Below are 57,671 nucleotides of genomic sequence, written 5' to 3' on the forward strand. Positions count from 1 at the left end.
CTGTACTTACCTATCGATGTGCCACCGCATGTTTTGAACTCTCGCTTAACAAGTAGTGAGCGTCTTCGCGTTGTTGAGCGTGTTATTAAGCGTATCAATGATCGCACTCCAACAGCTTACTTGACTAACAAAGCGTGGTTCTGTGGTTTAGAGTTCTTCGTTGATGAGCGCGTATTAGTGCCGCGTTCTCCAATTGGCGAATTAATTGAGGCGCAGTTCCAGCCATGGTTAAGTGAAGAGCCAGTACGCATCATGGACCTTTGCACTGGCAGTGGCTGTATTGCGATTGCATGTGCACATGCTTTCCCTGATGCCGAAGTAGACGCGATTGATATCTCCACCGATGCATTGGAAGTTGCAGAACAAAACGTTCAAGACCACGGCCTCGAGCAGCAAGTGTTCCCAATTCGCTCTGATTTGTTCCGCGATCTGCCAAAAGAGAAATACAACCTGATTGTCTCAAATCCACCATATGTGGATGAAGAAGATATGAATTCTTTACCAGAAGAGTTTACTCATGAGCCGGAGCTTGGTCTTGCGGCAGGGACCGATGGATTGAAATTGGTGCGTCGTATTCTTTCTAATGCACCAGACTACTTAACTGATAACGGCATTCTTATTTGTGAAGTGGGTAACTCTATGGTTCACATGATGGAACAGTACCCTCATATTCCATTTACTTGGATTGAGTTCGAGAACGGCGGTCACGGCGTATTTATGCTGACGCGAGAGCAGCTTGTTGCCCACGCTGAGGAATTTGCAATCTATAAAGATTGATCGTTAACGAGATGACTGAAGACGCCGTAATGAGAATTGCGGCGTTTTTTTGTTTGGGGGTTTACAACGTCTGCCTTTGTCGTCACTATGAAATCACGAAGAACAGACAGGCATTGAACAAGCTCGGATATAGCTTGTTCTGACAGACAGAGGAAGTAATGGCAGGAAATAGCATCGGACAACATTTTCGTGTAACAACATTTGGAGAAAGTCACGGTATTGCATTGGGTTGTATCGTTGATGGTTGTCCTCCAGGGTTAGAAATTACCGAAGCCGATCTGCAAGTAGACTTAGATCGTCGCCGCCCAGGTACCTCAAAGTACACCACTCAGAGACGTGAACCTGATGAAGTAAAAATCCTCTCTGGGGTATTTGAAGGTCAAACAACGGGTACATCAATTGGTCTGCTGATTGAAAATACCGATCAGCGTTCTAAAGATTATTCAGAAATTAAAGATAAATTCCGTCCCGGTCATGCCGACTATACCTATCACCAAAAATACGGGGTACGTGATTACCGAGGTGGTGGTCGTTCATCAGCTCGTGAAACCGCAATGCGTGTTGCGGCTGGTGCAATTGCAAAGAAATATCTTAAACAAGAATTCGGTGTAGAAATTCGTGCTTACTTATCACAAATGGGCGATGTGTCTATCGATAAGGTCGATTGGAATGAAATCGAAAACAACGCGTTCTTCTGCCCTGACGTGGACAAAGTCGAAGCATTTGATCAGCTGATTCGTGACCTAAAAAAACAGGGTGATTCCATTGGCGCTAAGCTGCAAGTAGTAGCAACCAATGTACCAGTTGGCCTTGGGGAGCCTATCTTTGATCGTCTTGATGCCGATATTGCTCATGCATTGATGAGCATTAATGCCGTTAAAGGTGTCGAGATTGGCGATGGCTTTGATGTGGTAAACCAAAAAGGCAGCGAACATCGTGATCCTTTAACGCCTGAAGGCTTTTCAAGCAACCACGCTGGGGGCATTTTAGGTGGTATTTCTACCGGGCAAGATATCGTTGCGAATATTGCTCTAAAACCAACATCAAGTATTACCGTTCCGGGAGACACAATTACTCGAACTGGTGAGCCAACTCAGCTAATTACCAAAGGTCGCCACGATCCTTGCGTAGGCATTCGTGCTGTGCCAATCGCGGAAGCGATGCTAGCGATTGTTCTCCTTGATCACTTACTGCGTCATCGTGGTCAAAACCACGGTGTAACGACAGAAACACCGGTTATTTAGCTCGAATAAGCAACAGACTTGAAGCCTCGCAGTAACGCTGCGAGGCTTTTTTTGTACCTCATCACGTCTTGGACAATAAATGCTCAAAATTAGTAATGATATGAAATTAGTCACAATAATTTTAGGGGTATAGGGTCACACTAGAACTTCATCGAGAAAAGGAGTGCATTTATTGGACAGAAGGATCCGAAAAATGACTTGGAAGACGAGCTGGCGGGAAACCGCCGACTCGATGCAACTGTGCTTGTTTCCAATCATTTTAGGAGTCCATTATGTCTCAACATGAAATCAGAAATATTGCCTTTGTCGGTCAAACAGGAACCGGTAAAACCAGCCTAATTGAACGCCTGCTTTTTGAGTCCCATTCCAGCCAACATCTTGGTCATGTGGAAGATGGTGACACCATCACTGATTTTGATGACCAATCCATACACTACCAGCATAGTGTTGAAGCAACTCCCGTTACGCTCTCTTGGCAAAAACACCAAATGAATATTATCGATACTCCAGGACAAGCTGAGCTGCTTGGCCGCACTTTGAGTATCTTTCCTGCTGTTGAAACGACGGCATTGATTCTTGATGCCAGTTTACCAATTAACCAAGTGTCAGAACGCCTTTTCAAATTTGCTCAAGAGCAGAAAAAATGCCAAATGATCGTGGTGAACAAGATTGACCAACATACCGATAAATTGGTGGCACTCTTAGAAGACATTGAGCAACGTTTTGGCGCTCAATGTTTGCCAATAAACTTACCTTCCGATAAGCCCGCAGAGGTCATAGACTGTTACTTCGAACCTAATCCAGAGCAAGCGACCTTGTTTAGCGGAGTTGAAGATGCCCATGAACTGCTCATCGATCAAGTAGTGGAGGTTGATGAAGCCTTGATGGAGCTATACCTAGAACAAGGCTCAGAATTAACACCAGAACAGCTTCATGATCCATTTGAGGAAGCCTTGCGCACTGGGCATGTAATACCAGTATGTTTCGTATCGTCCGATACGGGGGCAGGTTGTGATCTTCTGCTTCGTACATTGGCAGAAATCATGCCAATGCCTGATGAAGGTAACCCGCCTTTATTAGAGAAAAATGGCAAACGAGTATCAATTGACTGCGATAAACGTGACCACACGGTCGCACATGTCTATAAAATAAATGTAGACCCATACATGGGCAAACTTGCTTATGTCCGAGTTTTCCAAGGGGAGCTCACAACAGGTAGCCAGTTATTTGTTGGAGATAGCAGCAAGGCATTCAAAGTGGGCCATTTGTATAATCTGCAAGGTAAAAAACGACAAGAAATTAGCAGTGCTAATGCCGGCGATTTATGTGTACTTGTTAAGGTGGATGATCTGGAGTTTGATTCGGTCATTCATGACTCCCATGATGAAGATGGAGTGGCGTTCAAAACACTAAACTTCCCTGAATCCATGTATAGCTTAGCCCTGCGCCCCAAAAAACGTGGTGATGAGCAGAAGCTTTCTGATGTTTTGGCTAAGATTGCCGCAGAAGATCCGACACTGAAAATTGAGCATCGCACTCGTACCAATGAAACAGTCTTGAGTGGACAGGGTGAATTCCACCTCAAAATTGCGCTCGAAAAAATGCTTAAAGTGTTTAAGTTGGACGTTGAAACCAGTCAGCCAAGCGTTGAATATTTCGAGACCATAACTAAGCCAGCAGAAGCGCAATATCGTCACAAGAAACAAAGTGGCGGAGCTGGGCAGTTTGGAGAGGTTCAGCTAAAAGTAAAACCGCTAGCAAGAGGCGCAGGATTTAAGTTTGTCAATAAAGTGGTAGGTGGTGCCATTCCAACGGCATTAATCCCTGCTGTGGAGAAAGGCATTCAACAGGCCCTTGAAGAAGGGGCGATTTCCGGTAACCCAATTCGTGATATTGAAGTGACGGTTTTTGATGGCAAATACCATTCAGTAGATTCAAAAGAAATTGCCTTTGTTATCGCAGGTAAGAAAGCCTTTTTGCAAGCGGTTGAAGAGGCAGGTCCAATAGTACTGGAGCCGATTGTGGATTTAACACTTGAGATACCGACTGCGTCAGTAGGTGATGTATCTGGCGACTTGTCCGGTAATCGTGGGTTGATTGTTGGCAGCGAACAGGGGGCGTTTGGTAGTACGTTACTGGAAGCCAAGTCGCCAATTAACGAACTGCAAGATTACTCAAGACGCCTCAAAGCACTGACGGGTGGCGAAGGACGATTTAGTATGACGCTTAGCCACTATGAACCGGCACCGCCAACGATACAAAAGAAAGTATGTGAAGGCGCTGATTGATTCTGATATTTCCTAAACGATGAAAAAAAGCCCCGCACCTCGAATGAGGTTGCAGGGGCTTCCAACCGACGTTGTTGTTATTCTTCAAACGCTATAAGTTAGGATCTGTCACTCTCTTGTTGTGATTCTAGTTTAGTTGTAGTTTGGTCATTTTCCGAATCCGTGGCTTGTTCTTGCTGCTCCATCTCTGCGATTTGCTGCTCAAGTTCTTTAATTCGAATTTCTGCTTCAAGCTCGGCAACACGTTTTTCTGATTCGCTGCGCGTATCTTTGTCCAAGCTTTCGGCAAGGATCTCAGTACGCTCGGTTTCTCTCGCTTCTGCGGTATCTTTCATAGAGCCCGATACGCCACCGGCAACCGCACCCATAGTGCCTGCTTTTACTGCGACTTCAGGGCTACCAGTTAAAGCACCTGCTGTGACGCCAATAAGCGCACCACCAATAGCACCACGATTACGCGCTGCATTTCGATTCTCTTCCTCGCCATCCGTAGCCTTATTAGACGCGCATCCCGTTGCGAATATAGCCATAACGATCGCGAGTGCTTTTAAAGAATTAGACTTAAACATAGTTGAGTACCTATTGTGCGGCCACGAGCAAACGTTGCTGCGCAGCTAACATTTAATGTTGGTTGCTTTGGATGAGTCTTACTATAAAAGCAGAAGAGAGTAGGAGCGATAGAGCGGAGAAGATAGCTGATATTTACTTTGTAAATATCAGCTAAGAGAAAAAATGGTGTTGAATTGGGCTTAGTGGACGGCTTCTTCACTATCAAGGTGGAAAGAAGGCAAACGCCATTTAAACCGAACCGCTGCCATGCGCAGGGTATAACCGATCACTAAGGTAACTATCGTTGTGGTCAAAGTGCTCACACCGTATTCCAGAAGAACAAGGTACAAACAAGCAGCGATGACGGAGATCGACGCGTAAAGCTCTTGGTGTAGTACCAGAGGTGTCTGACGGCAAATCAAGTCACGCAACAAGCCACCAAAAACGCCGGTTACTAATCCGGAAACGATACAGATAAACGGGTGTAATCCCATGCCAAGCCCGACGTTAGTGCCAATGATGGTGAAGACAACAAGACCGAGTGCATCTAAACGAATGAACACCCCTTTGAACTTGATGATCCATTTGGCAAGCCCAGTAGTGAGAACACCTGCCACACAAGTGATGGCGAGAAATTCAGGATGTTTTACCCAACCAAGAGGGTAATGGCCAAGCAGAATATCGCGAACGGTACCACCGCCAATAGCGGTAGCACTCGCTACTAACATAACTCCAAACCAGTCCATATTGCGACGGCCAGCGCTCAGTGCGCCAGTCATTGCTTCGGCGGTAATCCCAATAATATATAAGACACTTAGCAACATGACACGATACTCGAAAACAAAAGATGCGCTAGTGTAGTGGCATAAAGGCGTTGTGACGAATGAAATATTATATAAAGGAAACGTTTTTCTGATTAATAAAACTAATGATACGACTTGTTCCCTCACCTCAAGACTTTACCTCTAGCAAAATTCCATAGACAATACGCCACAATTGTTTTCGCTTAACTGTCACTATGCAGCATCAGTACCAAGATTTAATTACTATTTTTAACCAAACTTTCTATCAGGAATACAACACTAAGCTAGAGCTTGGTGGAGATGAGCCTATCTATTTACCTGCCGACGAAACAACGGAATATCATCGTATTGTCTTTGCGCGGGGCTTTTACGCTTCAGGCTTACATGAGATTGCACACTGGTGTGTGGCGGGACCTGAAAGAAGATTATTGGAAGATTTTGGCTATTGGTATCATCCTGATGGGCGTACTCAGGAAGTGCAGAGTGAATTTGAGAAAGTAGAAATTCGCCCTCAAGCTTATGAATGGATTTTATCCGTCAGTGCAGGGTTCCCGTTTACCGTAAGTTGTGACAATCTAAGCGGCGACTTTGAGCCAGATAGAGTGGCGTTTATGAGTAAAGTACATGACGAAGTAATGGCAATACTTTCCGAAGGTATTCCTAAGCGGGTATTGGCACTTTCTCAAGCACTAAGACAGTTTTATCAAACCCCTGAACTTAGCCGTGACCAATTTGCGGTTCGTTAGAGTAAACTAGGAAAAACCTAAACTATGATCATCGAATATGAAGAAAAACTTCTAGAGACCATTGATTCTCGCATCCAAGACGCATCCGAAGATGAGTTGTTTGCTGGTGGGTATCTTCGCGGCCACATTTCGTTGTCAGCGGCTTCTTGTGAGGAAGAAGGGGTAGTGGATTTGGCTGAGTTCAAAACTCGTATTCAGGCTAGTATTGATGAAGCGAAATCTGAATTGTCTCCAGCCGATAGAATCATAGTGAACGATCTTTGGACCGAACTACAAGCCGCGATCTAATCTTGTTCGAAAAAATCGATTGATTTGATTGGTTTTACTCGCTTGTTGAAAACGATGGATAGGTTAACCTTTAAACAACTTCTTAAAACGTTGTCACTAATAAGGAACTTGTCATGAAAGTAATCGCATTCGGAGCCAGCACGAGCAGCACTTCTATCAACAAAGCATTAGCTACTTATGCTGCAAATCTGATCGAAGGCGCGGACGTTGAAGTACTCGATCTTACCCAGTTTGATGTGCCAATGTTTAGCGAAGATAAAGAGAAAGAAATTGGCCAAGCAGAAGGGGCAAAGGCATTCTTAGCGGCTATTCATCAAGCCGATGCTTTGGTGGTGTCTTTTGCTGAACATAACGGCCATCATCCAGCGGCTTATAAAAACCTGTTTGACTGGGCAACGCGCATTGAACGCGAAGTGTTTAAAGGCATTCCGGCGGTTTATTTAGCTACCTCACCGGGCCCAGGCGGAGCAAGTAACGTTCTTGCGGCTGCGGTTAACTCTGCACCTTATTTTGGCGGCAATGTTAAAGCCACAGTCTCAGTGCCAAGTTTCTACGACAACTTTGACTTGGAAGCGGGAAGTCTGCGCAATGTAGAACTGGTTGAGCAAATTCAAACTGCTGTTAAACAGTTATAAGTAAAGGCGCCAAATGGCGCCTTTTCTCTATCAGATCGTCTTATATTGATTTAAAACTCGTATGCTGCTGAGATTTTAATGTTGCGTCCAGGCTCATAGTCGTCCAACGTAAACCCTCTTGCAGTTCCAGATCGTGAAGCATGAGAGACGTACTGCTCATTAAAGATGTTATCAATACCAAAGGTTACCGAAAGCTCAGGCGTTTGGTTAGGAACCCATTGTGCGTAGAAATTGTGAACATTGTAACCTTGCTTAATAGGCGCTCCATCCTGAACGTTCGTTTCATCAAGTACCACTATGGATGTCCATCCAATTAGCGTATCAACGGCAAAAATATCATATTCCAAGGTTACGGCAATACTATCCCCAATGTCCGCACTGCGTCCTGCAGCGTTGACTACGGGCCCACCGTTGGTCAAATCTTTGTTGTCCGACTTGGAGTATGATGCTTTCGAGCGGAATGCTTGATAGCTGTATGTACCGCTTAGCTCAAAGCCGCGGTATTGGGCGTCGCCTTTGTTGTAAATGTTGTAAACATATGGGCGACCACTACCTTCTGCGACGATATAGTCATCTATACGAGTATTAAATAGAGTTAAGTTACCGCCAATAAAGTGTTCCGAGATATGTCGATTGAACTTGAGTCCACCTTGAGCGTTGTAACCTGTTTCTGGTTTGATATCGTCGGACAAATAAGCCACATCCTGATATCGAATAAAGGTCTCTAACAGTTCTGGTCCTTTAAAGAGTGTTCGCCCACTGGCAAATAATGTCCATCCATCCACAAATTCCCAATCTGCTGCCAAAGCCCATGTGAAGTCAGAAAATGTCTTGTCGCTGGTTGTGGCTTCACGTTTATAGTTGTCGTAACGACCTCCAAGCGTTACTGCAAACCTATCTGTAGCATAAAACTTGTCTTCGATGAATGCAGCGCTGGAAATAGCGCTTTCATCCATAAATTCGACCCCACCGTAGGCACTTTTTGACTGTTTGTCGACATAATCGACACCGTAAGTGAGTGAGTTGTCGAAGCCAAAGACCGGTAGTTGAGATTGCACTTTAGCGTTGAAGCCCTGATTACGGTTTTCAGCGCTATTGTTGGAATGTCGGTTGCCCGGCCAGCGCCCACTGATGGCGCTCTCATCGCGCTCTATCTTGGTTTTACTGTAAAACGCATTTACCCGACCTATATGTTTCTCTTTGTTGAGTTCGTAATTAAGCGTAATGGTATTGCGGTCATAAGTTGTCGGAATGAGATCGTCCTGAGTGAGCCCTATATTGGCGTTTCCACCCATATCAGGGCGAGGGTTGTAATCACCTTTGTCACGATAGTAGTCATAAGCCAGTTCAAAGCGGTGTTCGTGAGTGGGTTCAAATCCTAGTTTACCCAGAATGTTATAAACATCACCTTCGGAGCCATAAGTTTGATTACCATCACCATCTTTAAAATTACCACGGCTTACACCGTGACCGTATACCATATAATCAACTTTCTCTGACATCAGTCCATAAAGAGTTAGCGAGCCTTGCTTACTGTTGTTGTCAGCATAGCCACCAAACACACGGGCGCCAAACTGATCAGAACCTCGAAGCAAATCCCGTGCATCTTTCGTTTCAAAATAAACCGCGCCACCAATGCCACTTTGAGTAACAGAGTTATTGCCAACTTGAATGTCTACTTGTTTGATGATGTCAGGGTTGAGTGTCAAGTTACCGATGTGATGGAACATATTCGCGTGCTGCGAAGCGCCATCTAAACGAATATCTAAATCAGTTTCACCAAATCCGCGAATATTAATCCGCTGGTTTACCGAGTGCGTACCGCCAACATCGACACCGGGTATATCTCGTAATAAGTCGGACATATGATCGGCTTGGCGTAGTGACATATCTTCAGCAAAAACTGACTCCGAGCTACTGGAGACTTTTGCTCCCCAGACCACAACGGTTTCTTCAAGTGGAGTATTTTCGTTATTGATAGCGGTATCCGCTAAAGATTGGGCACTCACTAAAGCAAGAGCCACCGCTAAGCTGGTTTTAGATAAGTCGTGATAGGGCTTTGAGGGTAGACAAACATTCATAAAATTAACCAATGATGTAAATGATAATAGTTTGCATTTATGATAAGTTTGTAATTTGGTCGTGAATAGCAAAAACAATTATGAGAAATCGTCCAACAGTTATGAGTTTTATAAAGAGGAATGGCAGTGGAATTGGCCAATAGTGTTTTTAAGAAAGTGGTAATGACAAAAAGAGTCGCTGACAACGACCTTGAGGCGATTGTTAGTGAGATACCTTCCCGACGTTCGCAGTTGGCTAGAGGGGTGTTTATCTCACACCCTTCTACTATTGAGGAAGGGTATGTTCTTCACGGAGGCATCAGTGAAGAATTAATGAATACCAAAGTAGTTTCTGTCGCCACGCCAGCTCTCATCGTAACTGTGCTACTCGAGGGGAGGCTCAGCTTTGGGTACGATGACCTCTGTTTTGATTTATCGGTAACGAATCAATCGCAAGCGATAGCGGTTAATCTGACGAAGCCAGCAAGTTTTCGAAGAGATATCATCAAGCAATCGACATTAAAGAAAATCAACATCTTGTTTTCTCACCAGTGGTTGCAATCTAGGCTGGGGAGCGGGTCTTGTACACTGAATCAATTTCTCAATACTCATAAGGCACATATCGACGTTCATTATTCTGAAGAATTGGATCGGATAGTTCGTAGTCTTATTGAACCAAGACAAAACAGCAACTTTAATGACACGATCTCAAGAGATATTGCGACATTGCAGTTGGTTAAAATCGTCACGGATGAAATTGAGCAGCGTTTACCAATCTCCAACTTGTCACAACAGAAACGGCCAGATAGTGTGGCGCAGTTGATTAAACACATTGAGTACAATTTAGATCAGGATCTAGGTTTGGAAGAACTCGCTCGATGGCAATGAGTGTTTCTAAGTTACAAAGAAAATTCAAGAATCAGATTGGCATGACGGTCATAAGTTATGTGAGAGCGCGCAAACTGGAGCGCGCTAAGCAGTCTATTGAACAGGGTGGGCTATCCATATCCGAAGCTGCATACGAAGCGGGCTATCATCACCCTTCTAATTTTACCTTAGCGTTTCGCAAGCACTTTGGGCAGTGCCCGTCCAAACTGATAGTGGAAGAGATCGAATAAGGTGAAGCGACGAATCGTGATGGTCTATCAATATTGACGATTTCATTTGATGTTTATCAAGCTGAAGGAGTACCCTAGCAGCAAACTAAAATCATAAGGATGTATCATGATTAAGCTTGCGATAGTAGGAACCAATTGGATTAGTGAGAAGTTTGCTCAGGCGGCACTAGAAAGTGAAAAATTCATCGTGCGTGGCGTTTATTCTAGAGCGTTAGAAACAGCAAAGCGTTTTGGTGAGCCTCTTGGAGCGACGTTGTTTTTTGATAGTTTAGATGAGCTTGGAATATCGACAGACATTGATGCAGTATATATTGCTTCTCCTAACAGTCTGCACTGCCAACAAGCGATTCAACTTATGCGCGCGGGCAAACACGTGATTTGTGAAAAGCCGTTAGCTTCGAATATTAAAGAAGTTGAGCAGATGTTTGAGGTTGCCAAAGAGAATGGCGTTGTCCTAATGGAAGCCTTCAAAACGGCGTACTTACCTAACTTTATTGAGTTAAAAAAAGCCACGAAGGAATTAGGTCGCCTACATAAGGTTCATTTGACCTATTGCCAATATTCCTCACGTTACCAAAGATACCTTGACGGCGAAAATCCAAATACGTTCAATCCTGAGTTTTCTAACGGCTCTATTATGGATATTGGTTTTTATTCCGTTGCGGCAGCGGTTGAGTTGTTTGGCGCCCCAAACAAGATTCAGGCGTCTGGGCATTTACTGGAGTCGGGCGTTGATGCGCATGGCAGTGTATTGCTAAGTTATTCGGACTTTGATGTGACGCTGGAGCATTCAAAGGTGAGTAACAGTTACGCGGCGAGCGAGATTCAAGGTGAAGAAGCGAGCTTACTACTCACTCACTTTTCTGAGTGTCTAGGCTTTGAAAAGCGAGAAAGAAGCGGTGAAATCACCAGCGTGTCGCTTCCACAAGTAGAGAACAGCATGATGTATGAAGCTGAGGCGTTTGCTTCTATGATCACTGCGCAAGAAATGGATCCGCATGCGGTGCAGCGTTCATTGGATATTTCGAGAATAATTACCGAAGTACGATTGCAAACCGGTGTGGTGTTCCCGGCTGATAAATAATCGATAGAAAAAGTAAAGGAGCCGATAAGATATCGGCTCCTTTCGTTTATGCTTTCTGATGACTTGAATCAGTTGACGTCGCTAAAGAGCGTTCTATGAGTTTGGATTTTCCAAGGCCAATGAACACCATCACGGTGGCGACGACAATGCAGATAGCACCGACACCGACTTGTCCTTGAAAGTCACCAGTTGCCGTAGCTGACTGGGCGACAATTGGCCCAAGTGCAAGACCTACTGTACCAATCTCTGGCCCGTAGGAACTGAAATACCCTGACTTATCGGTGGTGGCTAATGCGGTGTAGTAACGTGCGTACATCATGTTCCATAGCATGATATAAAATGCTGAAAAACCGAGGAAAGAGGTGGTGTCATTGGTGCTAGCCATACCAAAGCAGACTGCGGCATTGATGATACTTAGCGAGACAATTATCGTGGTATGACTGTACTTTTTATCCACTACAGCCGTCAAAATACCACCAACAACTGCCATTACTGAACCAACCGCTAACACCAACCCAACATCTTCAGTGGAAGCTTGCATATCATCGCCAATAATTTCGATGTACGGGTAAATAATTCCTAGACTCAAACTGTACACAAGAAACGCGCCGCCGACCCATATCATCGGGACGACAAATGTTTTCTTATCCACCTTGCTCTGACTACCCTCTGATATCTCAAGATCTTTGTCGAGACGGCCATTATCTGGGTAGAACCAAAATGCCACTAGACAAAGAGCGGATGCGAACATGAAGAATTGATATAGCGCATTCAAACCATAGGTAGCCATTAACTCTGGAATGAGGATAAACCACGTGATCAGCCATACATTCAGAGCTGCAATCATATAGCCAAAATTCCGACCAGGGTGACGGGTCACACTCATTCCGACAAGACCTAGTGAGTAACCAATACCCTGACCACTACCTGCAATGAGGCGACTTAAGATAAAACTGTCAAAATCTTGTGCCGTCATACTTAAATAGTTGCCCACAATCAATGCAAGTGCAGCAAGGTATCCAATATAGCGCCAATTAGTACGACGAATGAGTAGCAACGAAAAGAGAAGTGATGAAAGGGCGGTGGCTAATAATTCATACATGGCAATACTTTCGATTTGTGCGTCATTTAAAGACATCACTTCGGCCGCACCACCTAACATAAAAGGTAGAAAGTTAAAGGCATTTGGGGCGAACATTACCAGCATCATGGCTGCAATGATCAGGGCTTTGGAGTCGATAGTCCTAGCGGGGCTCACAAAGTGTTTTAACATAGTTATCTCCTATCCATCCTAGATTAGGGTTGTTAATGATATGTTAATCATGAGTGCTATTGATGAATTACAGTAGTACCCTTATGGGTTACAAAAATGTTACAACTGTGCTTATTGTGTAAATTATTACTGCCTTCAATATCTGTTTATCGAACACATATTGAAGGCGGAGAGATTTAGAGGGGAGCGCTATCTATTGGCGTGTTATCGTTTAACTCAAAGTGACGATCAACCGAGAACATAGTCTTTAAAGTGATCTCGCAGATCTTTTTTACTGAGTTTGCCAGTGGCGGTGTGAGGAAGTTCGTTAATAAACTCAACGGCGTCGGGGATACAGAACTTCGCAACTTTACCATCGAAGTGAGCCAAGAGCTCTGATTCCGTCACAGTCACATCATTAGTGACTGCAATAAGCAGCGGGCGTTCACCCCACTTGTTGTGCGAAACACCGATCACTGCAGCTTCCTTGATATCAGGGTGCCCTACGGCGATATTCTCCAGTTCAATTGAGCTAATCCATTCGCCTCCTGACTTAATAACATCTTTTGAACGATCGGTGATTTGCATGTAACCATCAGGATCAATGCTGGCTACGTCTCCGGTATCAAAGTAGCCGTTGCTATCAACACTTTCTCCTTGCTTGTAATACCCTGATGCAATCCACGGGCCTCGTACTTTGACCGAACCAAATTGGTGACCATCCCACGGCACCTGATTGCCTTGCCAATCTTCTATTCGCATATCTACGCCAAACACAATGCGACCTTGTTTAAGCTGGTACCCCATCTTTTGTTCATCAGCAAGTGAACGTAGCTTTGGCTTGAGTTTATTGAAGGTACCAAGGGGGCTCATTTCGGTCATACCCCAAGCATGGTGCATCGAGACATTAAATAATTCATCGAACTCCCTTATTAATACTTCAGGACAAGCAGAGCCACCGACGACGATTCGCTTGAGACTTGGTACTTGAAGCTCTGATTGTTTTAAATGCTCCAACAACATCAGCCACACAACAGGCACACCCGCTGTCATGGTCACGCCTTCATTGTTGATAAGCTCAGTCAATGTAGCTCCATCTGCCATTTTGGGACCGGGCATCACGAGTTTAGTCCCAGTCATCGGGGCACTGTACGCCAGACCCCATCCGTTAACATGAAACATAGGTACGATAGGCATTACGCACTCATCGATGGAAAGCCCAAACGCATCAGGTAGAGCACTGCCTAATGAGTGAAGGACTGTCGACCGGTGTGAGTAAAGCACGCCTTTGGGATGGCCTGTTGTCCCCGAGGTATAGCATAAAGAACTGGCGTCATCTTCTTCTAGCTCGGGCCAAGTAAATACAGTGCTTCGGTCTGCGATAAAACTTTCGTAGTCCAATAGGTTTTCGATTTGAGATTCAGGTAAGTGAGCGTGATCCGTTAGTGCGATGAAGTGGTTAACGGTAGAGAGTTTGCTTTGCAGTTTTTCAATAAGAGGTGTGAAGATGGGGTCAAAGAACACTATGGTGTCTTCTGCATGATTGATGATGTACTCAATTTGTTGTTCAAAGAGTCTAGGATTGACGGTGTGTAATACTCCCCCAGAACAAGAGATGGCGTAGTACAACTCAAGATGTCGGTAGTCATTCCATGCAAGCGTAGCGACGCGCTGACCTTTTTTTAATCCCAGTGATTTGAGTGCATTCGCCAATTGTCGAGTTCGTGAAAAGGCGTCCGACAAGGTATAGCGGTGCCTAGGGTTGTCGTAGGTCACCGAGACTATCTCGGTATCGCCATTGACGCGGTCGGCGTGACGCATGATTTCAGTGATGGTGAGAGGGACGTTCATCATCTGTCCTTTCATTATGCAACTCCATTTGTGTTGATGAAATGTAAACAGTATGTGATCGCTTTCCTTTTGGGTATGTACCCTGATGGGGTTACGTGTTCGAAGTGACTTAAGGGGTCTATGTTCTAACTCGGTTCAATCTGTGATGGTCTTCATCAAAACGCAGGTATTTTACTTTTTATCATCAAGAATATTTGCCATCGTGTACTAAATAATGCCCAAAAATAGTCGCAAGTTTGACAAATCGAATAGGTCATTGGGTCATCGTTTGAGATGTTGAATTGGTGGATTTGAGCTCGTGCCCCTGACGTGGTATTTCATCAGGGAGCGATACGTGATAAGGAGTGTCTATGTCAGTTATTATGGACGGGTGGATGGAGTTTAGCCATCGCTATCCTCCTCTTATTGAAGCAATCGGTGAGCAGAGCTTTTTGGAAAAACTGTCTCAGCTCATCACCAACATTGTCGATTATGAAAGTCTAGTGATTATGGGCTTTAGCGAAGATAAAGCCCCAGTGGTCATCTATAACGATACCAACTTCTTTGCCGAACAGAGCAGAGATAAAGAATTTATGGGGGCGTTAGTTTTGGATCCGTTTTACCAACTGATCCGCAGAGGCGTGAGAGAGGGGGTGTATAAACTGGATGAAATCGCCCCAGATGAGTTTTATAGCAGTGATTATTACCATCAGATATACAAGAAGACTGGCTTACAGCAAGAGATAGGCTTGATTGTTACTTGTACCGAAGGGTTCACTTTGGTGCTTTCTGCTGGGCTGAGAAATAAACAGAGTGTTGATTGTGATGAGAAGCGACGTCTGAATTTGTACTTTGACATGCTTAAATCAGCCATTCGTAAACATTTTGAGTTGGGTAGCCCAGAAGAGAGAACGATTGGGCATCAGCTCAATGACATTTTTAGTAATTTTGGGAAAGACTTCTTAAGTGAAAGGGAATGCCAAGTGACGCAACTGGTTCTGCAAGGCTATTCAACCAAAGCGATTGCTCCATTGTTAGAAGTCAGCACCGAAACCGTCAAAGTGTATCGAAAGCGGATTCATAACAAACTAAAGATATCTTCCCAATCTGAGTTGTTTTCTCTTTTTCTTGAGGCGGCATCAACGGTTCCCGCTGATAGTAATATCGATCCATTGACGGTCTATTTCGGAGGCAAACATGTCCATTGATGATGAGAGTAATGTCACCTCATTGGGGAATTCAATTTCTACCGAAAGCGCGGAACAATGATGATGTTGGAACAGGCAAGCAGCAATCAAGCAGTAGCAATCAAGTTTGCTAGTGACACATCTCCTTATCTGAACTCACGCTTGAGCCGCGTGAAAACATCAGTTTCCCCGACCTCCTGGTAGTCAGAGGTCGGGTCTTTTTGTGATCTCTATCCTAGGGTTTCTGTACGTCATTCACTTGTATGTGATTATGTTCACATTTAGGTTTTTTTTGACATTTGATAATTCTACAGCAAGGGTAGAATGAAAACGAATTGTTAAACTTGATGCTAGATGGTTGGCATAATGTGCTGAATAATCGTTAATAAATAGAACTATCAATATTAATTTCTAGCTATATTTCTCTGAGTAGAGAGAAGTTGTCAATTTACCTTCACATTGCAGTATATTCATCTGATTTTTACCTGTTGTAGGAGAATTATGCCATTTTTGCTACAAAAATATGGCAAATTAGTTCGAAGGTTGGTAATGTGAACCGCAATCTTTGTATGGATTTAGAATTAAATGCTCAAAAAGTGAGCTAAATAAATCTAAAATGCTGTCCGTTCTAGCAATCTTACGAAGAAGTCATGGATGCAAAATTAAAACTTGGAGTTAAATGCATGTATAAGAATAAAATCACGCAAGCCCTTCTTCTAGGTGCTGGCATGGCAGTGGCTGCCACTTCTTTTTCTACTCTTGCCGCAGATGTACCAGCGGGCACTAAACTAGCAGAGAAACAAGAGCTTGTTCGTGGTAACGGTACCGAGGTAGCAACACTCGATCCACACAAATCTCAAGGTGTTCCAGAGTCACACGTAATTCGTGACCTTCTTGAAGGCCTAGTGAACCAAGATGCAAATGGTAAGACTATCCCAGGTGTTGCCGAAACTTGGGAAACGGCAGACAACCAAACTTTCACTTTCCACCTACGCAAAGACGCAAAATGGTCTAACGGCGATCCTGTAACGGCAAACGACTTCGTATACAGCTTCCAACGCGCAGTTGATCCAGCAACAGCATCTCCATACGCTTGGTACATGGAATACACCAAGATGGCAAACGCTAAAGACATCGTTGCTGGCAAGAAAGACAAGAGCGAGCTAGGTGTTAAAGCAGTAGATGACTACACGCTAGAAGTGACGCTAGATACAGCAGTACCTTACTTCGTCATGATGATGGGTCACACAACGGTTAAGCCAGTTCACCAAGCGACGGTAGAAAAATTCGGTGACCAGTGGACTAAGCCAGAGAACTTCGTTGGTAACGGTGCGTTTGTTCCTAACAAATGGGTAGTTAACGAGCGTCTAGAGCTTGTACGTAACGACAACTACTGGGATAACGACCATACTGTTCTTAATAAAGTAACGTTCTTGCCTATCGAGAACCAAGTTGCTGAAATGAACCGTTTCCTTTCTGGCGAACTAGATTTCACATACGAAGTACCTAACGAGCACTTCCGTCGTCTACAAAAAGAGTACCCACAAGATGTAAACATCAAGGGTAACCTATGTACTTACTACTATCAGTTCAATGCACAAAAAGCACCGTTTAACGACGTTCGCGTACGTAAAGCAATGTCTTATGCAATGGACCGAGATATCGTTACTAAAGCTATCCTTGGCCAAGGTCAAAAACCAGCTTATTTCCTAACGCCAGAGATCACTGCAGGCTTCGACCCTGTAACTCCTGAGTATGGTCAACTTTCTCAGAAAGAGCGTATCGCTGAAGCGAAGCGTCTTCTTGAAGAAGCAGGTTACACGAAGAGCAACCCTCTAGAGTTCAACCTACTTTACAACACATCTGAAAACCACAAGAAGATTGCTGTTGCAATCGCCTCTATGTGGAAGAAAGAGCTAGGCATCAACGCGAAGCTTGAAAACCAAGAGTGGAAGTCTTACCTGGACAGCAAAGACACAGGTAACTTTGACGTTGCACGTGCTGGTTGGTGTGGTGACTACAACGAAGCGTCCTCATTCCTAACACTAATGGTTAGTCAAAACACAACGGCGGGTCAGCACTATAAGAGTGCAGAATACGATAAGATCATCGATAAAGCCCTACACTCTACTTCTGAAGAAGAGCGTACTCAGCTATACATCGATGCAGAGAAATTGCTAGCGAAAGATATGCCAATTGCTCCTATCTATCAGTATGTTACAACACGTCTAGTATCACCTCAGCTTGGTGGTTACCCAGAAGGTAACGCTGAAGATAAGATCTACTCAAAAGATCTATACATCAAAGCAAAATAATCCCCTATAAAAAATATAACTAACTAAGACCTGTGTGTGCGTAAGCACACGCAGTGTCTATTTTATTTTAAATTGTCACAGACTGGATGGATGAGTTTATGATTAAATTCATACTTAAACGGATATTTGAAGCGATACCAACACTGTTGGTATTAATTACTGTCTCCTTTTTCCTGATGCGATTCGCACCAGGTAACCCTTTTTCAAGTGAGCGCCCACTTCCACCGGAAGTTATGGCTAACATTGAAGCAAAATATGGCCTTGATAAGCCAGTGTTCGAACAGTACACCACGTACTTGACCAACATCTTACAAGGTGATTTTGGTCCATCTTTTAAATATCAAGATTACACCGTAAACGAGCTTATTTCGGTTGCTTTACCTGTATCGGCCAAAGTAGGTCTGATTGCCTTCATCTTTACCGTTATCATGGGGGTAACCGTAGGGACTATTGCTGCTTTACGGCAAAACACTTGGCTCGATTACACGATTATGTCTACGGCCATGCTTGGGGTCGTTATGCCTTCTTTCGTATTGGCACCAGCATTGATTTATCTGTTCTCACTGCATTGGAATCTTTTCCCTGCTGGTGGCTGGCATGATGGTGGCTTTCAATACATCGTGTTACCCGTGATCGCCATGTCACTGCTTTATGTTGCAACGTTTGCACGTATTACTCGTGGCAGCATGATTGAGACATTGAACAGTAACTTTATCCGCACAGCTCGCGCAAAAGGCTTGAGCTATCGTTATATCGTTCTTAAGCACGCTCTTAAGCCTGCACTGTTGCCAGTAGTATCGTACATGGGCCCCGCGTTCGTAGGTATTATTACCGGTTCGGTAGTAGTAGAGACTATTTTCGGATTACCTGGTATCGGTAAGCTGTTTGTAAACGCAGCCTTTAACCGAGACTATTCGTTAGTAATGGGTGTCACCATCTTAATTGGTTTCCTATTCATTCTATTTAACGCCATCGTAGATATCTTGCTTGCGATGATCGACCCGAAAATTCGTTACTAAGGGAGTGTGGTAATGATGCTAACGAAAAAAGAAAACTTGGAAGCGGTAGAGAAGTTTTCCGAGAATTTAGAAATTGAAGGTCGTAGCTTGTGGCAAGACGCGCGTATCCGTTTTATGCGTAACAAAGCTGCGATGGTGAGTTTATTTATTCTAACCCTGATGACATTAGCAGTGATTTTCCTGCCAATGTTTGCTCAATACGCGTTTGATGATACGGATTGGTATGCCATGCATGCTGCACCAAGTGCTGAGCACTGGTTTGGTACTGATAGTCTTGGACGTGACCTTTATGTGCGTACATTAATGGGTGGCCGTATCTCTCTAATGGTAGGGGTTCTAGGTGCATTTGTTGCGGTATTGATTGGTACACTTTACGGTGCAACATCAGGCTTTATTGGTGGTCGTGTTGACCGCGTTATGATGCGTGTACTTGAGATTTTGTACGCTGTACCGTTTATGTTCTTGGTTATCGTTCTAGTAACATTCTTCGGTCGTAACATTGTGCTTATCTTTGTGGCTATCGGTGCGATTGCATGGCTGGACATGGCGCGTATTGTACGTGGTCAAACTCTTAGCTTACGCAGCAAAGAGTTTATCGAAGCGGCACACGTTTCGGGCGTGAGTAATTGGAAAATTATCACACGTCACATTGTCCCTAACGTACTTGGTATCGTAGCGGTGTATTCAACACTACTTATCCCAAGTATGATTTTGACAGAATCTTTCCTTTCATTCCTTGGCCTTGGCGTACAGGAGCCGATGACCAGTTGGGGCGCATTGCTTCAAGAGGGTTCTCAAACAATGGAAGTGGCTATTTGGCAGTTAGTTTTCCCTGCTATTTTCATGGTCGTAACCTTGTTCTGCTTTAACTATGTTGGCGATGGTCTTCGTGACGCGCTGGATCCAAAAGACAGATAAGAACTAGAAGAAAGGATTGAATATGAGCTTATTAGATGTCAAAGATCTGCGTGTTGAGTTCACCACGCAGGACGGTATTGTTACCGCTGTAAACGACTTGAATTTCTCCCTCAACCAAGGCGAAACGCTGGGTATTGTAGGTGAGTCCGGTTCAGGTAAATCGCAAACTGTATTCGCTATCATGGGCTTGTTAGCGAAAAACGGTATCATTTCGGGTAGTGCACAATTTGAAGGGCGTGAGATCCTCAACTTGCCAGAAAAAGAGCTGAACAAAGTTCGCGCTGAGCAAATTGCGATGATTTTCCAAGACCCAATGACGTCGCTTAACCCATACATGAAAGTTAGCGACCAATTGATGGAAGTACTTATGCTGCATAAAGGCATGGGTAAAGCGGAAGCATTCGAAGAGTCTGTTCGTATGCTTGAAGCGGTAAAAATTCCAGAAGCGCGCAAGCGTATTACTATGTATCCACATGAATTTTCAGGCGGTATGCGTCAACGTGTGATGATTGCGATGGCGCTATTGTGTCGTCCAAAACTGCTGATTGCTGACGAACCGACAACGGCATTGGATGTAACGGTTCAGGCTCAGATCATGGACCTTCTGAACGAGCTTAAATCGGAGTTCAACACAGCTATTATCATGATTACGCATGACTTGGGTGTTGTTGCAGGTTCATGTGACAAAGTACTAGTTATGTACGCAGGTCGTACGATGGAGTACGGCACGGTAGATGAAATCTTCTATAACCCTAGCCACCCTTATGCGGAAGGTCTGTTAAAGGCAATCCCTCGTCTGGACACGGAAGGGGAGATCCTACCAACGATTCCAGGTAATCCACCAAACTTATTACGTTTGCCACCGGGCTGTCCTTACCAAGAGCGCTGCCACCGTGCAACTCCACAGTGTAGCGTGTCTGCGCCAACACTAGAGAACTTTGGACAAGGTCGTCAACGTGCGTGTTTTTCTGATTGGGAGGCTTGGGCAAAATGAATGCAATGACAAACAACAAATCACTATTACTTGATGTAAAAGAGCTAAAAGTACACTTCAGCATTGCATCGAAATCAGCTTGGCCTTGGTCAAAGCCGGCTCAGCTTAAAGCCGTAGATGGCGTAAATGTTCGTCTATACGAAGGTGAAACACTGGGTGTAGTAGGCGAGTCAGGTTGTGGTAAGTCTACGTTTGCACGCGCTATTATCGGTCTTGTAGAAGCGACAGATGGTGAAGTGATGTGGCTTGGTCAAGATTTGACTAAGATGCAAGCGGTTCAGCGTCGTGACACTCGCAAAGAAATCCAAATGATTTTCCAAGATCCTTTGGCATCACTTAACCCTCGTATGACGGTGGGTGACATCATTGCCGAGCCATTAGAGACCTTTTATCCAGAGCTCTCAAAACAGGAAGTGAAAGATCGCGTCAAAGAAATGATGGCAAAAGTAGGCCTGCTACCAAACGTGATTAACCGTTATCCGCACGAGTTCTCAGGTGGTCAGTGTCAGCGTATCGGTATTGCGCGTGCACTAATCTTACGTCCTAAGATGATTATTTGTGATGAGCCTGTATCGGCATTGGATGTATCTATCCAAGCTCAGGTGGTTAACCTACTGAAAGAGCTGCAAAAAGAGCTAGGCTTGAGTCTAGTGTTTATTGCGCATGACCTGTCAGTCGTGAAGCACATTTCTGATCGTGTTTTGGTAATGTATCTTGGCAATGCTGTTGAGTTAGGTGAGGCAGAAGCATTATTTGCCAATCCGTCGCATCCTTATACTAAAGCGCTAATGTCAGCGGTTCCGATTCCAGATCCAAAAATTGAGCGCACTAAAACCATTCAGATGTTGGAAGGGGATCTACCATCTCCGATCAGTCCTCCATCAGGTTGTGTGTTTAGAACACGCTGCCCACAAGCAACGGAGCAGTGTGCTCAACAGAAACCAACAATTCAGGGAACGGACGTACACGCAGTGTCGTGCCTAAACGTCAGTGTTTAGGGAATCCCACTAACCAGCAAGGAATGGCTCTAGTTGTTTGTGTGTGAATAATTAGAGCCGCTATTTTCAGCCTGTGACGGGCCTAAGCGCGGCAACTTTTTTGGTCGCGCTTTTTTTGTTCTCACCAAAAGGTCATTCAAGTTATTCGAACGACTTCTTTCAAACCATCCCCTCAAGTTCTTCATGCTCGCTTCATATAATGTCATCACTAAATGAAGAGAAGGAATGAAAGCATGGGGAAATTGGTTGAAGGTGTTTGGCATGATGTGTGGTACGACACTAAGACGTCTGGCGGTAAGTTTGTGCGTGAAGATGCTGGCTTTCGTCATTGGATAGACAATAGCCCACAAGCAGAATTCCAGCCTGAATCTGGTCGCTATCATTTATACGTATCACTTGCGTGCCCTTGGGCTCATAGAACACTGATCTTTCGCGCTCTTAAAGGTTTGGAACCGCACATTGATGTTACGGTCGTGTGTCCTGACATGCTTTCAGAAGGGTGGTCTTTTGGACTTCCTGAACCTCTATTTGGATTCACCAAACTTCACCAAATTTATACACAAGCTAAACCGGACTATACCGGTCGAGTTACTGTACCTGTTTTGTGGGATAAAAAGACCAACACTATTGTGAGTAATGAGTCATCGGAAATCATCCGAATGTTCAACTCGGAGTTCAACCATCTGACAGGTAATAGTGACGATTTTTATCCGGAGAAATTGCAGTCCGCGATTGACGAGTGGAATGAGTTTATCTACCCAAACATTAACAATGGGGTATACCGTTGCGGTTTTGCAACTACTCAGGAGGCGTATGAAGAAGCTTACAATAGCTTGTTCGATGCTTTGGATAAGGTAGAAGCGCAGTTGGCGACCCATCGATACTTAACGGGTGACCAGATAACGGAAGCTGATTGGCGATTGTTTACCACATTAGTGCGTTTCGATGCGGTGTATGTGGGGCACTTTAAGTGCAACAAAAAACGTATCGCTGATTACGAAAATATCCAAGGTTTCCTCAAAGAGCTATACCAAGTTAAAGGTGTTAAAGAGACCACGGATCTCTACCATATTAAACGCCACTACTACTTCAGTCATACGGGTATCAATCCAACTCAAATTGTTCCTGCTGGCCCTGATTTGGACTTGGATTCGCCTCATGGAAGAGAGCGTTAAATTGCATACAATAAAAAAGCCTCCGATGATGGAGGCTTTTTTCATTCAGTTAAAGGGCAAATTACTTTTGCTCTTGACCTGATTGAATCGCAGTTAGTGCTACTGTGTACACGATATCGTCTACTAGTGCGCCACGAGAAAGGTCGTTAACTGGCTTGCGCATACCTTGCAGCATTGGACCGATAGAAACTAGGTCTGCTGAACGCTGTACCGCTTTGTATGTTGTGTTACCAGTGTTTAGATCTGGGAATACAAATACAGTCGCTTTACCAGCAACTGGAGAGTTAGGTGCTTTAGAAGCCGCTACGTTCTCCATGATCGCTGCATCGTACTGTAGAGGACCGTCGATGATAAGATCAGGACGTTTCTCTTTTGCTAGTTTGGTTGCTTCACGTACTTTATCTACATCAGCACCTTTACCAGACTCACCAGTAGAGTATGAGATCATTGCAACGCGTGGGTCGATACCGAATGCCGCAGCAGAGTCTGCAGATTGAATAGCGATTTCAGCAAGTTGCTCAGCTGTTGGGTCAGGGTTGATTGCACAGTCACCGTACACCAATACTTGATCAGGCAGCAGCATGAAGAAGATTGACGATACGATAGATGTACCCGGAGCTGTTTTGATGATTTGGAACGGAGGAACGATAGTATTTGCTGTTGTGTGAACAGCACCAGATACTAGACCGTCTACTTCGTTTGCTTCAAGCATCATTGTGCCAAGGTAAACAGAGTCTTGTAGCTTCTCACGAGCCACAACTTCAGTCATACCTTTCGCGCCACGCAGCTCTACTAGACGAGCAACGTAGTTTTCACGTACCGCATCAGAATCGATGATAGTAACACCAGCACCTAGCTCAACACCTTGTTGTGCAGCTACGCGTTTGATTTCGTCAGGGTTACCAAGAAGCACACATTCCGCGATGCCACGCTCAGCACAGATAGCCGCAGCTTTAACTGTACGAGGCTCATCACCTTCAGGAAGAACGATACGTTTGCCAGCTTTACGAGCAAGTTCTGTTAACTGGTAACGGAATGCTGGTGGGCTTAGCTTACGAGTACCGATAGTACCTTCAAGTAAAGAGTCAATCCATGGACCGTCGATGTGACCAGCAACGTGCTCGTTAACGAACTCGATACGCTCTTTATCGTCCGCAGGTACTTCTAGGCTGAAGCTCTGTAGATTCAGAGATGTTTGCCATGTGTTACCTTGAGCCTTAAAGATTGGCAGGCCAGTGTCTAGTGCCGGCTTGATTAGGTCTGCAATCTCAACAGGAACATCGTAACCACCCGTTAATAGGATAGCGCCGATTTCTACGCCGTTCATTGCAGCAAGTGCCGCAGCGACGATAACGTCTGGACGGTCTGCTGAAGTAACAAGTAGAGAACCTGGTTTGAAGTGTTCGATCATGTTTGGTAGAGAACGCGCACAGAACGTGATGCTCTTAATACGACGCTTCTCGATATCGCCCGCGTTAATTACTTCAGCATTTAGATGCTGAGCCATGTCGATTGCACGCGTTGCAATTAAATCGATCTTCCAAGGCACGCAGCCAAGAACGCGGATTGGGCTAGTGTTGAAGATTTGCATTACTTCAAGGTTAGCTTGCTGCGCGGTGTCAGCATCGTCAAAGATTTCAGAAAGATCTGGACGAGTACGGCCTGCTTCATCAACAGGAGCGTTTAGCTTGTTGATGATAACGCCAGAGATATTCTTGTTTTTAGTACCACCGTAGTTAGTACATGCAACTTCGATACGCTCTTTAAGCTGACTTGGGTTGTCAGTACCTGGCGTTGCTACGAATACGATCTCTGCACCAAGTGTTTTTGCGATTTCTGCGTTAACTGCGTTCGCAAATGGGTGTTTACGAGTTGGTACTAGACCTTCGATAAGCGTTACTTCAGCGTCTTTGCTTACTTGATTGTAACGTTCAACAATTGTCTCAAGTAGTACATCAACTTTTTCGCTACCGTATAGGTTCTCAACGTCAGACATTGGAAGTGGTTGGCCCACTTTCATATCGCTGCTGTTACCAACGATAGTTGAAGTTAAGTCTGGTTGATCGCCACCGTGGCGAGGCTGAGCGATAGGCTTGTAGAACGCAACGTTCACACCTTTGCGCTCCATAGCACGCAATACACCCATGCTAACACTGGTAAGACCTACGCCAGCGCTAGTTGGTACAAGCATAATAGTACGGGACATTCTTTGAGTACCTCAAACTATATGTAGGGAAGAAACTCAGCGTGGTGAGCGTCCTTTTAGGAGAAAAACAGACGGTCGACTGAGCCCAATAAGAAAACTGGCTAACCTAAGTTAGCCAGTTTGAAAATTAAAGACCTGCTAGACGTGCAGTGTCTTCAGCAATTACTAGCTCTTCGTTAGTAGAGATAACCATTGCAGGGATACGGCTGCTTGCAGCAGTGATAGTGCCTTCGCCGCCGAAACGAGCTTTAAGGTTAGCTTCACCGTCAACTTCGATGCCGAATACGCCTAGACGGTTTAGAACCATCTCACGGATTGGTGCAGAGTTTTCACCGATACCACCAGTGAACACGATAGCGTCTAGACGACCGTCAAGAGATGCAGTGTAACCCGCTACGTATTTCGCTAGACGGTGGCAGAACACGTCCATTGCACGAGTTGCTTCTTCTTTCTCACCGTAGTTGTCTTCAACGAAACGGCAGTCAGAAGTCACTTCAGTTAGACCTAGAAGGCCAGACTCTTTAGTTAGCATGTTGTTGATTTGCTCAACAGAGTAACCTAGTGCGTCGTGTAGGTGGAAGATGATCGCTGGATCGATATCACCACAACGAGTACCCATTACTAGACCTTCAAGAGGAGTTAGACCCATTGAAGTATCTACAGATTCGCCGTTCTTGATAGCGCAAACAGAAGCACCGTTGCCTAGGTGGCAGTTGATGATGTTCAGTTCGTTAGCTGGCTTACCAAGTAGTTCAGCTGCTTCACGTGCGATGAATAGGTGAGACGTACCGTGCATGCCGTAGCGACGGATGCCGTGCTCTTTGTACAGGTTGTACGGTAGAGCGTATAGGTAAGACTCTTGAGGCATAGTTTGGTGGAACGCAGTGTCAAATACTGCTACGTTCTTAAGCTCTGGGAAGTTGTGCTTCGCCGCTTCGATACCGATGATGTGAGCTGGGTTGTGAAGAGGTGCAAATGTTGCAGAGTCTTCGATACCTTTAAGTACATCGTCTGTAATTAGCGCAGAAGATGTGAATTGCTCACCACCGTGAACGATACGGTGACCGATAGCGCCTAGGTTAGCTTTTAGCTCAGGTTTAGAAGCAAGGATAGTTTCTACCATGAATGCTAACGCTTCTTCGTGAGCAGCGCCGTCGCCTAGTTGAGCTTCGTGTTTACCATCAAGTTTCCACTTGATACGAGCTTCTGGAAGGTGTAGACATTCAGCAAGGCCTGTTAGGTGCTCATCACCGTTTTCTGCATCAACGATGGCGAACTTAAGAGAAGAACTACCGCAGTTTAAAACTAAAACCAGCTTAGACATTAGAGGTTACCTGTATTTTATTGATCATGGATCATTGGGGTATAAAACGTATCTCAAGGCTGAGAAGGTACAAAAGATTTACCATTCAGTCTTGGTCAAAAATTCATCAATTGCCGTATAATAATATGCGATTTCTTCATTAAAATCACATTTGCGTCCTTGCGACGTTCATCTCTTGGTTGCCTTATTTGTAAATAAAGACAACAATGAGATTGAGGAAACGCAAAGAATAACGATAATGACAGAAGATAACAAAATAAATTTGAAAGAATATTAACTTCAGTCAATATTTTGCTGATTTAGTTGAAGAGTTCAACTTTTTTTTAGTGAGGTTGCCTATGAGCGAGCGAGTAAGTCTGACTCAGAGTATAAAAAATGGCCAAAAGTACATGGAGCTGTGGCCAATGAGAAAGGAACTCACACCATTGTTCCCAGAGCAGCGCATAATCAAAGCAACAAAGTTTGGTATCAAAGTCATGCCTGCGGTTGCCGCTATTAGTGTGTTAACGCAAATGGCGTTTAGCAATGCTCAAGCCATGCCACAATCTATTGTTATCGCGTTGTTTGCTATCAGCTTACCAGTTCAAGGTATGTGGTGGCTTGGAAACCGCTACAACACACAACTACCTCCAGCACTTGCGTCTTGGTATCGAGAGCTGCATCAAAAGATCATTGAGACGGGCTGTGCGATGGAGCCAGTTAAGGCCAAGCCCAAATATAAAGAACTCGCTGTCACTCTAAATAGAGCGTTTAGACAGCTCGATCGCAGCGATTTTGACCGTTGGTTCTAATTTAATTGGCTTCAAAACAAAACCCCGCATTAATGCGGGGTTTTGTTTTATAGAGGCTTGTCTTAGTAACCGCTATTCATAGGCACGACGGATCTTGTAGACGGTGCCACTGTCTGTCGTAAACCATACGTTACCCGCGGCATCAGAAGTGATATCGCGGATACGTTCGCCCAGCTCTTCATAATAACGGCGTTCTTCGAGTACTTGGCCTGCTTCATTGACATCGAGGACGTTCATATGAGTGAGCTTTAATGCGCCAATCAGAAGTATGCCGTTTAATCGAGGGAACTTCTCTCCTTGATAAAGGTGTAGTGAACCAGGTGCGATAGAGGGGATGTACACTTTCTTCGGCGACTCTATTCCATCTTTTTCTTGAGCTTCACCCGCATTAATCGGCCCCCAATATTCCTTTCCATGAGAAGTAATTGGCCAGCCATAGTTTGCCCTAGCTTTGATTAAGTTGAGCTCATCTCCACCTCGTGGTCCGTGTTCAATGGCCCAAAGCTGTTTTCTATTGCTGTCGTAGATTATGCCCTGTGGGTTTCGGTGACCATACGAGTAAATCTCGGGGGCAAAGCGCTTGTTATCAATAAATGGATTGTCTTTAGGCACGCTGCCATCTTGATTAAGCCGAATTATAGTGCCCGCGTGATTGTCGGTTTGCTGCGCATTATCTCGCTCCCCTGCGTCTCCGATGGTCATGTAGATATAGCCTTCATCATCAAAAGCAAGACGACTGCCAAAATGTCGCCCCGAGGTGACGACAACATTGCTGGAGAACAAGTCCTGCCATGATTCTATTGTTGACCCGTTTAAACGCGCTTTGGCAAGTGTCGGGGTGCCACCTTTACCATCGGGTTTGGCATAAGTGAAATAAAAAACATTTTTGTCTTTAGGACTAGCGATGATGTCCATTAAACCGCCTTGACCCGACGAATACACATTTGGCACACCGGAGACAGCAGATACCTTTCCGGTCTCCCCATCAAGGATAACAAGACTGCCTTGGCGTAAAGCTATCAAAAAACGTTTGTTATCAATTGGCTCTATTGACCACGGTACGCCATCAATGACGGCAACTTTATCAAGCTTGCTGCTTTCCAATTCCCTCGCAAACCCGAATGCAGAGAACACACAAATTAGAGATATGAATAAAGCTTTTTGAATATGTAGGTTCATGAAGGTCTTCCTTGGTAACTATCGGGAGCGAGCATATATGAAGCTGAACGCTATCTGTATGAATATAGACACCTTTCACAAAAAATCACTCACAATCCTTCACTTTTGTCAAAAATGCATTACGCTAAGATTTGACCAAATATTAGTCGCATGTATCGTATAGTGTACATCCTGATTAAAATGTATGTCATTAAATCAATCTTTCAGCACGTTTATCTGGTCGGGTTGTTAATATTATCTTTCAATTTGGTAAGCTTACTGGTAGAAATAGCAGTAAGTCGAAAATTAAATAAATATTCGACATTTAATGTAAAACAATAATTACACCTAATTTCCTCTCGAGTGAGAGCTTTCTGCCTCACAAGGAAAAATTGCTGAATCAAGGAGTGAAGATGAAAGCAAGCAAGTTACTTGTCACAGCAGCACTAACTGGCGTGGCTCTATTATCGTCTACGAGCATTATGGCAAAGACGGCAAAAGTGGCAGTATCCCAAATCGTTGAACACCCAGCGCTTGATGCGACTCGCCAAGGCTTAGTGGATGGTTTAAAAGCGAAAGGGTATGAGCAAGGAAAGAATCTAGAATTTGACTATAAAACGGCGCAGGGCAATCCAGCTATTGCGGTACAGATTGCACGCCAATATGTAGGTGAGCGCCCTGACGTTCTTGTTGGTATAGCAACTCCAACGGCTCAGGCTCTGGTATCAGCAACGCGCGATATCCCGGTTGTTTTCACTGCCGTTACTGATCCAGTGGGAGCGAAGTTAGTGAAGCAGCTTGAGCAACCAGGTAAAAATGTAACGGGTCTGTCTGACCTTTCTCCTGTTGATCAACACGTTGAATTAATTCAAGAAATCATGCCAGATGTAAAAAGTATTGGTGTGGTTTATAACCCAGGTGAAGCTAACGCGGTTAGCCTTATGAAGCTGCTTAAAGAGAGCACTGATAAGCGCGGTATTGAATTGGTAGAAGCGACGGCACTTAAAAGTGCTGATGTACAAACTGCGACTCAAGCAATTGCTGCTAAATCAGACATCATCTACGCACTTATCGATAATACGGTTGCTAGTGCGATTGAAGGCATGATTGTTTCTGCAAATCAAGCGAAGAAACCGGTATTTGGTGCAGCAACGTCTTATGTTGAGCGTGGTGCGGTAGCAAGTCTTGGGTTCGACTACTACCAAATTGGTGTCCAAACCGCAGACTACGTAGCCGATATCCTAGATGGTAAAGATCCAGGCCAAATGGATGTCAAAGTTGCGAAAGGCTCTGACTTGGTTATCAATGCAACAGCAGCTAAAAAATTGGGTTTAGCGATTCCTAAATCAGTGATGGATCGTGCAACAAGCGTAAAGTAACGCACGAGTGATAGTGGCTGGGCTTTGTGATTTAAGGCCCAGCTTTTTTATTAAGCAGAAGAGGAGTTGTTATGTCTGCTTTCGCTTTTTTCGGCGCTCTAGAAATCGGTCTTATCTACGGACTGGTCGCGTTGGGTGTCTATCTCACCTTCCGAGTTCTTGATTTTCCAGATCTTAGTGTTGATGGCAGTTTCCCTATGGGAGCGGCCGTTGCAGCGACCGCTATTGTGGCTGGAATCGACCCTTGGATTGCAACGGGGATGGCTATCGTTGCTGGTGCAGCAACGGGTTGGGTGACAGCATTCTTAGCCGTTAGGTGTGGCATTCTTCATCTTCTAGCATCTATCTTGACTATGATCGCGGCGTTTTCGATCAATATTCGAATCATGGGACGCCCAAATATTGCACTACTTGGTGAAGATACTATTTTAACGCCATTTGAAATGATGGGTGATGCCATGTACATCAGGCCGTTAGTGGTGGGTGTACTCGTTCTGGTGTCGGCATGGTTTGTTGTCCGCCTTCTTAATAGTGATTTCGGTTTGGGGCTACGAGCGACTGGTGTCAATGCGCGCATGGTTAAGGCTCAAGGTGCAAGCACATCGTTTTATACCTATTTTTGTCTTGCTTTATCCAACGGTTTCGTAGGTTTCGCTGGTGCGCTGTTCGCTCAGACCAATAGCTTTGCGGATGTGACTTCTGGTGTGGGTACAATCGTGGTTGGCCTTGCTGCTGTTATTCTGGGTCAGACCTTGATTCCGGGTAAAAAGATTTGGGTAGCGGTGACCGCGGTGATTGTCGGTTCCGTCTTGTATCGTCTAGCTGTGGCGTTCGCATTAAGTTCTGGCATGTTTGGATTACAAGCATCGGACCTTAACTTGGTGACGGCGGTCTTGGTAGCCATCGCACTGATTGCTCCGAAACTAAAAGGAAACCTCAAAGCAAAAAAGGGCGTTAAGCCTGTAAAGAGTCAAGCAGTATCTAATTCAGGCAAAGCGGGGAAAGTAGCATGATTCGTTTAGAAGATATTCAAGTTACCTTCAATCCAGGTACTATCCTAGAAAACCAAGCATTGAAAGGCGTTAATCTAGAGGTTCCGGAACATCAGTTTCTAACGGTGATTGGTTCAAATGGAGCGGGTAAATCTACGTTACTTGGCGCTGTTACTGGTGAAACACCTATGATTGGCGGTCGAGTGCTCATTGACGAAATGGACGTGACCAGACAAACGGTAGATCAGCGAGCAAACCAATGTGCTCGTGTATTCCAGGACCCCTTAGCAGGAACGTGTGGTGACCTTTCTATTGAAGAAAACATGGCCCTGGCATATATGCGTGGTAAAAAACGGGGCTGGAGTTTGTCGCTATCGTCAAAGCGTCGCAAGCTATTCCAAGAGCGCATTAGCATTCTTGGTTTAGGCCTTGAAGACCGATTGAGTGACAATATTGGGTTACTTTCAGGTGGTCAGCGCCAAGCGGTAAGTTTGGTGATGGCAACGCTGTCAGATAGTAAGCTGTTACTGCTTGACGAGCATACAGCGGCACTTGACCCACGTATGGCAGCTTTTGTTATCGACTTAACTAAAAAGGTGATCAAGGAGTTTAACCTTACGGTAATGATGGTAACGCACTCAATGAAAGATGCGCTGGCCTGCGGTGATCGAACCGTAATGCTACACCAAGGAGAAATCGTCTTGGACGTTGAAGGGGAACAGCGCGCAAATATGCAAGTTCCAGATCTATTAGAAATGTTCTCAAAAGTTCGTGGTGAAGAGCTGGCGGATGACAGTTTGCTATTGAGTTAACATTCTATTCTTAAACATCATTAACCGAGCTGTTTCTAAGCCTCAGTGCTACGCCTACAGACTGTGATCCCTCTTCAATTTGAAGGGGGATTTTTTATTGCGGTTATTCAACTAAGATAACGTAATCTCGTTCCCTCTATTTAAGAAGAATAACAATGACACAGCCTTTTTTATTTCATCCACAGACTCATGATGGGGTGGTGCGCGTCGAAGATAAGCTAACCATTACTTTGTTTGCTGAAGCAAAAGATTATGAGTCGGTAAGCCTTCGTCATGAGCCTGACAATGAAGAGTACATAGTCCCTATGTCTAAAGTGGGCACGAAAGGACGACTTGATATTTGGCAGGCGACGCTTCCTCTTAGCGAAGATAAAGATGTTACTTACTACGTGTTTAAAGCTCTAACGCAAACGGAGCAGTACTGGTTAGATGCCCGCGGTGTTCAAAAACGTATGCCCGGGCGAGAGTACCATTTTAAGTACAATCGCTGTCATCAGCCCCCAAGTTGGGTAGCAGAGCAAGTTTTCTACCAAATCTTCCCTGAACGTTTTTGCAACGGTGACCCAGACTTAGCGGTGGAAACGGGTGAATATCAATACCCTGCTCGGAATAGACAGTCTGTGAAAAAACAGTGGGGAGAAAGTGTTGGTACTCATGGTGATACTGGTGCAGTAGAGTTCTTCGGTGGTGACCTTGCGGGCATCGAAAGTAAACTCGACTATCTTAAAGATTTAGGTATCACTACGCTTTATCTGAACCCAATATTCACGTCATACTCTAACCATAAATACGATACCGTTGATTACTACTCAATTGATCCAAAATTTGGCACTAATGAACAATTTGCCCAATTGACGGATAAGCTTCATCAACGAGGCTTGAAAGTAGTGCTAGATGCAGTACTCAATCACACATCCACCTCACATTCATGGTTCGATATCCTTAGTCACGGCAATGGAGCTTATACATCGCAAGATAGCCCATATCGTGATTACTACTTTTTTGAAGCTGATTCAGATAGGTACGTCGGCTGGAAAGGGATTGACACGTTACCAGTATTGAATTTCCACAACCAAGAAGTATGCAACCAGATCTATCTGGATGAAAGCTCAGTCATCAAGTACTGGCTAAAGCCCCCATATAATATCGATGGCTGGCGTTTTGATGTGATTCATATGTTAGGTGAAGGAGAGGGAGCAACCAATAATGCGCATTATGTGAAAGCATTCCGTGATTCGATGAAGTCGGTGAACCCAGATTCTTATATGCTCGGAGAGCATTTCTTTGAGGCGACTCAGTGGCTACAGGGTGATCAAGAAGATGGGGCGATGAACTATTATGGATTCGCGCATCCAGTTAGAGCTTTGCTAGCAAGCAAGGACATTCAATTTGAACCAATTAACATTGACTGCCATGACTTTCTTGAGTGGCTTCAGGAAGCAAGTGCAAAGATTCCATGGAATAACCAGCTGTCACAGCTCAACCAGTTAGATAGCCATGATACTGAACGCTTTATTACAACACTTGGTGGAGACAAAGCGAAGTTTGCTATCGCGAACCAGCTATTGATGTCTTTTGTGGGGGCGCCTTGTTTGTATTACGGTGCCGAGATTGCTCTAGAAGGCTCTCACGACCCAGACAACCGTCGTTGCTTCCCTTGGGAACAGATTGAGCACAGTGAATGGCTACCGTACTTCAAAAAGATGATTGCCATTCGTCGGCGCTCGAAGGCACTGCAAAAAGGTAGCTTTATGCCTTTGTATGTTGATGACGCTTGTTTGGTATTCGCTCGCCAACTCGATAGCGAAGTGGTGCTAAGTGGATTCAATCTAGGAAAACAATCTAACCAAGTAGAATTGCCCGTATGGAAGCTGGGGATTGAACAGGGAGCGTTTCGTTGTCCAATTACCGAGAAGATGATCTCTGCTAACAAAGGAATGCTCACCGTCTCGATAGAAGGCGAACATTCACTGCTTCTAACCCTTTAGCCTGAGTAAACTACTGTGGCAATGTCTCAAGTACATTGTCACGGTAGTACTGTATATGCTCAACGATAGGTGCAGCCTTATTGAAAGTGCGTATTTCTCGGAACAACTCGTTCGCTTGAGGATATTGTTGACGAAGATATGAGAACCATTGTTTTACTCGATTAGGGTAGTACAGTCCTTTGTCGCCTTTGATTTCATAAGTCGAATAGACCAACAGCAAATCAACCACGTCCTGCCATGGCATCACGGTGTGGTTATGTTTCACTACATTGCCGAGGTTAGGGACATTAAACGCGCCACGGCAGACCATGAGTGAATCAACACCGGTAGTTTCTATACAGCGTTGACCATCTTCGAAGTTCCAGATTTCACCGTTGGCAATTAAGGGAACTGATGTTTTCTTGCGGATCTCATTGATATATTCCCACTTGATCTCGCTTGCCTTATAGCCACCAGTTTTGGTTCTAGCATGAACGGTTAACTCGTTGGCTCCAGCTTGCTCTATCGCATCGACAATCTCAAAGCAATCATCCGGGTTTTCCCAACCTAGGCGGATTTTCGCTGTCACCGGGATATTGCGGTCAACAGCTTCACGACACGCTTTAACGACGTTATGAATAAGCTCTGGATGTTGCAGTAGGGCAGCGCCCCCTTTGCTTTTGTTAACCAGTTTTGCGGGGCAACCAAAATTAAGGTCGATACCTTTAGCGCCAAGGCTCGCCGCTCTTACCGCATTTTCTGCCATCCAGCGAGGGTCTTGACCCAGTAATTGAATATGAACGGGTGTACCGGATTTGGTCATTGAACCTTGCGCTAACTCAGGGCACAGTCGGTGGAATACGTGATCGGGTAGGGTTTGGTCAACGACACGAACAAATTCAGTCACACAGAGATCGTAATCGTTGATCTCTGTAAGAATCTCTCGCATTAGATGATCTAAAACGCCCTCCATTGGGCCCAAAACAACACGCATACCAGTTCTCACTATACTCAGGGAGCGGGGATTCTACCTGTTATAGGGTAAAGAATCGACCATTGAGTTCAGCGACGTAGCCAAATATACTTGCTGCAAATTTTTTAGATAAAAGATCAACGTATGAAATTCATCGAGCTACCTGCTGATTGGACAGGTGAGTCTAGTGCATTTATTGAAGGCGCAATCTTGGCGGCAAACTTTGCGGTCGAACCATTAAAGCCGGAAAGCTGGTTAGCTAATGTGGTCGGCGACTATTCGGCTGACCAAGAAGCATGGATTGTAGATCATCTAAATGCTCAATACGCCCAATTGAAGACCGCTCATTACCATCTTACGGATTTTATTGGCAGTAATACTGAGCAGTTAGCAGATGTAGCCGAAGGGTTTATGACTGTGTGGCCTACTGTTGAACAGCAATGGATTAACAAGCAGTTTGCAGATGGCACGCAGCGCATGCTTCAAGCGCTGTTAACTACGTTTATGCTGGCTATTGATGAAGAGCAGACGCATAACGAAATGCGTCAAGCAGGGTATAAACAGCTACCACAACTAACGGAATTTCTACCACAGTTAGATGCGATGATACACGAAGTAGGTATGGCGGCTGATGAAATGATGATTGGACATCAATCTCAAACCGTTAACCCGTTTAAAGACGTGGGCCGTAATGACACTTGTCCTTGCGGTAGTGGCAAAAAGTTCAAGAAGTGCTGTGGTCAGTAATCGCTTACAACCATAAGAAACAAAGCCTCCAATTTGGAGGCTTTGTTTTATCAATTAGTTACCGAAAAGCGTTACTGAAAACCACGTGCTCTGGAGCCAGACAGTTTCGCGCTTTGGGAGATAATGATGATGGCCAGTGCAACTAAGTTACCTGCAAAGATAATCACCAGCCATTGTGGCATTGATAGTGTCAGGAACTGCCATACGACTTTAGAACAGTCACCGTAGGCTTCAAATAACCAAGGAGCCCATTGATTTAAAGGTGCCCAATCTGGGAAGGTGACGAACAAATCACAGGTCTTGAAAGGTGATGGATTGAACTGATAGTCCACGTGTTCAAGCGCCAATGTTAATCCTTTGATTGCCGAAGCACCCCAAGCACCAAATCCAATCCAACGCATTACCGTATTTTTCGGATTGATCATACCTATTAGCGCAGCACCGGTAATACCAAACATGGCAACCCGTTCATAAATACACATCACGCATGGACCAAGCTGCATAACATGTTGGAAGAATAAGGCACAAAGCTCGAAGAAAATGGTGCAGATAAAAAGCAGGCCCCAAGACAAACGAGTTTTGGAAAATGCTTTGATGTTGGAAAGAACCGTCACTGATACGTCCTTGTTGAAATAAAAAAGCTCTGAATACTCAGAGCTTTTTAACGCGGATTAGTTTCACAATCAACTAAAAATTAGTGCCCAGATGAGACACTCGCCTCAATTACCTTGCCTGTGGCTTCGGTAATCCAGCCTAGATCGTAGAATATCGCGGTCATTGGCTCTAAGAGATAAACAATACCAAATAAGCCGACCAAAGCGAGAACGATAGTGTATGGCAGGGCCATGACTACCATCTTGCCATAAGACAAACGAATAAGTGGTGCCAAAGCAGACGTAAGCAGGAATAAGAAGGCTGCTTGTCCGTTCGGTGTTGCTACTGAAGGTAGGTTAGTACCTGTGTTGATAGCGACGGCCAATAAGTCAAACTGCGCTCGGTCAATGACACCCTCGACCAATGCTGTTTTCACTTCGTTAATATATACCGTACCAACGAAGACGTTATCAGATACCATCGACAACAGACCGTTCGCAACATAGAACAGCGCCAACTGAGTACCTTTGTCTTCGATATGCAGCACAGCATCAATGATTGGCTTGAACAGCCCTTGGTCAATAATTACAGCAACAATTGAGAAGAACACTGCAAGTAGTGCCGTGAATGGTAGTGCCTCTTCAAACGCTTTACCCATTGAGTGCTCTTCAATAACACCGGTAAAAGACGTTGCAAGAATAATCACAGACAGGCCAATAAGACCGACAGCGGCCAAGTGCATTGCAAGAGCAACAATCAACCAAACTGCGATAGCACCTTGAATCCAAAGCTTAGCAACATCTTGTTTAGTACGTGTTTTACGTTCTTCGCGGTCGAAATCAACAAGGATTTGACGAACGTTGTCTGGTAGCTTGGCGCCATATCCAAATACCTTGAATTTCTCAACAAGTGCACAAGTAATAAGGCCACAAATAAATACTGGCGCAGTAACTGGCAGCATTCGCATGATGAACTCACCGAACAGCCATCCTGCTTGATCGGCAATAATCAGGTTCTGTGGTTCACCAACCATGGTCATTACGCCACCCAGTGCGGTACCAACACCAGCGTGCATAAGTAGTGAGCGTAAGAACGCGCGGTAGTCTTCCAAGTCATCACGAGTTAGTTCAGATAAGTGTTCATCTTGAGTATGGTCATGAGAAGAACTGCTAGGTTGACCAGACGCGACTTTGTGATAAATCGAGTAGAAACCTACAGCTACGCTGATAACAACAGCGATAACGGTCAGAGCATCTAGGAACGCAGACAGAAAAGCGGCTGCGAAACAGAATGCGAGAGACAACATTGTTTTAGAGCGGATACCGAGAAGTATTTTGGTAAAGATGAACAGCAAAAGCTGCTTCATAAAGTAAATACCGGCAACCATAAACACTAGAAGCAATAGAACTTCAATGTTGTTGACGATTTCATGCTTCACCATACCCGGGCTGGTCATCCCAATTGCAACGGCTTCGATTGCAAGTAGGCCACCAGGCTGTAATGGGTAGCATTTTAGCGCCATAGCAAGCGTGAAAATGAACTCAATGACCAACAGCCAACCAGCGGTAAACGGGTCAATGAAGAAGAAAACGATAGGGTTGATAATTAGGAAAGCGATGATCGCTACTTTATACCAATCGGGAGCCTTACCAAGAAAGTTCTTGATAAAAGCATTTCCTAAAGACATCGGCATAGTAATACTCTTATGTTGTTATTAATCGACAAATGCAAGGGTACGAGAGTATTTGAGAGGGCTTCCAAAATATCTAACTTAAAAAACTTAGTAAACGAACAATGCTTACATGGAGTGGAGACCATTGTTCACTTGCCAAGTCCCTCAGTTGCTAAGCACTCCTTGCTTCGCCCGAAACTCTACTCTTCGGTAAGATATAGTCAACAAAAATTACAAATTCAGATTGGTAAATTTCTACTTTTTGTTAAAAACGCGATCTATGTGTAATAAGCAAAACATAGACCTATACAATAGTTGCGTTTTTAGCCTCTAGGTGGCTGACCACCTAAAACATGACTCATGGATAATATTCGAAACATAGCCTTCAAAAAAGTATGTTTTTTAGCGTGATTTGCGCCTAATACTCGATAAAAACGTATTGATTAGTTTTGGCTATGATAGGTTGAATAACCATAATCTATAAGGGGTTTGAGGTTAATAGAACATTAATAAATATGTAATACTTATGCCTCGTACCTATAAATGGTTATGCTGAGAAAATTGTTAAAATGGAGTATTTACTCTATTTTGGTATTGTTACAGATATAAGTAGTGTAGGTTTACCAAATTCTCGAAGTAGTGGTATGATGAGTTCTATACACGAATAAATAAAATGATTGGATACACCCCATAATGGTAATTAAGGCGAAGAGCCCAGCAGGGTTCGCTGAAAAGTATATTATTGAGAGCATCTGGAATGGCCGTTTTCCTCCTGGCTCCATTCTTCCAGCTGAACGAGAGCTATCTGAACTAATTGGGGTAACAAGAACCACGCTTCGAGAAGTGCTACAGCGCCTAGCAAGAGATGGTTGGTTGACGATCCAACATGGCAAGCCAACAAAAGTGAATCAATTTATGGAGACGTCTGGTCTTCATATCCTAGATACGCTGATGACTCTTGATGCGGATAACGCGACTTCTATCGTAGAAGATTTGTTAGCAGCGAGAACGAACATCAGCCCAATCTTTATGCGCTATGCGTTTAAAGCTAATAAAGAGAATTCTGAGCGCACGATTGAAGGTGTGATTGATTCTTGTGAGAGTCTGTTGAAAGCGGAGTCGTGGGACGAGTTTGTCGCTTCTTCCCCATACGCTGACAAGATCAAACAGAACGTAAAAGATGAAGGTGAGAAAGATGAAGCTAAGCGCCAAGCTATGCTGGTGGCTCGCACTTTCAACTTCTATGATTACATGCTTTTCCAACGCCTCGCATTCCATTCTGGGAACCAGATCTATGGTTTGATCTTTAACGGTCTTAAGAAGCTTTATGATCGTGTAGGTAGCTACTACTTCTCGAATCCAGAAGCACGTGCGTTGGCTCTGAACTTCTATAAAGAGCTTCTAGATGTTTGCCAAACGGGTAATAGAGACAAATTACCATTGGTTATTCGTCACTATGGTATTGAGAGTAGTCAGATCTGGAATCAGATGAAGACCACTCTTCCGACTGACTTTACCGAAGACGACAGTTAAAAATGAAAAGGCCACAATCGTGGCCTTTTTTGTGAGCGCAAGTCTTGCTTCAGACGATGACTGAATTGGGAATCGGCTGGTATAGTTCTTCTGCTAGCTCTTTAATGATGCCATCGTAGTTGGTGAATATTAGTTCAGAGAGCTCCGACGTGAGCTGATACATAAATTCTTTATCGAGCTCGGCTTTAGGATGGTCAATCAACGCCTCTATTTTACCTATGGCAGTGCTGTACATAGGAGAGGGAATAGACAGCGGACCTACTAAGCTAAGTTGGTTAACCTTGCGATGGATTTGATTGCAGTAATGCAAGGCGCGTTGTTTGCCTAGCTCAGAGTCAATGCTATCAATACAAAGCCTTAACTGAGTTAGGCAATCAAGCGAGTCAATAACACTTTGCCATAGAGTACGATACTCTTGTTCTAATTCCTCTCTTTCTACAGCCATCAACCAAGCAACCAAAATGTCATCAATCAGCAGTAATGTCTGGCGGATGAGCTTGCCATGTACAATTTGGTTTTTGTTGACGCTGTGTTTCTTCCAAGAACGACTTAATAGCTTAATATTGCTGTGCAGCACACGGTACATAGGCTTGTTGTCGAAGTGAGCAATGTCAGTCAATGCAAGACAGCACTCTTCCATTGCAACTTCAATTTTCTGTAGCTGCTTATTCTTCTTCTGCTCAAACATCAATGTGTAGTGAGTAGCGGTGCGGTGCTGTCTGACTAATGCGACTAATTCACGTAAATGAACGATGAGTTGATATTTACGCTCAGTTTTTGCCTCGGTGACTTTGGCATATCGATAGATTGCTGCAAGTATGGCTAAAGATAGAAGTAGAGACAGTAATACAAACATAACGACCTCCTTTGTCGAACAATATCTACTGTCTATGTCTCAGCAAGCTCAATGCCAATTGATTATCCCATTGAAAACAATGGCTTATATATTAGTCAATCAATTGGAATGCGACTAATTGGTGCAAATGCACATTTTGTGTGAATTCTGTCACAAAAAAAGCCAGCACGAAGGCTGGCTTTTAGTCATAAAAGAGTCGGTTACATCACTCGCATACCTGGCTGAGCGCCTTCATGCGGTTCAAGTATCCAAAGATCGCTGCCACCTGGTCCTGCAGCTAGGATCATGCCTTCAGACATGCCAAACTTCATCTTACGAGGTTTTAGGTTTGCGACCATCACGGTTAGCTTACCCTCAAGCTCTTCTGGCTTGTACGCGGACTTAATTCCTGAGAATACTTGACGTGTTTCACCACCAATATCAAGCTGGAATTTCAATAGCTTGTTTGCTTTTGGCACTTCTTCGCAAGAGATGATACGAGCAATACGCATGTCAACTTTAGCAAAAGCATCAAACTCGATCTCTTCTGCAATTGGGTCTTTGCTTAGTTCAGTTTCCGTCTTAGCTGCTTCCGCTTTTTCCTTCGCAGCTTGCTCTGCCGCTGCGTCTTCTTTAGACGCTTCGATCATTGCTTCTACTTTCTTAGGATCAATACGGTTAAACAGAGCCTTGAACTTAGTGATCTCATGAGCAGTGAGTGGCTGCGCGATGCCATCCCATGATAGCTCTTCGTTTAGGAAAGCTTCGGTGCGAGCAGCAAGAGCAGGCATTACAGGCTTGAGATAAGTCATCAGCACACGGAACAAGTTGATACCAACAGAGCAGATATCTTGTAGCTCTTGGTCTTTGCCTTCTTCTTTCGCGACAACCCATGGTGCTTTTTCATCAACATATTGGTTTGCTTTGTCAGCAAGTGCGGTGATTTCACGAATTGCACGACCAAATTCGCGAGCTTCATACAACTCAGCAATGCGATCAGCAGCGGCTACAAATTCATTGTATAGCTCTGGCTCAGCGAAGTTTTCAGAAAGTTTGCCTTCGAAACGCTTAGTAATGAAACCTGCATTACGTGAAGCCAAGTTAACAATCTTATTCACCACATCGGCATTTACACGTTGCGTAAAGTCTTCAAGGTTAAGGTCAAGATCGTCGATACGGCTGTTCAGTTTTGCAGCGTAGTAGTAACGTAGACATTCTGGGTCTAGGTGGTCAAGGTAAGTGCTTGCTTTCACAAATGTACCTTTAGACTTAGACATTTTCGCGCCGTTAACCGTTACGTAGCCGTGAACGAATACGTTGTTTGGTTTGCGGAAACCAGAACCTTCAAGCATTGCAGGCCAGAACAAGCTGTGGAAGTAAACAATGTCTTTACCAATGAAGTGGTAAAGCTCAGTGTTACTGTCTTTGTTCCAGTACTCTTCAAAGTCTAAGTCGTCGCGCTTGTCACATAGGTTTTTGAATGAACCCATATAACCGATAGGTGCATCTAGCCACACGTAGAAGAACTTGTCTTTTTCGCCAGGGATTTCGAAACCGAAATACGGTGCATCGCGAGAGATGTCCCACTGCTGTAGACCAGATTCAAACCACTCTTGCATCTTGTTTGCAGTTTCAGTCTGTAGTGAGCCAGATCGAGTCCACTCTTTCAACATGCTTTCAAATTGAGGCAAGTCGAAGAAGAAGTGCTCAGAATCCTTCATGATTGGGGTTGCACCGGATACCGCAGACTTAGGGTTGATAAGTTCTGTTGGGCTATAAGTTTCACCGCAGTTGTCACAGTTATCACCGTATTGGTCTTCAGACTTACACTTAGGGCAAGTACCTTTAACAAAACGGTCTGGGAGGAACATCTCTTTCTCAGGGTCAAACAACTGAGAAATAGTACGGCTTGAAATAAAGCCGTTCTTTTTCAATTCCAGGTAGATGTGAGATGCAAGCTCGCGGTTCTCTTCTGAGTGCGTGCTGTGGTAGTTGTCAAAACTGATATCGAAGCCAGCGAAATCTTTTTGGTGCTCTTCGCTAACTGCTGCGATCATTTCTTCTGGCGAGATCCCCATCTGCTGAGCTTTCAGCATGATTGGTGTGCCGTGAGCGTCATCAGCACAAATGAAGTTTACTACGTTGCCACGTAGACGTTGGTAGCGCACCCAGATATCCGCTTGGATATGCTCAAGCATATGTCCTAAGTGAATAGAACCGTTAGCGTACGGTAGCGCGCAAGTGACCAACAGTTTCCTTGAGTTAAGGTTTCTTGGATCGGTTGCCATACTTTAGTTTCGCTTTCTTTATTCAGAGTAAAATATTCGCTAATACTACATGATGACTGCCATGACTCCAAGGTATCCAGAGTCAATCCCCATAACTTTTTTGGGGTTCTGGTTCTGGCGACGTAATGCTAATCTTAACAGGACTAAAAAATAATAAGGAAAGCAAGATGCGCACGTTCGAATCAAAACAAGATTTTTGCCAGTGGCTCGGGGAGTTTCACGGGGAAAACCTAAAACTGGGTTGGAGCGAGTCACCGGATGTAGTGTCTGTATCGGCATCTGGTGAATTTCAGATTACGTTGCCTTTCGCTAATCAATCACTGATTTCAGAGCTGACGACTTGGATTAAAACGCAGCAACAATCAAACCAAGTGGCAGCATTTGAGTTTTCTGTATCAAGCCAAGTGAAAGCACTAGAAACTACGGTGGCGTCAGAAATCAAAGGCGTGAAGAACGTTATAGCGGTCACGTCCGCAAAAGGAGGGGTTGGGAAATCGACAACAGCGGTCAACCTAGCGCTTGCCATCAGTAAGCTTGGAGCAAAGGTAGGTATTCTCGATGCCGACGTTTATGGACCATCTATTCCGATGATGTTTGGGCAAATCAATGCGCATCCCGAAGTCCGCGACGGAAAGTGGATGCAACCAATTGCCGCGCACGGCATTTATACTCAATCTATCGGTTACCTTATTAGCTCTGATGATGCGGCGATTTGGCGCGGCCCGATGGCATCCAAAGCGTTAGCTCAACTGCTTAATGAAACCGAATGGCCAGAACTTGATTATCTGGTGATTGATATGCCACCAGGTACTGGCGATATCCAACTCACCCTGTCTCAACAGATCCCGGTAACTGGTGCATTGATTGTCACCACCCCACAAGACTTAGCGTTAGCAGATGCTATTAAGGGGGCCGCCATGTTTGAAAAAGTGTCTGTTCCTGTGGTGGGTATCGTCGAAAATATGAGTTATCACATTTGTAGCCAATGTGGCTCGAAAGAACATATTTTTGGCGCAGGTGGTGCTGAATGGATGGCTTCGAAATTCGGTCTTAACCTGCTGGGCCAAGTTCCGCTTCATATTGATATTCGAGAATCCATTGATAATGGTGCGCCAACTGTGGTGTCTAACCCAGAAGGTGAACATGCTCAAATCTACACACAATTGGCTGAAAGAGTGTGTGCAGACCTGTATTGGAATGGAAAAGCTAAACCGGAATCCATCTTGTTCAAAATGGTGGAATAACGGAGAAACCGAGCTAGTTGTGAGCTCGGTTTCTTATTGCCTTCTACTTTGTAAAATGAAGTAATCGATTGCAATTTCCTATTTCTTGAGCGAGGGCAAAATTGGGCATCAAATAAGTGAGATCTCGACTAGTATCTAAGGGTTGATGTCCATATAATTACCCGGTTTTGTCCTCACCACCATATATGTACTAGGTGCAAAGAATGTCTGATAATAATCAATGTGTCATCGTAGGTATCGCTGGCGCTTCTGCTTCCGGAAAAAGCCTCATTGCGAGCACAATCTATAACGAACTTCGCGAGAAGGTAGGCGACCATCAAATCGGAGTGATCACGGAAGATTGTTACTACAATGACCAAGGTCATTTGAGTATGGAAGAGCGTGTAAAAACGAACTACGACCATCCAAGTGCACTGGATCATGACTTGCTTTGTGACCATCTTGAAAAGCTGATTCAAGGCGAAGCCGTAGAAGTGCCAGAATACAGCTACTCCGAGCACACTCGCACTGATAACACTACGTCGATGACACCAAAGAAAGTGATCATCCTTGAAGGCATTCTTCTTCTGACTGATCCTCGTCTTCGCAAGCTAATGCATGCGACGGTATTTATGGATACTCCGCTTGATATCTGCCTACTGCGTCGCGTTAAACGTGATGTTGAAGAGCGCGGACGTACCATGGAGTCCGTTCTTCAGCAGTACCAAAAAACGGTTCGTCCTATGTTTATGCAGTTTATTGAACCGTCAAAACAGTACGCTGATATTATCGTTCCACGTGGCGGTAAAAACCGTATTGCGATCGATGTACTTAAAGCACACATCGCAAAGCTGTTAAAAGCGTAATCCTTACAATATTCGGATTGAATTCTTACGTTATAAGTAACCAAACTGTTCTATACTGAACGGGTGCACGTATAACGTTTAAATTGCTTTATTTTTTAATAGATTAGTGGCACTTTATGTGCCACTTTTTGTTTTCCGCTTTGCAAGGAAGATGCGAATGAAAAAACTACTCCTTATCTTGGCGATCCCGATTGTGCTTATCGTCGTCGCTATCGCCGCCTTGGTGATGTTTGTAAACCCTAATCAGTTCAAACCTATGATAACTGAGCAGGTTCAGGCACAAACTGGTCTAGAACTTGAAATAAGCGGTGACATCAGTTGGCAGTTCTTCCCTTCACTTGGATTTGAACTTGGTCAAACAAATCTCAAGAATCCTCAGGGCTTTAAGAATCCCAATCTATTCAGTGTCAGCCAAGTTGGCGTGAGTGTTAGGGTGATGCCTCTGCTCGATAAAACCCTAGAAATTGGTTCTGTGACGCTTGATGGTGCGCAAGTTCATTTAGAAACATTAAAAGACGGAACGTCTAACTTGGACGCATTGACTGCCGCTAGCAAAGAGGCTGAATCTGCAACCCCAGCCGATAAGGCAGCGACTGAGCCTGAGACTACGTCGTCCGCGTCTGCCGCACAAGGTTGGAGCATTTCACTTTCTGGTGTGACGGTGTCCAATGCGTTACTTGAGATTTCTAACGAAGAAACAGGGTCATTTACCAAGCTTTATGATGTCGGTTTAAATGTCTCTCAGTTCGCAGCGGACCAATGGACTACAGCCGACTTTGATTTGAAAGGTCAAAACAACGACCAGAGTTTTACTGCTAAAGGTACTGCGGACTTTAAGTTGAGCAAGGACTTTGCTGAGTACGCACTGAAAAACATCAAGTTTGATGCTACATATCAAGATACGGTTAATAATGTTGAGCAAGCTCAGCTTACGGTAGCGACATTCGAATTTGATAAACCAAACAGTATTGAGTTTGCGGTTAAAGGTAAAACGCCAGATCTTAGCTTCGATGCCAAAGGTGGTACGTCATTTGAAATTGATAAAGCGATGACCATGCTTAAGTTAAGCGCGTTGACACTTGACTCTACCTTAGAGGGTAAACCACTACCTCAGTCTCCAATGAAAGTGGGAATGTCATCAGATCTTAGCTTTGATCTTAAGAAGAACTTCTTGAACTTTGTGCTTCAAAAACTATCACTCAATAAAATGGAGCTAGATGGGAAGGCGACTGTTCAATTGGCTGATATTCCGAAAGTCCGCTTCTCACTGCATAGTCCTAATATTGACCTTGATGAGTTCTTAGGATTAAACCAAACTCAGACTGGCAATAAAACAGCCAATTCTGGTGGCCAGCCAACCGCTTCTTCAGGCAAATCTGCACCTGTGAAAGAGGTAGAACCTGACTTAAGTGCACTTAAAGGCTTGGATGTAAAAGGCAGTGTAACGATTGATAAGTTTAAAGCGGCTAATGCGCACATGCAGAAAGTAAAAGCCGACTTTTATGTTAATCGTGGCGTAGCAGAACTAACGTCATTTAGTTCTCAACTGTATAGCGGATCAATTACAGCAAAAGCAAAACTGGATGCGCGTAAATCACCAGCATCTTATAGTGCCGTGAAGCGTATTAAAGGCGTAAAAGTACAACCGCTTCTAAAAGATGTTGCTAACAACGACATGCTCGAAGGCACCGGCAATATCGATGTGAATGTTACAGGTAGGAGCTTGACCCCAACGGGTATTAAGAAAAATCTAGCGGGTACGGTGAAGATCAATTTTGCTGATGGTGCCGTCAATGGTATCAACGTTGCACAGATTATCAGAGAAAATTATGCTCGCTTTAAAGGTCAGTCTGTTGAAGCTGAAAAAGGGCCTAAGAAAACCGACTTTAGCGCGATGAAAGCTACACTCAAGCTAGCCAAAGGTGTCGTATCCACCAAAGATATGTCAGCAGAATCGCCGCTATTGCGTATTCAAGGTGAAGGATCTGCGAATTACATTAATGAGACGGTCGACTTTTTGGTGCGCACTTCTATCGTAGGGACATTGGAAGGGCAAGGTGGTCAAAGCATTACGGAGCTGCGTGATGTTACGATTCCAATCAAGGTGACCGGCGCTTGGACTGATCCAAAGTTCGCTCTTGTGTTTGACGATGTGTTGAAACAGAAAGCTCAAAAAGAAGTAGAACGCGCGACTGAGCGTCTTGGTATTAAAGATGAAAAGACCAAGAAAGCCGTCGATGGGCTACTAAAAGGGCTGTTTAACTAAACTAGCCAGCTACAAGTAAAGCCAATGCCAGCGTGTATCACGCTGGCATTTTTCGTATTGGCGGAACGAATTACGTTAGAGATGTTGCTACCAATGGTAGTCAAGATCTTGCTCTTCTTCGAGCTCCTCAACTGCTAGAAGCTGCCATGATTCTATAAGTGCTGTGGCAGCGGCCATTGTGATAGTTTTGTATAAGTTGTGAGTAGCATGGGTAGGCAAGCCGTCATGTTGCAGAGTAATCGAATAGCTACTCTCATGTTGGCTCTTTTCGATATTTTCCCAGTCTTGCTTTAACTGTTTGATAGGTTGAGTTGTACTTTGGCCAAGTATAAATCGGTGCTCATTACTACCAATCCATAGGATCAAACGACCACTTTCCATGAAACTCTCCTTGTTATCATGATGTTGTGTTTGTGTTAATTTAACCAATTGTGACGACAGTTTCACGCCAAGTTGATTGTCTGATTGTACCTAAATGGGGTGACAGAGTGTTGTTGCTGGGAGAGGAGTCAGTAAGAATTAAGGCGAGGATAGCAGATTTAAAGTACTAACAAGCTGACACTTTAAACTGCTACCCTGAAGGCAGTTTTACCTTGCGTTAAAGCGCAATGAAAATGCCCGCTAAACAAGCACTCATCAGGTTGGCTAACGTACCGGCTAGCACGGCTTTAAGGCCCAGGCTTGCCACGTCAGAGCGGCGCTCCGGTGACATTACACCAATAGACCCTAGCTGAATGGCAATAGAGCCAATGTTGGCGAAACCGCAAAGAGCGAATATAACGATAACTTGGCTGTGCTCCGATAAGCTAGCTTGATGCTGAATGAAGTCGATGAAAGCAACAAATTCGTTCATGACTACCTTTTGGCCGATAAATGACCCTGCCATCAGCATCTCACTTTGATCGACACCAATAAGCCAAGCTACTGGAGCGAAGAGGTAACCGAATAGCAGTTGTAATGTGATTCCTTGCGCACCAAACAGCTCCGCTATGGATTCAATAGCGGCGTTAGCCATCGCAATAACACTGACAAAAGCGATAAGCATCGTACCCACTGCGACCGCAACTTTTACTCCGTTCATTGCCCCCGCTGCTAAGGCATCAATCACATTACTTTGATCGCCAGTATCTAAGTCGACAGAGTCATGAGCTACCGGAGTTTGTTGCTCAGGCACGATAAGCTTAGCCATCATTAAGGATCCTGGCGCAGCCATAAAACTTGCGGCGATTAAGTACTTTAGCTCTACGCCTAACCCGGCATAGCCACCAAGAACACTACCTGCCACAGACGCCATTCCGCCCGCCATGACTGCGAACAGTTCCGAGCGTGTCATAGTTGCAAGGAAAGGACGAATAAGCAGTGGGGACTCACCTTGTGATAGGAATATGTTGCCGGTTGCCACCAACGATTCCGCTTTGCTTGTTCCCAAGAACTTCTGAATTAAACCACCGAGTACGCGGATAACCGCTTGCATGATGCCAAGGTAGTAAAGTGCCGAAATAAGAGCGCTAATAACGATGATGATAGGAAGAACACGGATTGCAAAAATAAAGCCTTCAGAAGCTAAATCACCAAATAGAAATTGAATACCAACGTCGGAGAAGCTAAGTACTTTGGCAACACCAGAACTCATCGCGCCAAGAACATGTTGACCAAAAGGAATGTAAAGAACAAAAGCAGCAAACAATGTTTGAAGGAGGAGTGCGCGTAATACGGTATTCCAGTTAATTGCTTTACGGTTTTCGGAGAAAATAAAACCGATAGTTAACAGCGAGATAATGCCTACAAAACCAAACAGGATAGTCATTAACATTGGGTCACCTCACCGTAGCTTAGACAGTTAAGCATGGAATACGATGACCAAGAGGAAACAGCGGAAAGCTGAGGAAACCACTGATTGTGGTAACTGAAGATAAATTTGCCCATTTTTATACCCTTTACAAGCGTGGAGATTGCAGCTGGTCCAAATCCTTGGGTCGTTCACAGTTCCTTGGTGACGGCTTGTATTGGTGTATAGCTAGAAGATTACGCAACAATGCGAAGTGCCCTAGCAAACGGGAGGGCAGTATACAGTAAAAAATGAGACTTACATCTCATTTTTTACTCTTTTGGTTCGATTGGCTAGAACATCACCAATCAACACCTTTTAGTGCTTTTACGCCTGATTCGAAGGCGTGTTTGACATTTTTAACCTCTGAAACGGTATCTGCAATGTCAATGAGAGTTCGGTGAGCACCGCGACCGGTGATAATGACAGACTGCATTTTTGGTCGGTTGGTTAACGCTTCTACCACTTCTTCCAAATCGATATAGCCGTAGCTCACCATGTAGGTCAGTTCGTCAAATAGAACCACATCAAGTGATTCGTCTTTAAGCATGCGTTTACATTCTTGCCAAACTAACTGAGCTGCTTCCGTATCAGCGGTTTTGTTTTGGGTCTCCCAAGTAAAGCCTGTTGCCATCACTTGAAACTCAACACCTAACTTCTCGAGTAGGTTACGTTCGCCGTTATCCCATGTTCCTTTGATAAACTGAGCAACCGCGCACTGCTTTCCATGACCAACGGCTCGAGCAATGGTACCAAAGCCAGATGTTGACTTGCCCTTACCGTTTCCGGTGATGACTAACAACAAACCTTTTTCTTCTTGAGCGTTGGCGATCTTTTTATCAACGTTTTCTTTTACTTTCTGTTGTCGTGCTTTATGACGATCTTGTTTTTGCTCTTCGGAGAGTGACATGGTGATTCCTTATGTTTAGCTGTTAGTCCTCTGTATTCGGTATATGATAATGAAATAGAAACAGAAAAAAACAAGACAAAGTTCAGGGGTAATAGGATGAAAAAGATATTGGTGGTATGCATGGGCAGCACAGCTGTTCCTATTAAGTGATTGAAAAATAGTAATAAAATTCCGTTTCCAAAATTGCTCCAATGAAAGTTCTCCAAAATGTGAGTGCGTTTTAGGTGTGCTTCAAGGGTGCTATAGGTCGCTTAGTATGAGTTACTGGGTCACGTCTAGTTTCAGAAGACATAATGCCCCTCACTTTCTCTTGCTTGAGTTTGACTAGAGTTAGTGTGGGACACTGATTGCAGGCTCGCTTTTGCCTCGCAGCCTCTCAGAATTAGTAGAGGAAGACCTAGCCAGACAAAGCCAATCTAACCCATACTTTGGCCTCTCAAGCAGCTTTTAGCCGTAGTGCGCTCATGTAACTCTATGTCAATTCACATAACAGGTTGATACTACTTGAGTTTCATAATAAATAGCAGCAACATAGGTGGAAAGAAAAGACGGAAAATGCCGTCTATAAAGCGTTAGGCTGTATACGACATAAATTAATCTTGGTGATATAAATGGCTATATACATAGAGCAGTATAAGCGTATGCTCCGATACTATGAAAGGTTTGAAGGTATCAACGAGGGCCGATCTCATAGCAAAGCATCGGAGTTTTATGATGACGATGTGTATGCATTTTTTCAAAATTGCTACCATTTAAAAGATTGGATAAAAAGTGACCCTGATTGCAACAGCTGGAGTTGTGTAGAACAGTTCATAAATGAAAATCGTGAGATGAGAATCTGTGCTGATTTGTGTAATGTTTTAAAACATTGCTCTTTAATTCGTAGTCGCTCTGGTGATTCTCCGAACTTTTCTGGTAGCCATATTGACTTAGAAATCTCCGAAAGTGCCTCAGAACCAACAAGTGTTAAAATTGCAATTAAATACAAAGTTTCATCTTCTGGTGGTGAGTTAGAAGATGCGTTTGAGATCGCGACTCAATGTTTGACTTTATGGGACGCTTATATTGAAAAACAAGCATAACACGTGCTTTAAGATGGTTTCGTAAACGCGTGCCGGACTCGCTTTGCTCAAACATGTCACAGGTTCACTCAGCGCTTAAGCGAGCGTTAGCTATTGAGAGTAAAAACTAATGTTTGACTATACTATTTTAATTTCGATTCTTCCGCTCTTCCTGTTGATATACATAGTTATGAACAATGGCTATGTATTAAAGTTCCCTGTAATTCTTATTGCGATAGGATTTTTAGGGGCAGTTCAATATTTGTCATTAGTGGATGCTCTAGACATACTTATTCAGCATGCAGCTACCGATTTTGAAACTGCTAAAAAAATATCTTCGCTGACAGTAGGCACTCTTTTTGGTGGTTTTATTTGTACAGGACTCTTACTATTGTCTCAAAAAGGCAAAGCAAGGAAGATTGCTGAACTGAAGAATAGGCTCTCTACGATTGAAGAACAGATTACTTTAATCAACAAGGAACTAAAGTGGGCTGATGGGTTTGGTGAGACTGAGCGAGCGGCAGGTCTACGTTATGACCGTACACAGTTACGGTTAGAGCTAGAGAAAGTCAAGAAAGCAATTGAGATGTGGGAATCTCATAGCTAACAAATTACTTAACAGGAACTCACAACGCTTGGCGACTTCCGTTATGGCACAATATTTAATTCAAGTGCCACCGCGCTGTTGCCCGTTAGCAAGGTGTTATTAGAGGAAGTTATGGAAGAAAGTGCATTTAGCATAGCTCAAGCGATATTAGTATCGTTAGGTGGAGGAGCAGCGATTGTCCTTGGAGCTTCGAGTTTTCTTGGAAAAATATGGGCTCAACGAATCTTACAAAAAGAACAATCAAAAATGGCTTTGGAGATTGAGGAATATAGAAACAAGTTAGGTGAGTTAACTGCAAATAAACAGATAAACTACTATCAAAAACTAGAGCTCTATAAGTCAGTATCCATACCGTTGGTCGATTTGGTAGCTAACATTACTCATCAAGAAACGCTAACTCCTGACTACATTCGAGGCTTTGACAAGCAAAGGCTTCACATGACTGCTCAATTGGCACTTTTCGCTTCTTCCGACGTTTTTGATATGTTCATGGAGTTAATAGACTACATGTATAGTTCGATTGAGACGAACACTTTTGATTTTCATGTCTTTCGCGTAGAAATGCTTAAATTCTTGAGTGAAGTTCGAAAAGATATTGGGATATACACAGACGAGATAACCTACAAAGGAAAAAGATAAGCTTACAAACTGTTTATTAGTGATTCGCTATGCGTGGTATTTTCACTATTCGTTGCGTATGATGTTTGCGGTGGTATGCAGAAATTTGGATATTGCGTTGCTCATCCTGTAATTGTGCGTTCACACCCGTGTTGATCAGTTCCATCCTAGTTTAGTATGTAACTGACATAGTTTGTCCACAAGAGTGTTTTTGAATCTACCTACACGCGGAGTTCACTAATCGATTCTGTCGCAACTTCCTGCTCATATGCTAGGAGTTGGCATATTCATGGATTGGCTACAAACGTAACTTTTTGACCAGGATTTACTGTTCGCGACTACCGATTCACTCACCCACCACAACATATTCACTACCTCGGTTATCTGAGTACTTATCCGTCGTTCTACGGTCTTTATGACCAAGTAATTTTTGTGTATCAACACCTGCTTCGTGGTATGTGCGTTCAGCCAATGATCTTAGTTCATGAAAAGTAGGAGGGGTGCCTTCCCATTTTAGATTGGCTTTGTCTCTAGCTTCGGCAAACCTGCGAGTGACTGTGTTGACGTTGACCTTGTCACCTGGCTTCGTGCTATGTACTCGCGCTACATTATGAACGAGATAACGTGACACAATGTCCGTCTTTCGGCACATCCCTATAATCGCAGCGAGCGTCATATCGAGGATTGGATTACGAAGGGTGAGGGGGAAGGCCAGTTTCGTTTTCTGCCCAGATTTACTTGTGGCAACGTAGAGTAGACCGTCTTCAATGTCCGAGAACTTGAGGTGACAAATGTCTTCTCGACGCAGGCCAGTCGTCAAAGCGAGAAGGGCGGCGTGGTAGCAATAGACATGAGGTGATTCTTTCAATACGCGGTCGATTTGCTCCCAGTGAGATACGGTTAGACGTGAACGGCGAACATTCGTTTTTGGGGGCTTGGTCGCTAAGGCAGGGTTATAGCCAGCTTCAACCTCACCAGCATGTTGAGCCTCTTTGAATACATCAATCCAAATAGACCTCAGAACTTGAGCCATTCGTGTTTTGCCTTCCCGTTTATACTCATCAATGATGATGGCGAGAGTCTTTGTATCGAGCTCCCTGATAGCAACATGCTTACACCTGTCATTTAGGACTTTGATGCCACTTCTCCGTGTTTTGAAGGTAGCATCAACGATTTCACCAGTCTCAAGTCTTTCGGCTTGAATCTCCATGTATCGTTCACACCATTCGCCGGTACTGATCCCCATTCGTTTTTTCTTGGTAGGATTAGCATTAAAAATGTGGTGATATTGCTCGACTAGCTGAGCAGCGATGAGTCGATTAAGCTCTGTCGCAACCTTAATCGCTGTTGTTCTGTCGGTTCCCAATCCATGGAATCTACCGGTTCGAGTATCTCGGTATTGGTAGTACGCCTTGCCATTTCGCCTATCAAATTTCTGATAGAGATTGGGGACGTTTAGATTGTGTGCTCTAGGTCTAGCTGCCATGACGGAAAATCCTAGCTACGACAGGGTCGGTGATTTCTATAGAGTCTGTTGAGCAAAGGCCGACAAATACCGCTTTTTCATCGCACATCCATTTTCCGCCGAATTTGACCGGAGCAGGGTGTATCTGCTTTGTTTTTGCGTAGCTCGCCAACGTACTCGCACTTGGGGCAAAGCCAAACTCTTGGATTGCCCATTCCCGAATCGTAATATGCATAGTTCACTCCTGACCTTAATTGTTGCCTGAGTCAGCCAATCGCCTTGCTGTAACCGACCATCATACCTTTGGGTTGAACCGAAAAAGTCCGTTTACTTACATTTTCTAGATTAGCGAGGCCGAAATGGTGGCAATGGGATTAAGCAGCCAAAAACGAGTGCACAAAAATTTTTTGGGGTAGGCCATCGGAGAAATACCGAAGGAGCAAAGTACGTTTTGTTCAGATAGCTTTCTTGCTCTGAACTACGGCTTTAATCACCACTCGATACACATCAGGAAATGAGAAAACACAAAGTGCAGTTAGCGACAAGATCAGCGTTGATTTCTCTTTATTGGGTGGAAAGTGCAGGGCAAATTTGTGAGTATTTAGAAAAACATCTTAAAAACAAAACCTTACAAAAATTGATTGTTGCTAATTACAAGTGAAATTCCTTTATTGGGTGGAGAGCCCTCTTTTAACCAAGGGAAAATTCGGCAGAAAAACAAAAAGTAAAATTAAAACAACGTATTACGTTAATGGTTTAGTCATGAAAAGTATCATGTTTCGCTTTATTGGGTGGAAGGCGTATTTTGACGTTGGCACAAAAGCAGAAGAAAAACAGAATATCGCGATAAATCATAGACTTGCAGGGTTGGGTAAAAACCAAAAATAGTCTGTTTTGGGTAATTGGGTGGAAAGCCTACAAAATCCGAAATTTTGCTTATTGGGTGGAGACCCTACCCACTTTCCACCCAAAATTTATTCTGGGGGGAATTTTACTGACAAAAAATCCCATACCCAGCGCGACTATCGCAGAGAAAGTATCTTCACTGACGCTTATCGTAGTTGCTTAAATCGTACAACTTGGCCATAGCGGCCTTGAGCGACGGACAGGGTTAGCAAGCGTGTAAAACAAGCTTTGAAACCGCCAATCTGCTGGGCAATGTCGCGGGGCGCTCTTGTTATTGCAAACATGGCCAACGCGGCCTTGAGCGCGCTCTAAGTTTACTTGTGGGGATGAATAACGGTACAAAGAGCAGGCCTTAATCTTGAGTACGGCCAGCGCGATTATCACTGCTGATCAGGTTCACGTGAGGCTCAAGACATCTCCCTTTTCTGGGATTGCTCTAAAGAACTTACATTGGCAGGGCATCCTCACATGCCTGAAGAAAACTCACTAAATGGTACTAACAGGTGTCATTTGGGCAGCTTAATCGAATTTCTATCGCTTCCCCAGTGCTTTACTAGAACAAAGAAACACAGGAGGGAACTATGACTGAGCCAGCTAACAGCAACTTTCCAGTTCTGGGTTTGGAACCAATGGCCGAGTTAAGATTAACTATCGAGCAGGAGTTGGAAAGGCAGTGTTATCCGAGTTTCAATTCTCTGCTTGTTTCAGGCATTCGTCGAATAGACCGTCCAAAAAGGTGTACCTTTTCGGACTTGAGCAAAACGGCCAAATGGTAAGGTAATCACTGTACGTTAAGTCGGCAAAATACTTGCTGTACATGTCTTCATTTTTGCTGGGACTTATTGAACAGTTTCGAGGAGGGTTTATGTTGATTGGTTATGCTCGTGTTAGTAGCGATGAACAAGATTTGGGGGTTCAGGTTGAACAGCTTACTCGTATCGGTTGTGAAAAGATCTATCAAGATAAAGCCAGTGGTAAGAGCGCGGAGCGTCAGGGGTTAAAGCAGCTTCTTGAGTTTGCCAGGGAAGGGGACATTGTGCATGTCACCAAGGTTGACCGGATTGCCAGAAATACAATCGATGCGCTTGGCGTCGCCGACCAATTGAGCGCGCAGGGCTCAGGGCTCATTTGTCATGACTTGGGCGACCTAGACATAAACAGTGACGTGGGGCGCGTTATCTATACCACAATCGGAGCGTTTGCAGAGATGGAGCGCTCAAGAATATTGCAGCGATGCAATGAAGGGAGAAAACGAGCTAAACAGCAAGGAAAGCACCTTGGTCGTTATCCTAACTTGGCATTACATGATCGCATAAGGGAGTTAGCTAACAGCGGTTGGAGCAAACATGCTATTAGCCGTGAGCTCGCGTGTAGCCGTTCTACGGTTTACAAGGTACTTTCTGGAGGGCATAGAGTTTGATGTGGTTATCAGGCTCTAGAAGTGATTGTGAGGTTTTTACGTCTGGCTGCTAGAGTGTCGTGACACGTTTTGCCCCATTCGGTGTCAACGCAATGACTCAGTGGTAAATCGCGCCACAGAAATTACAGTGCTTTTGTTCATGGTTAGCGCTAGAGAGGTCGTAATAAAAAGCTACCAATTATGAACATGACAAGATAGTTGAGGAACTCTCTGATTCTACGTGTTATTCAAAAACGAAACACTAAGTATCATACACAACTTTTCCGCACCACCTTCATTTATAATAATAGACATGCGCAACAAGGAGCCAATTATTAGTGTTGAATATGATTAAAATTTATTTAAAAATAAGACACTTACAAAACGAAAGGAATTAGGCGTGAGAACAGCATGGAAATCTTGAAGTTCATAGCTCACAGTAAAAAAGCTGTAGGACTGGCGGCAAATGAGGGGTGGCACCCCGCGGCACGATATACCAACATGAGAGATGTGAAGACTTTTGATTTTGAGGGTATTGGTTTTGTCGATATTGATTGGAAGAATTATGATTTCTCAAAACACCTAGATGTCGTAGCAACACATAAACCCAGAATTACAATGGCTCGCGACGTTGAATGTATTTTCAGTTTAGATTCGATACTAAAAGAAGCTGAACAACTTCTTCTACACTCTGAGCAAGTAGCTATCGTCCCCAAAGACCCAAACCTCAATGAACGTTTAAGTGAGCTTATCCCTTCTAACTTCATACTCGCATACAGTGTACCAACGCGATATGGCGGCACTCAAGTTTCTATCGAAAGTTTTGATAGACCAGTGCACCTACTTGGAGGCAGACCTGATGTTCAAAGAGCTTTAGCAGACAAACTAAAAGTCTACTCAATGGACTGTAATCGGTTCACGTACGATGCGCGATTTGGAGACTATTTTGATGGAACCAGATTTAGAGCTCATCCAGAAGGTGGTTATGAAAGATGTATACGAGATTCAATCCTAAACATAAACAAAATATGGGAAGACTACGTGGTTCATGAACACGTTAGAAACTGGTTTAAGGAGGCTGTATGAATAAACGAGAAGAGCTTTTGTTAAAGATGTACGACCAGATGTTTAATGACATCAATAGACATATTATGGTTGTTTGGCAGTGCGTCGGGGTACTAATAGGTGCTTTTGCTATTTTCGCACTAGTAGAGAAGAAAGTAGTGTCACTAGATATCGCAGCAAGTATCGTTCTTCTACTTTGTTTCTGGTTAATGTGCCACCTTCTCGATGCGGCTTACTGGTACAATCGAAATCTAGTGATAATTGCCAATATCGAAAGGCAGTTTTTGCAGAAAGATGACCTTAATGAAATTCATTATTATTTCGGGAAGCACAGACCAGACAATGTCATGATTGAACATCTTAAGATCCAATTTTACTTGGGTGTAGGTCTAGCTTTAATTGTAATAGGGTATCACTTTATAGAGCGTGTTGTCCCCGGAATGGATCAACCTATGACTAATTTTGAACCTATAAGAGCGATTCCATACATACTGGTGCTGCTTGCAATCATCTATGTATGGAATCTGGCAAAAAAACTTAATCGAAAGTACAAAGAGTTTATGACGAACTCCCCTGGCATTGATGTTGACACGGGAGCAACTGTTTACGGTGTCGGTCACGGTCATAATAGGCAGCCATAGCTTTCGACTAGGGCTTCCTATGAGTGGAAGCCTTTTTCAACTCGGTTCAGCTTTCGTGGCTATTCAATGTGACGAATCTTTAGTCGAATACAGTTTATGTTAAATATCCATCAAGCTCGGCACCTCTCTGAATGGTGCCAAGCTTCATTTTTGGATACTCAAAGTTATTTTGTGGGTAGCTAAATTATAAGAGCCACTTGTACACCTTTTTCCATCTCCTTGCTGGCGGGGTAGATCACCGCAATTCAGATCTGCCCCCTTCCGT

52 protein-coding genes (1 of these 52 only partly in view) are annotated in these 57,671 nt (G+C 44.1%); 34 read left to right on the forward strand and 18 right to left on the reverse strand.

What is annotated here, in order from left to right; genetic code table 11:
* The 3 genes from prmB to fusA all read left to right on the forward strand — a co-directional run.
* A protein-coding gene (gene prmB / locus OH456_RS12250) for a 50S ribosomal protein L3 N(5)-glutamine methyltransferase (protein WP_006070007.1) crosses the window boundary here: on the forward strand, window positions 1-777 show its 3' portion. The gene continues 156 nt to the left of window position 1, outside the view; 777 of the gene's 933 nt are visible here — the last part of the coding sequence; its start codon lies beyond the left edge, outside the window; its stop codon occupies window positions 775-777.
* 158 nt (window positions 778-935) lie between these two features.
* Window positions 936-2,021, forward strand: a complete 1,086-nt coding sequence (aroC, locus tag OH456_RS12255; RefSeq protein WP_006070008.1) for a chorismate synthase — start codon at window positions 936-938, stop codon at window positions 2,019-2,021.
* A 272-nt stretch (window positions 2,022-2,293) separates the two neighbouring features.
* On the forward strand, window positions 2,294-4,309 hold the full coding sequence (gene fusA / locus OH456_RS12260; RefSeq protein WP_270033545.1) for an elongation factor G: 2,016 nt from the start codon (window positions 2,294-2,296) through the stop codon (window positions 4,307-4,309).
* A 98-nt stretch (window positions 4,310-4,407) separates the two neighbouring features.
* On the opposite strand, the gene OH456_RS12265 is transcribed toward fusA, so the two are convergent.
* Complete coding sequence (locus tag OH456_RS12265) at window positions 4,408-4,878, reverse strand: hypothetical protein (RefSeq protein ID WP_006070010.1); 471 nt, start codon at window positions 4,876-4,878, stop codon at window positions 4,408-4,410.
* A gap of 180 nt (window positions 4,879-5,058) precedes the next feature.
* On the reverse strand, window positions 5,059-5,682 hold the full coding sequence (locus OH456_RS12270) for a trimeric intracellular cation channel family protein (RefSeq protein WP_006070011.1): 624 nt from the start codon (window positions 5,680-5,682) through the stop codon (window positions 5,059-5,061).
* Window positions 5,683-5,876: 194 nt separating this feature from the next.
* Here OH456_RS12270 and OH456_RS12275 point away from each other — a divergent pair, with 194 nt between their 5' ends.
* The 3 genes from OH456_RS12275 to OH456_RS12285 all read left to right on the forward strand — a co-directional run bounded on the left by OH456_RS12275 (window position 5,877) and on the right by OH456_RS12285 (window position 7,330).
* Window positions 5,877-6,407, forward strand: coding sequence for an elongation factor P hydroxylase (locus OH456_RS12275; RefSeq protein WP_006070012.1), 531 nt, complete (start codon window positions 5,877-5,879; stop codon window positions 6,405-6,407).
* 24 nt (window positions 6,408-6,431) lie between these two features.
* The gene (locus OH456_RS12280; protein WP_006070013.1) at window positions 6,432-6,695 is read left to right on the forward strand and encodes a YfcL family protein; all 264 of its coding nucleotides are present in this window, start codon (window positions 6,432-6,434) and stop codon (window positions 6,693-6,695) included.
* Between the two features lie 113 nt (window positions 6,696-6,808).
* Window positions 6,809-7,330, forward strand: coding sequence for an NADPH-dependent FMN reductase (locus tag OH456_RS12285; protein WP_236111366.1), 522 nt, complete (start codon window positions 6,809-6,811; stop codon window positions 7,328-7,330).
* 50 nt (window positions 7,331-7,380) lie between these two features.
* On the opposite strand, the gene OH456_RS12290 is transcribed toward OH456_RS12285, so the two are convergent.
* On the reverse strand, window positions 7,381-9,411 hold the full coding sequence (locus OH456_RS12290; RefSeq protein WP_006070015.1) for a TonB-dependent siderophore receptor: 2,031 nt from the start codon (window positions 9,409-9,411) through the stop codon (window positions 7,381-7,383).
* A gap of 162 nt (window positions 9,412-9,573) precedes the next feature.
* On the opposite strand from OH456_RS12290, the gene OH456_RS12295 reads away from it, so the two are divergent.
* From OH456_RS12295 to OH456_RS12305, 3 genes are all read left to right on the forward strand, one after another.
* Entirely contained in the window at window positions 9,574-10,278 is a 705-nt protein-coding gene (locus tag OH456_RS12295) for a hypothetical protein (protein ID WP_270033546.1), read from the forward strand.
* Complete coding sequence (locus tag OH456_RS12300) at window positions 10,269-10,508, forward strand: helix-turn-helix transcriptional regulator (RefSeq protein WP_270033547.1); 240 nt, start codon at window positions 10,269-10,271, stop codon at window positions 10,506-10,508. The genes OH456_RS12295 and OH456_RS12300 overlap by 10 nt, the downstream gene beginning before the upstream one ends.
* 106 nt (window positions 10,509-10,614) lie before the next feature.
* Window positions 10,615-11,592 carry a Gfo/Idh/MocA family protein gene (locus OH456_RS12305; protein WP_006070017.1) on the forward strand — a complete coding sequence of 326 codons (978 nt, stop codon included), beginning with the start codon at window positions 10,615-10,617 and terminating at the stop codon, window positions 11,590-11,592.
* Between the two features lie 46 nt (window positions 11,593-11,638).
* Here the strand turns inward: OH456_RS12305 and OH456_RS12310 are convergent, their stop codons facing one another.
* Window positions 11,639-12,865 carry an MFS transporter gene (locus OH456_RS12310; RefSeq protein ID WP_124940088.1) on the reverse strand — a complete coding sequence of 409 codons (1,227 nt, stop codon included), beginning with the start codon at window positions 12,863-12,865 and terminating at the stop codon, window positions 11,639-11,641.
* A 228-nt stretch (window positions 12,866-13,093) separates the two neighbouring features.
* On the reverse strand, window positions 13,094-14,710 hold the full coding sequence (locus OH456_RS12315; protein ID WP_270033548.1) for a long-chain-fatty-acid--CoA ligase: 1,617 nt from the start codon (window positions 14,708-14,710) through the stop codon (window positions 13,094-13,096).
* Between the two features lie 335 nt (window positions 14,711-15,045).
* On the opposite strand from OH456_RS12315, the gene OH456_RS12320 reads away from it, so the two are divergent.
* From OH456_RS12320 to OH456_RS12350, 7 genes are all read left to right on the forward strand, one after another.
* Entirely contained in the window at window positions 15,046-15,882 is an 837-nt protein-coding gene (locus OH456_RS12320) for a helix-turn-helix transcriptional regulator (RefSeq protein ID WP_270033549.1), read from the forward strand.
* Window positions 15,883-16,544: 662 nt separating this feature from the next.
* Window positions 16,545-18,176 (forward strand): ABC transporter substrate-binding protein, encoded by a 1,632-nt coding sequence (locus OH456_RS12325; protein ID WP_038221884.1) that lies wholly within the window; start codon window positions 16,545-16,547, stop codon window positions 18,174-18,176.
* 98 nt (window positions 18,177-18,274) lie between these two features.
* Entirely contained in the window at window positions 18,275-19,195 is a 921-nt protein-coding gene (gene oppB, locus OH456_RS12330) for an oligopeptide ABC transporter permease OppB (RefSeq protein WP_006070023.1), read from the forward strand.
* A gap of 15 nt (window positions 19,196-19,210) precedes the next feature.
* Complete coding sequence (oppC, locus tag OH456_RS12335; protein ID WP_031493371.1) at window positions 19,211-20,113, forward strand: oligopeptide ABC transporter permease OppC; 903 nt, start codon at window positions 19,211-19,213, stop codon at window positions 20,111-20,113.
* Between the two features lie 22 nt (window positions 20,114-20,135).
* The gene (locus tag OH456_RS12340) at window positions 20,136-21,107 is read left to right on the forward strand and encodes an ABC transporter ATP-binding protein (protein ID WP_006070025.1); all 972 of its coding nucleotides are present in this window, start codon (window positions 20,136-20,138) and stop codon (window positions 21,105-21,107) included.
* A gap of 5 nt (window positions 21,108-21,112) precedes the next feature.
* Window positions 21,113-22,105, forward strand: coding sequence for a murein tripeptide/oligopeptide ABC transporter ATP binding protein OppF (oppF, locus tag OH456_RS12345; protein ID WP_038221908.1), 993 nt, complete (start codon window positions 21,113-21,115; stop codon window positions 22,103-22,105).
* 233 nt (window positions 22,106-22,338) lie between these two features.
* Entirely contained in the window at window positions 22,339-23,280 is a 942-nt protein-coding gene (locus OH456_RS12350) for a glutathione S-transferase family protein (protein WP_236111342.1), read from the forward strand.
* A gap of 61 nt (window positions 23,281-23,341) precedes the next feature.
* On the opposite strand, the gene pta is transcribed toward OH456_RS12350, so the two are convergent.
* Both pta and OH456_RS12360 read right to left on the reverse strand, forming a co-directional pair.
* Window positions 23,342-25,486 (reverse strand): phosphate acetyltransferase, encoded by a 2,145-nt coding sequence (pta, locus tag OH456_RS12355; RefSeq protein ID WP_006070028.1) that lies wholly within the window; start codon window positions 25,484-25,486, stop codon window positions 23,342-23,344.
* Between the two features lie 127 nt (window positions 25,487-25,613).
* Window positions 25,614-26,810: an acetate kinase gene (locus OH456_RS12360; protein ID WP_006070029.1), complete on the reverse strand. Its 1,197-nt coding sequence runs from the start codon at window positions 26,808-26,810 to the stop codon at window positions 25,614-25,616.
* Between the two features lie 338 nt (window positions 26,811-27,148).
* Here OH456_RS12360 and yfbV point away from each other — a divergent pair, with 338 nt between their 5' ends.
* The gene (gene yfbV, locus OH456_RS12365; protein WP_006070030.1) at window positions 27,149-27,601 is read left to right on the forward strand and encodes a terminus macrodomain insulation protein YfbV; all 453 of its coding nucleotides are present in this window, start codon (window positions 27,149-27,151) and stop codon (window positions 27,599-27,601) included.
* A 72-nt stretch (window positions 27,602-27,673) separates the two neighbouring features.
* Here the strand turns inward: yfbV and OH456_RS12370 are convergent, their stop codons facing one another.
* Entirely contained in the window at window positions 27,674-28,780 is a 1,107-nt protein-coding gene (locus tag OH456_RS12370) for a PQQ-dependent sugar dehydrogenase (RefSeq protein WP_124940084.1), read from the reverse strand.
* A gap of 392 nt (window positions 28,781-29,172) precedes the next feature.
* Here OH456_RS12370 and OH456_RS12375 point away from each other — a divergent pair, with 392 nt between their 5' ends.
* The 4 genes from OH456_RS12375 (at window position 29,173) to malZ (ending at window position 33,930) form a co-directional block, all read left to right on the forward strand.
* Window positions 29,173-30,138, forward strand: a complete 966-nt coding sequence (locus OH456_RS12375; RefSeq protein ID WP_006070032.1) for an ABC transporter substrate-binding protein — start codon at window positions 29,173-29,175, stop codon at window positions 30,136-30,138.
* A gap of 71 nt (window positions 30,139-30,209) precedes the next feature.
* Window positions 30,210-31,151: an ABC transporter permease gene (locus OH456_RS12380; protein ID WP_006070033.1), complete on the forward strand. Its 942-nt coding sequence runs from the start codon at window positions 30,210-30,212 to the stop codon at window positions 31,149-31,151.
* On the forward strand, window positions 31,148-31,942 hold the full coding sequence (locus OH456_RS12385) for an ABC transporter ATP-binding protein (RefSeq protein WP_006070034.1): 795 nt from the start codon (window positions 31,148-31,150) through the stop codon (window positions 31,940-31,942). The genes OH456_RS12380 and OH456_RS12385 overlap by 4 nt, the downstream gene beginning before the upstream one ends.
* Window positions 31,943-32,097: 155 nt before the next feature.
* Entirely contained in the window at window positions 32,098-33,930 is a 1,833-nt protein-coding gene (gene malZ, locus OH456_RS12390; RefSeq protein WP_270033550.1) for a maltodextrin glucosidase, read from the forward strand.
* Window positions 33,931-33,940: 10 nt separating this feature from the next.
* On the opposite strand, the gene dusC is transcribed toward malZ, so the two are convergent.
* On the reverse strand, window positions 33,941-34,903 hold the full coding sequence (dusC, locus tag OH456_RS12395) for a tRNA dihydrouridine(16) synthase DusC (protein ID WP_270033551.1): 963 nt from the start codon (window positions 34,901-34,903) through the stop codon (window positions 33,941-33,943).
* A 123-nt stretch (window positions 34,904-35,026) separates the two neighbouring features.
* On the opposite strand from dusC, the gene OH456_RS12400 reads away from it, so the two are divergent.
* A complete protein-coding gene (locus OH456_RS12400; protein ID WP_270033552.1) occupies window positions 35,027-35,629 on the forward strand; it encodes a YecA family protein in 603 nt (200 codons plus the stop codon).
* A gap of 71 nt (window positions 35,630-35,700) precedes the next feature.
* Here OH456_RS12400 and dsbB read toward each other — a convergent pair whose 3' ends face one another.
* Window positions 35,701-36,243, reverse strand: coding sequence for a disulfide bond formation protein DsbB (gene dsbB, locus OH456_RS12405; RefSeq protein WP_006070038.1), 543 nt, complete (start codon window positions 36,241-36,243; stop codon window positions 35,701-35,703).
* An 80-nt stretch (window positions 36,244-36,323) separates the two neighbouring features.
* Window positions 36,324-37,916: a Na(+)/H(+) antiporter NhaB gene (nhaB, locus tag OH456_RS12410; RefSeq protein ID WP_268665699.1), complete on the reverse strand. Its 1,593-nt coding sequence runs from the start codon at window positions 37,914-37,916 to the stop codon at window positions 36,324-36,326.
* Window positions 37,917-38,588: 672 nt separating this feature from the next.
* On the opposite strand from nhaB, the gene fadR reads away from it, so the two are divergent.
* Window positions 38,589-39,428, forward strand: a complete 840-nt coding sequence (gene fadR, locus OH456_RS12415) for a fatty acid metabolism transcriptional regulator FadR (RefSeq protein ID WP_006070040.1) — start codon at window positions 38,589-38,591, stop codon at window positions 39,426-39,428.
* Window positions 39,429-39,477: 49 nt separating this feature from the next.
* On the opposite strand, the gene OH456_RS12420 is transcribed toward fadR, so the two are convergent.
* Together OH456_RS12420 and metG are read right to left on the reverse strand one after the other, a co-directional pair.
* Window positions 39,478-40,284: a hypothetical protein gene (locus tag OH456_RS12420; protein ID WP_270033553.1), complete on the reverse strand. Its 807-nt coding sequence runs from the start codon at window positions 40,282-40,284 to the stop codon at window positions 39,478-39,480.
* 200 nt (window positions 40,285-40,484) lie between these two features.
* On the reverse strand, window positions 40,485-42,551 hold the full coding sequence (gene metG, locus OH456_RS12425) for a methionine--tRNA ligase (protein ID WP_268665701.1): 2,067 nt from the start codon (window positions 42,549-42,551) through the stop codon (window positions 40,485-40,487).
* A 167-nt stretch (window positions 42,552-42,718) separates the two neighbouring features.
* Here metG and apbC point away from each other — a divergent pair, with 167 nt between their 5' ends.
* The 3 genes from apbC (at window position 42,719) to OH456_RS12440 (ending at window position 46,906) form a co-directional block, all read left to right on the forward strand.
* Window positions 42,719-43,795, forward strand: coding sequence for an iron-sulfur cluster carrier protein ApbC (gene apbC, locus OH456_RS12430; protein ID WP_006070043.1), 1,077 nt, complete (start codon window positions 42,719-42,721; stop codon window positions 43,793-43,795).
* A gap of 203 nt (window positions 43,796-43,998) precedes the next feature.
* Window positions 43,999-44,640, forward strand: coding sequence for a uridine kinase (gene udk / locus OH456_RS12435; RefSeq protein ID WP_006070044.1), 642 nt, complete (start codon window positions 43,999-44,001; stop codon window positions 44,638-44,640).
* Between the two features lie 157 nt (window positions 44,641-44,797).
* Window positions 44,798-46,906: an AsmA family protein gene (locus OH456_RS12440; RefSeq protein WP_270033554.1), complete on the forward strand. Its 2,109-nt coding sequence runs from the start codon at window positions 44,798-44,800 to the stop codon at window positions 46,904-46,906.
* A gap of 87 nt (window positions 46,907-46,993) precedes the next feature.
* On the opposite strand, the gene OH456_RS12445 is transcribed toward OH456_RS12440, so the two are convergent.
* From OH456_RS12445 to cobO, 3 genes are all read right to left on the reverse strand, one after another.
* Entirely contained in the window at window positions 46,994-47,287 is a 294-nt protein-coding gene (locus tag OH456_RS12445) for a hypothetical protein (RefSeq protein ID WP_198558106.1), read from the reverse strand.
* Between the two features lie 217 nt (window positions 47,288-47,504).
* On the reverse strand, window positions 47,505-48,713 hold the full coding sequence (locus OH456_RS12450; protein WP_038229686.1) for a NupC/NupG family nucleoside CNT transporter: 1,209 nt from the start codon (window positions 48,711-48,713) through the stop codon (window positions 47,505-47,507).
* A gap of 322 nt (window positions 48,714-49,035) precedes the next feature.
* On the reverse strand, window positions 49,036-49,644 hold the full coding sequence (gene cobO / locus OH456_RS12455; RefSeq protein WP_038229460.1) for a cob(I)yrinic acid a,c-diamide adenosyltransferase: 609 nt from the start codon (window positions 49,642-49,644) through the stop codon (window positions 49,036-49,038).
* Window positions 49,645-50,255: 611 nt separating this feature from the next.
* On the opposite strand from cobO, the gene OH456_RS12460 reads away from it, so the two are divergent.
* The 3 genes from OH456_RS12460 to OH456_RS12470 all read left to right on the forward strand — a co-directional run bounded on the left by OH456_RS12460 (window position 50,256) and on the right by OH456_RS12470 (window position 51,951).
* Window positions 50,256-50,726 carry a hypothetical protein gene (locus OH456_RS12460; protein ID WP_270033555.1) on the forward strand — a complete coding sequence of 157 codons (471 nt, stop codon included), beginning with the start codon at window positions 50,256-50,258 and terminating at the stop codon, window positions 50,724-50,726.
* 109 nt (window positions 50,727-50,835) lie between these two features.
* Window positions 50,836-51,312 carry a hypothetical protein gene (locus tag OH456_RS12465; protein ID WP_270033556.1) on the forward strand — a complete coding sequence of 159 codons (477 nt, stop codon included), beginning with the start codon at window positions 50,836-50,838 and terminating at the stop codon, window positions 51,310-51,312.
* Between the two features lie 111 nt (window positions 51,313-51,423).
* Entirely contained in the window at window positions 51,424-51,951 is a 528-nt protein-coding gene (locus tag OH456_RS12470; RefSeq protein ID WP_270033557.1) for a hypothetical protein, read from the forward strand.
* A 325-nt stretch (window positions 51,952-52,276) separates the two neighbouring features.
* Here OH456_RS12470 and OH456_RS12480 read toward each other — a convergent pair whose 3' ends face one another.
* Entirely contained in the window at window positions 52,277-53,416 is a 1,140-nt protein-coding gene (locus OH456_RS12480) for a phage integrase Arm DNA-binding domain-containing protein (protein WP_270033559.1), read from the reverse strand.
* Entirely contained in the window at window positions 53,406-53,630 is a 225-nt protein-coding gene (locus tag OH456_RS12485) for an excisionase (RefSeq protein ID WP_112478899.1), read from the reverse strand. The genes OH456_RS12480 and OH456_RS12485 overlap by 11 nt, the downstream gene beginning before the upstream one ends.
* A 527-nt stretch (window positions 53,631-54,157) precedes the next feature.
* On the opposite strand from OH456_RS12485, the gene OH456_RS12490 reads away from it, so the two are divergent.
* From OH456_RS12490 to OH456_RS12510, 5 genes are all read left to right on the forward strand, one after another.
* Entirely contained in the window at window positions 54,158-54,283 is a 126-nt protein-coding gene (locus OH456_RS12490) for a hypothetical protein (protein ID WP_270033560.1), read from the forward strand.
* A gap of 599 nt (window positions 54,284-54,882) precedes the next feature.
* Entirely contained in the window at window positions 54,883-55,077 is a 195-nt protein-coding gene (locus tag OH456_RS12495) for a hypothetical protein (RefSeq protein WP_270033561.1), read from the forward strand.
* An 89-nt stretch (window positions 55,078-55,166) separates the two neighbouring features.
* The gene (locus OH456_RS12500) at window positions 55,167-55,721 is read left to right on the forward strand and encodes a recombinase family protein (protein WP_270033562.1); all 555 of its coding nucleotides are present in this window, start codon (window positions 55,167-55,169) and stop codon (window positions 55,719-55,721) included.
* Between the two features lie 390 nt (window positions 55,722-56,111).
* Window positions 56,112-56,786, forward strand: coding sequence for a DUF6610 family protein (locus OH456_RS12505; RefSeq protein ID WP_270033563.1), 675 nt, complete (start codon window positions 56,112-56,114; stop codon window positions 56,784-56,786).
* A complete protein-coding gene (locus tag OH456_RS12510; protein ID WP_270033564.1) occupies window positions 56,783-57,406 on the forward strand; it encodes a hypothetical protein in 624 nt (207 codons plus the stop codon). Before OH456_RS12505 ends, OH456_RS12510 begins: the two co-directional genes overlap by 4 nt.
* The last annotated feature ends 265 nt before the right edge of the window (window positions 57,407-57,671 follow it).

This window comes from Vibrio sp. La 4.2.2, from assembly GCF_027586995.1.
Lineage (GTDB): Bacteria > Pseudomonadota > Gammaproteobacteria > Enterobacterales > Vibrionaceae > Vibrio > Vibrio mediterranei.

Excerpts from the sequence above, each read along its gene's own strand:
- OH456_RS12290 (WP_006070015.1), bottom strand. The coding sequence starts at position 9,411 with ATGAATGTTTGTCTACCCTCAAAGCCCTATCACGACTTATCTAAAACC.
- OH456_RS12400 (WP_270033552.1), top strand. The coding sequence starts at position 35,027 with ATGAAATTCATCGAGCTACCTGCTGATTGGACAGGTGAGTCTAGTGCA.
- OH456_RS12305 (WP_006070017.1), top strand. The coding sequence starts at position 10,615 with ATGATTAAGCTTGCGATAGTAGGAACCAATTGGATTAGTGAGAAGTTT.
- OH456_RS12500 (WP_270033562.1), top strand. The coding sequence starts at position 55,167 with ATGTTGATTGGTTATGCTCGTGTTAGTAGCGATGAACAAGATTTGGGG.
- OH456_RS12360 (WP_006070029.1), bottom strand. The coding sequence starts at position 26,810 with ATGTCTAAGCTGGTTTTAGTTTTAAACTGCGGTAGTTCTTCTCTTAAG.
- OH456_RS12265 (WP_006070010.1), bottom strand. The coding sequence starts at position 4,878 with ATGTTTAAGTCTAATTCTTTAAAAGCACTCGCGATCGTTATGGCTATA.
- apbC (WP_006070043.1), top strand. The coding sequence starts at position 42,719 with ATGCGCACGTTCGAATCAAAACAAGATTTTTGCCAGTGGCTCGGGGAG.
- OH456_RS12485 (WP_112478899.1), bottom strand. The coding sequence starts at position 53,630 with ATGCATATTACGATTCGGGAATGGGCAATCCAAGAGTTTGGCTTTGCC.
- pta (WP_006070028.1), bottom strand. The coding sequence starts at position 25,486 with ATGTCCCGTACTATTATGCTTGTACCAACTAGCGCTGGCGTAGGTCTT.
- OH456_RS12445 (WP_198558106.1), bottom strand. The coding sequence starts at position 47,287 with ATGGAAAGTGGTCGTTTGATCCTATGGATTGGTAGTAATGAGCACCGA.
- OH456_RS12325 (WP_038221884.1), top strand. The coding sequence starts at position 16,545 with ATGTATAAGAATAAAATCACGCAAGCCCTTCTTCTAGGTGCTGGCATG.
- fadR (WP_006070040.1), top strand. The coding sequence starts at position 38,589 with ATGGTAATTAAGGCGAAGAGCCCAGCAGGGTTCGCTGAAAAGTATATT.
- metG (WP_268665701.1), bottom strand. The coding sequence starts at position 42,551 with ATGGCAACCGATCCAAGAAACCTTAACTCAAGGAAACTGTTGGTCACT.
- oppF (WP_038221908.1), top strand. The coding sequence starts at position 21,113 with ATGACAAACAACAAATCACTATTACTTGATGTAAAAGAGCTAAAAGTA.
- OH456_RS12300 (WP_270033547.1), top strand. The coding sequence starts at position 10,269 with ATGGCAATGAGTGTTTCTAAGTTACAAAGAAAATTCAAGAATCAGATT.
- OH456_RS12340 (WP_006070025.1), top strand. The coding sequence starts at position 20,136 with ATGAGCTTATTAGATGTCAAAGATCTGCGTGTTGAGTTCACCACGCAG.
- fusA (WP_270033545.1), top strand. The coding sequence starts at position 2,294 with ATGTCTCAACATGAAATCAGAAATATTGCCTTTGTCGGTCAAACAGGA.
- aroC (WP_006070008.1), top strand. The coding sequence starts at position 936 with ATGGCAGGAAATAGCATCGGACAACATTTTCGTGTAACAACATTTGGA.
- OH456_RS12510 (WP_270033564.1), top strand. The coding sequence starts at position 56,783 with ATGAATAAACGAGAAGAGCTTTTGTTAAAGATGTACGACCAGATGTTT.
- OH456_RS12285 (WP_236111366.1), top strand. The coding sequence starts at position 6,809 with ATGAAAGTAATCGCATTCGGAGCCAGCACGAGCAGCACTTCTATCAAC.
- OH456_RS12490 (WP_270033560.1), top strand. The coding sequence starts at position 54,158 with ATGAAAAGTATCATGTTTCGCTTTATTGGGTGGAAGGCGTATTTTGAC.
- cobO (WP_038229460.1), bottom strand. The coding sequence starts at position 49,644 with ATGTCACTCTCCGAAGAGCAAAAACAAGATCGTCATAAAGCACGACAA.
- OH456_RS12375 (WP_006070032.1), top strand. The coding sequence starts at position 29,173 with ATGAAAGCAAGCAAGTTACTTGTCACAGCAGCACTAACTGGCGTGGCT.
- OH456_RS12495 (WP_270033561.1), top strand. The coding sequence starts at position 54,883 with ATGACTGAGCCAGCTAACAGCAACTTTCCAGTTCTGGGTTTGGAACCA.
- OH456_RS12320 (WP_270033549.1), top strand. The coding sequence starts at position 15,046 with ATGTCAGTTATTATGGACGGGTGGATGGAGTTTAGCCATCGCTATCCT.
- yfbV (WP_006070030.1), top strand. The coding sequence starts at position 27,149 with ATGAGCGAGCGAGTAAGTCTGACTCAGAGTATAAAAAATGGCCAAAAG.
- OH456_RS12440 (WP_270033554.1), top strand. The coding sequence starts at position 44,798 with ATGAAAAAACTACTCCTTATCTTGGCGATCCCGATTGTGCTTATCGTC.
- OH456_RS12270 (WP_006070011.1), bottom strand. The coding sequence starts at position 5,682 with ATGTTGCTAAGTGTCTTATATATTATTGGGATTACCGCCGAAGCAATG.
- OH456_RS12295 (WP_270033546.1), top strand. The coding sequence starts at position 9,574 with ATGACAAAAAGAGTCGCTGACAACGACCTTGAGGCGATTGTTAGTGAG.
- OH456_RS12465 (WP_270033556.1), top strand. The coding sequence starts at position 50,836 with ATGTTTGACTATACTATTTTAATTTCGATTCTTCCGCTCTTCCTGTTG.
- OH456_RS12280 (WP_006070013.1), top strand. The coding sequence starts at position 6,432 with ATGATCATCGAATATGAAGAAAAACTTCTAGAGACCATTGATTCTCGC.
- OH456_RS12350 (WP_236111342.1), top strand. The coding sequence starts at position 22,339 with ATGGGGAAATTGGTTGAAGGTGTTTGGCATGATGTGTGGTACGACACT.
- OH456_RS12315 (WP_270033548.1), bottom strand. The coding sequence starts at position 14,710 with ATGAAAGGACAGATGATGAACGTCCCTCTCACCATCACTGAAATCATG.
- OH456_RS12480 (WP_270033559.1), bottom strand. The coding sequence starts at position 53,416 with ATGGCAGCTAGACCTAGAGCACACAATCTAAACGTCCCCAATCTCTAT.
- OH456_RS12310 (WP_124940088.1), bottom strand. The coding sequence starts at position 12,865 with ATGTTAAAACACTTTGTGAGCCCCGCTAGGACTATCGACTCCAAAGCC.
- OH456_RS12380 (WP_006070033.1), top strand. The coding sequence starts at position 30,210 with ATGTCTGCTTTCGCTTTTTTCGGCGCTCTAGAAATCGGTCTTATCTAC.
- malZ (WP_270033550.1), top strand. The coding sequence starts at position 32,098 with ATGACACAGCCTTTTTTATTTCATCCACAGACTCATGATGGGGTGGTG.
- oppB (WP_006070023.1), top strand. The coding sequence starts at position 18,275 with ATGATTAAATTCATACTTAAACGGATATTTGAAGCGATACCAACACTG.
- OH456_RS12385 (WP_006070034.1), top strand. The coding sequence starts at position 31,148 with ATGATTCGTTTAGAAGATATTCAAGTTACCTTCAATCCAGGTACTATC.
- dusC (WP_270033551.1), bottom strand. The coding sequence starts at position 34,903 with ATGCGTGTTGTTTTGGGCCCAATGGAGGGCGTTTTAGATCATCTAATG.
- OH456_RS12370 (WP_124940084.1), bottom strand. The coding sequence starts at position 28,780 with ATGAACCTACATATTCAAAAAGCTTTATTCATATCTCTAATTTGTGTG.
- OH456_RS12420 (WP_270033553.1), bottom strand. The coding sequence starts at position 40,284 with ATGTTTGTATTACTGTCTCTACTTCTATCTTTAGCCATACTTGCAGCA.
- udk (WP_006070044.1), top strand. The coding sequence starts at position 43,999 with ATGTCTGATAATAATCAATGTGTCATCGTAGGTATCGCTGGCGCTTCT.
- OH456_RS12460 (WP_270033555.1), top strand. The coding sequence starts at position 50,256 with ATGGCTATATACATAGAGCAGTATAAGCGTATGCTCCGATACTATGAA.
- OH456_RS12450 (WP_038229686.1), bottom strand. The coding sequence starts at position 48,713 with ATGACTATCCTGTTTGGTTTTGTAGGCATTATCTCGCTGTTAACTATC.
- oppC (WP_031493371.1), top strand. The coding sequence starts at position 19,211 with ATGCTAACGAAAAAAGAAAACTTGGAAGCGGTAGAGAAGTTTTCCGAG.
- OH456_RS12505 (WP_270033563.1), top strand. The coding sequence starts at position 56,112 with ATGGAAATCTTGAAGTTCATAGCTCACAGTAAAAAAGCTGTAGGACTG.
- nhaB (WP_268665699.1), bottom strand. The coding sequence starts at position 37,916 with ATGCCGATGTCTTTAGGAAATGCTTTTATCAAGAACTTTCTTGGTAAG.
- OH456_RS12470 (WP_270033557.1), top strand. The coding sequence starts at position 51,424 with ATGGAAGAAAGTGCATTTAGCATAGCTCAAGCGATATTAGTATCGTTA.
- OH456_RS12275 (WP_006070012.1), top strand. The coding sequence starts at position 5,877 with ATGCAGCATCAGTACCAAGATTTAATTACTATTTTTAACCAAACTTTC.